Annotated in this window: 36 protein-coding genes (1 of these 36 only partly in view); 11 read left to right on the forward strand and 25 right to left on the reverse strand. The window is 62.0% G+C overall.

The genetic code is table 11. The features are described 5' to 3' along the window. Positions 1-60, reverse strand: partial view of a (2Fe-2S)-binding protein gene (locus AC0IYH_RS24610; RefSeq protein WP_471836639.1) — the start only. It extends 399 nt beyond the left edge of the window; the window shows 60 of its 459 coding nt (coding positions 1-60); the start codon lies at positions 58-60; the stop codon falls past the left edge of the window. A gap of 332 nt (positions 61-392) precedes the next feature. Here AC0IYH_RS24610 and AC0IYH_RS24615 point away from each other — a divergent pair, with 332 nt between their 5' ends. Beyond that, a complete protein-coding gene (locus AC0IYH_RS24615; RefSeq protein WP_471836641.1) occupies positions 393-1,382 on the forward strand; it encodes a hypothetical protein in 990 nt (329 codons plus the stop codon). Between the two features lie 2 nt (positions 1,383-1,384). Continuing rightward, the gene (locus AC0IYH_RS24620) at positions 1,385-1,747 is read left to right on the forward strand and encodes a hypothetical protein (protein WP_471836643.1); all 363 of its coding nucleotides are present in this window, start codon (positions 1,385-1,387) and stop codon (positions 1,745-1,747) included. 21 nt (positions 1,748-1,768) lie between these two features. Here the strand turns inward: AC0IYH_RS24620 and AC0IYH_RS24625 are convergent, their stop codons facing one another. Then, positions 1,769-2,668, reverse strand: coding sequence for a LysR family transcriptional regulator (locus AC0IYH_RS24625; protein ID WP_471836645.1), 900 nt, complete (start codon positions 2,666-2,668; stop codon positions 1,769-1,771). A 107-nt stretch (positions 2,669-2,775) separates the two neighbouring features. Between AC0IYH_RS24625 and AC0IYH_RS24630 the strand changes: the two genes are divergently transcribed. Both AC0IYH_RS24630 and AC0IYH_RS24635 read left to right on the forward strand, forming a co-directional pair. After that, on the forward strand, positions 2,776-4,125 hold the full coding sequence (locus tag AC0IYH_RS24630; RefSeq protein ID WP_471836647.1) for an MFS transporter: 1,350 nt from the start codon (positions 2,776-2,778) through the stop codon (positions 4,123-4,125). Beyond that, entirely contained in the window at positions 4,122-5,396 is a 1,275-nt protein-coding gene (locus AC0IYH_RS24635) for a glucarate dehydratase family protein (protein WP_471836648.1), read from the forward strand. The genes AC0IYH_RS24630 and AC0IYH_RS24635 overlap by 4 nt, the downstream gene beginning before the upstream one ends. 182 nt (positions 5,397-5,578) lie before the next feature. Here the strand turns inward: AC0IYH_RS24635 and AC0IYH_RS24640 are convergent, their stop codons facing one another. From AC0IYH_RS24640 to AC0IYH_RS24655, 4 genes are all read right to left on the reverse strand, one after another. Next, entirely contained in the window at positions 5,579-7,264 is a 1,686-nt protein-coding gene (locus AC0IYH_RS24640) for an AMP-binding protein (RefSeq protein WP_471836650.1), read from the reverse strand. 131 nt (positions 7,265-7,395) lie between these two features. Beyond that, the gene (locus AC0IYH_RS24645) at positions 7,396-9,777 is read right to left on the reverse strand and encodes a TonB-dependent siderophore receptor (protein ID WP_471836652.1); all 2,382 of its coding nucleotides are present in this window, start codon (positions 9,775-9,777) and stop codon (positions 7,396-7,398) included. An 89-nt stretch (positions 9,778-9,866) separates the two neighbouring features. Beyond that, positions 9,867-10,829, reverse strand: a complete 963-nt coding sequence (locus AC0IYH_RS24650) for a FecR family protein (protein WP_471836654.1) — start codon at positions 10,827-10,829, stop codon at positions 9,867-9,869. A 54-nt stretch (positions 10,830-10,883) separates the two neighbouring features. Further along, positions 10,884-11,381, reverse strand: a complete 498-nt coding sequence (locus AC0IYH_RS24655; protein WP_116630076.1) for an RNA polymerase sigma factor — start codon at positions 11,379-11,381, stop codon at positions 10,884-10,886. 197 nt (positions 11,382-11,578) lie between these two features. Between AC0IYH_RS24655 and AC0IYH_RS24660 the strand changes: the two genes are divergently transcribed. Further along, positions 11,579-12,355, forward strand: a complete 777-nt coding sequence (locus AC0IYH_RS24660) for an ABC transporter substrate-binding protein (RefSeq protein WP_471836655.1) — start codon at positions 11,579-11,581, stop codon at positions 12,353-12,355. A 51-nt stretch (positions 12,356-12,406) separates the two neighbouring features. Here AC0IYH_RS24660 and AC0IYH_RS24665 read toward each other — a convergent pair whose 3' ends face one another. From AC0IYH_RS24665 to AC0IYH_RS24680, 4 genes are all read right to left on the reverse strand, one after another. After that, the gene (locus AC0IYH_RS24665; protein ID WP_116630078.1) at positions 12,407-13,033 is read right to left on the reverse strand and encodes a PAS domain-containing protein; all 627 of its coding nucleotides are present in this window, start codon (positions 13,031-13,033) and stop codon (positions 12,407-12,409) included. Continuing rightward, complete coding sequence (locus AC0IYH_RS24670) at positions 13,030-14,166, reverse strand: NAD(P)/FAD-dependent oxidoreductase (RefSeq protein ID WP_471836657.1); 1,137 nt, start codon at positions 14,164-14,166, stop codon at positions 13,030-13,032. Before AC0IYH_RS24670 ends, AC0IYH_RS24665 begins: the two co-directional genes overlap by 4 nt. After that, positions 14,163-15,092, reverse strand: coding sequence for an ornithine cyclodeaminase family protein (locus tag AC0IYH_RS24675; RefSeq protein WP_471836659.1), 930 nt, complete (start codon positions 15,090-15,092; stop codon positions 14,163-14,165). The genes AC0IYH_RS24670 and AC0IYH_RS24675 overlap by 4 nt, the downstream gene beginning before the upstream one ends. A gap of 68 nt (positions 15,093-15,160) precedes the next feature. Beyond that, positions 15,161-16,099 carry a LysR family transcriptional regulator gene (locus AC0IYH_RS24680; protein WP_471836661.1) on the reverse strand — a complete coding sequence of 313 codons (939 nt, stop codon included), beginning with the start codon at positions 16,097-16,099 and terminating at the stop codon, positions 15,161-15,163. A gap of 108 nt (positions 16,100-16,207) precedes the next feature. Here AC0IYH_RS24680 and AC0IYH_RS24685 point away from each other — a divergent pair, with 108 nt between their 5' ends. Beyond that, positions 16,208-17,707, forward strand: a complete 1,500-nt coding sequence (locus tag AC0IYH_RS24685; RefSeq protein WP_116630082.1) for a CoA-acylating methylmalonate-semialdehyde dehydrogenase — start codon at positions 16,208-16,210, stop codon at positions 17,705-17,707. Between the two features lie 127 nt (positions 17,708-17,834). Here AC0IYH_RS24685 and AC0IYH_RS24690 read toward each other — a convergent pair whose 3' ends face one another. Next, entirely contained in the window at positions 17,835-18,137 is a 303-nt protein-coding gene (locus AC0IYH_RS24690; RefSeq protein WP_122773811.1) for a DUF6124 family protein, read from the reverse strand. A gap of 517 nt (positions 18,138-18,654) precedes the next feature. Between AC0IYH_RS24690 and AC0IYH_RS24695 the strand changes: the two genes are divergently transcribed. Both AC0IYH_RS24695 and AC0IYH_RS24700 read left to right on the forward strand, forming a co-directional pair. Then, positions 18,655-19,593: a pectate lyase family protein gene (locus tag AC0IYH_RS24695; protein WP_116630084.1), complete on the forward strand. Its 939-nt coding sequence runs from the start codon at positions 18,655-18,657 to the stop codon at positions 19,591-19,593. Positions 19,594-19,954: 361 nt separating this feature from the next. Further along, positions 19,955-21,205 (forward strand): glycoside hydrolase family 68 protein, encoded by a 1,251-nt coding sequence (locus AC0IYH_RS24700; RefSeq protein WP_116630085.1) that lies wholly within the window; start codon positions 19,955-19,957, stop codon positions 21,203-21,205. Between the two features lie 125 nt (positions 21,206-21,330). On the opposite strand, the gene AC0IYH_RS24705 is transcribed toward AC0IYH_RS24700, so the two are convergent. The 4 genes from AC0IYH_RS24705 to xylA form a co-directional block, all read right to left on the reverse strand. Further along, the gene (locus AC0IYH_RS24705) at positions 21,331-22,467 is read right to left on the reverse strand and encodes a sugar ABC transporter permease (protein ID WP_116630086.1); all 1,137 of its coding nucleotides are present in this window, start codon (positions 22,465-22,467) and stop codon (positions 21,331-21,333) included. Beyond that, positions 22,468-24,012, reverse strand: a complete 1,545-nt coding sequence (gene xylG, locus AC0IYH_RS24710) for a D-xylose ABC transporter ATP-binding protein (RefSeq protein WP_471836664.1) — start codon at positions 24,010-24,012, stop codon at positions 22,468-22,470. A gap of 5 nt (positions 24,013-24,017) precedes the next feature. Next, positions 24,018-25,019, reverse strand: coding sequence for a D-xylose ABC transporter substrate-binding protein (gene xylF / locus AC0IYH_RS24715; RefSeq protein WP_116630088.1), 1,002 nt, complete (start codon positions 25,017-25,019; stop codon positions 24,018-24,020). Between the two features lie 112 nt (positions 25,020-25,131). Continuing rightward, entirely contained in the window at positions 25,132-26,448 is a 1,317-nt protein-coding gene (gene xylA / locus AC0IYH_RS24720; RefSeq protein ID WP_471836666.1) for a xylose isomerase, read from the reverse strand. A 140-nt stretch (positions 26,449-26,588) separates the two neighbouring features. Between xylA and AC0IYH_RS24725 the strand changes: the two genes are divergently transcribed. After that, complete coding sequence (locus AC0IYH_RS24725; protein ID WP_122773817.1) at positions 26,589-27,773, forward strand: XylR family transcriptional regulator; 1,185 nt, start codon at positions 26,589-26,591, stop codon at positions 27,771-27,773. 163 nt (positions 27,774-27,936) lie between these two features. On the opposite strand, the gene AC0IYH_RS24730 is transcribed toward AC0IYH_RS24725, so the two are convergent. From AC0IYH_RS24730 to AC0IYH_RS24740, 3 genes are all read right to left on the reverse strand, one after another. Further along, on the reverse strand, positions 27,937-29,202 hold the full coding sequence (locus tag AC0IYH_RS24730; RefSeq protein WP_471836668.1) for a carbohydrate porin: 1,266 nt from the start codon (positions 29,200-29,202) through the stop codon (positions 27,937-27,939). Positions 29,203-29,256: 54 nt separating this feature from the next. Then, positions 29,257-31,665, reverse strand: coding sequence for a glucose/quinate/shikimate family membrane-bound PQQ-dependent dehydrogenase (locus tag AC0IYH_RS24735; RefSeq protein WP_471836673.1), 2,409 nt, complete (start codon positions 31,663-31,665; stop codon positions 29,257-29,259). Between the two features lie 183 nt (positions 31,666-31,848). Continuing rightward, positions 31,849-32,892, reverse strand: coding sequence for an LLM class flavin-dependent oxidoreductase (locus AC0IYH_RS24740; protein WP_116630093.1), 1,044 nt, complete (start codon positions 32,890-32,892; stop codon positions 31,849-31,851). A 188-nt stretch (positions 32,893-33,080) separates the two neighbouring features. On the opposite strand from AC0IYH_RS24740, the gene AC0IYH_RS24745 reads away from it, so the two are divergent. Beyond that, positions 33,081-35,027, forward strand: coding sequence for a methyl-accepting chemotaxis protein (locus AC0IYH_RS24745; protein WP_122773820.1), 1,947 nt, complete (start codon positions 33,081-33,083; stop codon positions 35,025-35,027). Between the two features lie 63 nt (positions 35,028-35,090). On the opposite strand, the gene AC0IYH_RS24750 is transcribed toward AC0IYH_RS24745, so the two are convergent. Then, complete coding sequence (locus tag AC0IYH_RS24750; RefSeq protein WP_116630095.1) at positions 35,091-35,576, reverse strand: flavin reductase family protein; 486 nt, start codon at positions 35,574-35,576, stop codon at positions 35,091-35,093. A gap of 321 nt (positions 35,577-35,897) precedes the next feature. Between AC0IYH_RS24750 and AC0IYH_RS24755 the strand changes: the two genes are divergently transcribed. Beyond that, positions 35,898-37,298, forward strand: a complete 1,401-nt coding sequence (locus tag AC0IYH_RS24755; protein ID WP_471836678.1) for a purine-cytosine permease family protein — start codon at positions 35,898-35,900, stop codon at positions 37,296-37,298. Between the two features lie 37 nt (positions 37,299-37,335). Here the strand turns inward: AC0IYH_RS24755 and AC0IYH_RS24760 are convergent, their stop codons facing one another. The 6 genes from AC0IYH_RS24760 to purU are packed head-to-tail and all read right to left on the reverse strand — an operon-like array spanning position 37,336 to position 44,101. Continuing rightward, complete coding sequence (locus AC0IYH_RS24760) at positions 37,336-37,899, reverse strand: sarcosine oxidase (protein WP_471836680.1); 564 nt, start codon at positions 37,897-37,899, stop codon at positions 37,336-37,338. A 3-nt stretch (positions 37,900-37,902) separates the two neighbouring features. Beyond that, the gene (locus AC0IYH_RS24765) at positions 37,903-40,800 is read right to left on the reverse strand and encodes a 2Fe-2S iron-sulfur cluster-binding protein (RefSeq protein WP_471836681.1); all 2,898 of its coding nucleotides are present in this window, start codon (positions 40,798-40,800) and stop codon (positions 37,903-37,905) included. After that, positions 40,797-41,096, reverse strand: a complete 300-nt coding sequence (locus tag AC0IYH_RS24770; RefSeq protein WP_471836683.1) for a sarcosine oxidase subunit delta — start codon at positions 41,094-41,096, stop codon at positions 40,797-40,799. Before AC0IYH_RS24770 ends, AC0IYH_RS24765 begins: the two co-directional genes overlap by 4 nt. A gap of 13 nt (positions 41,097-41,109) precedes the next feature. Continuing rightward, on the reverse strand, positions 41,110-42,351 hold the full coding sequence (locus tag AC0IYH_RS24775; RefSeq protein WP_116630100.1) for an FAD-dependent oxidoreductase: 1,242 nt from the start codon (positions 42,349-42,351) through the stop codon (positions 41,110-41,112). Next, positions 42,333-43,238 (reverse strand): bifunctional methylenetetrahydrofolate dehydrogenase/methenyltetrahydrofolate cyclohydrolase FolD, encoded by a 906-nt coding sequence (gene folD, locus AC0IYH_RS24780; protein WP_122773825.1) that lies wholly within the window; start codon positions 43,236-43,238, stop codon positions 42,333-42,335. Before folD ends, AC0IYH_RS24775 begins: the two co-directional genes overlap by 19 nt. Further along, positions 43,235-44,101: a formyltetrahydrofolate deformylase gene (gene purU, locus AC0IYH_RS24785; RefSeq protein WP_116630102.1), complete on the reverse strand. Its 867-nt coding sequence runs from the start codon at positions 44,099-44,101 to the stop codon at positions 43,235-43,237. Before purU ends, folD begins: the two co-directional genes overlap by 4 nt. Between the last annotated feature and the right edge of the window lie 363 nt (positions 44,102-44,464).

Below are 44,464 nucleotides of genomic sequence, written 5' to 3' on the forward strand. Positions count from 1 at the left end.
TAGGGGCGTGTCCGCGTCGGCATCGACCTGATAGGCCTTCTGGTTGATACGTAATTCCATGGCTGGTTCACCTGCTGATCGACGGTAGGTGCGGCCTTTTTAATAGTGGGGAGGCGATGGCCGCTTATTGTCGAACTCTAGACCAGTGCGCAAGGGGTATCTACGCGGAATAATCCGAAAGGCCGAAAGTTCGCAGGATCAGGCAAGCATTCAAGAGGATTGCACCTGCGAGGCAGGTCAAAAAATGTGGCAGCCGTCTTTTTTGTAGGTGCTTATTCCCTGGTATGTAGGCAGCTTCCCAAATGTAGTTCAGACCCTCCGAGCTTGTGTCCCAGGCGTATTCGCTTGCCTATATTCCGAAGCCATCTTCATTGCATTCAGGGATGCGAGGCATGGCGCAGGGCTATATCAACGACCGAACAACGGACTACCACAGCTTGAAATCCCGCGTGATGGGCCTTGGCATCAGCCCGCAACGGTCTGACCATTTTGATGTGCTCAACCATCACCTGCGCCGTGGGCTGGTGACGCCTGGGCAGCTGGTGATAGTGCCTGATGCCTACGGTTTTACCTGCTGGATGGAGGAAGCGTGGTTGATGCGCCACGCTGAAAAAGTACAGCGGGAACTGGAGCGCGACACCGCCGCCCAGGTCGTCAATAACTACGACCTGCTGCAAAGCCTGCTGGGGTACACCTCGCTGGGCATCGGCAGCGCGACATCGGCGTGGGCGCGGCACCTGGATGAGGTGGCGCATACGCTGGAACAGGTCGAGCACTTGCATCAGCGGTTAAGGGCGGGCGGCCTGGACCGTGAGGCGTTTTTTCGCCAGCGCAAGGTGCTGTTTGACCGGCTGGATACCCAGCTGCAAGGCGCGGCGCGATTTGGCACGGGGCTGCGCAGTAACACAGCGTTGAAGAAGGTGTTGGGGATTTCCACCAAGAGCTATTTGCACAAGGGGGAAATTGCCGGGTATGCCCAGCGCATGCGCGAGATTTCGCAGACCTCGAAGTGGCTGGGGAAGGGCACGTACGTGGGGTTGGCGCTGGATGTGGGCGTGACGGGGCTGGAGATCAAGGAGGCTTGTGTGGACGGGCGGGAGGCGCAGTGTCGACGGGCGAAGTATGTGGAGACGGGGAAGTTGGCGGGGAGTGCGGCGGGGGCGCATCGGGCAGGGAAGGTCGGGGCGGAGTTGGCCCGTCGCGGCTGTAGGATTTTGTTGGGTGTCGCCGCTAGAGGACGTGGGGAGCTGGCCTGCGCCGTTATTGGCGGCGCTGCGGGAGGGTATGCAGGAGGCAAGGCAGGTGGTGGTGCCGGTTCGTTTTTGGGCGGCCAAATCGTAGAGATCGATGGCGATTTGATCTTTCAACCAGACGGTGCCTGACCATGAACTTTCAGATCATCTCTGCAATCTTTTTATTTGTAGGTGCAATCGTAGGCTCTGGGGTCACCTTATTCGTCGAGTACACAAAGCTCGAAGAGTTGGAGAGCTACTTCAGCGAAAATAAGGTGGTGTGCGATCACAAACGCTTTTGGGGCAGAAATCAGCACATTGACAGGTTTCATCGCTTGATTCTGATCACTCAACTGTTGGCAATGCCAAAAACGCATATCAAACAAGGGGATGTGACCGAGGCTGAGCTGGCGTCTGTTCCCCAGTCTCTTAAACGTTGGGCATTGTGGCCGTCCAATCTCGGGATGATATGGTTTTTCGCCTCAATGATCTGGTACGTCTGGTATTGCTGGTAGCCGTTGAAAACCCACTGATAGTCAAGCCCACCCCTCGCGCACCGCACTGCGAATCCCCTCCAGCAACATGGCAAACGCCGGGTTGTCGTTGTTCTCGCGCCAGATCAAATGCAGCTCGCTCTGCGCGCCTTCGCCCAGGTCGATATCGCGGAATACCACGTTCTTGAACACCACGCTGCTGGCGCACCGCGGCACCAGGGCCAGGCCCATGCCGGCGTTGACCAGGGCCAGGATGGTCAGGGACGAACCCAGCCATTGCACGTACTCCGGGGCGACACGCGCCGAGCGCAGCAGGCCGGTGAGCAGTTCGTTGAACGGCGGGTAGGCGGCGTGGGCGTACATCAGGAAGGGTTGGGCGTCGAGGTCGCGCACGCTGACGGTCTCGGCGCTGGCCAGCCGGTGGCTGCTTGGCACCGCCAGCACAAACGGCTCGCGCACCAGGCATTCGGTGGCGTAGCCCGGTTCCAGCAAGGGCGCGCGCACGATGCCCAGGTCGATGCGCCGCGCGCGCAGGGCTTCGTATTGCTGGTAGGTGTTCATCTCCGACAGGTCGATTTTCACCTGGGGCTGCTGGAGCCGTGCCTCGGCAATTACCTTGGGCAAGAACTCATACACCGCGCTGCCGACGAAGCTGATATTGACCGTGCCGATATCGCCCTCGGCGAAGCGCCGCGCGGTTACCGCCGCCTGCTGGGCGCGTTCCAGCAGGTTCTGCGCCTCGATGAAAAACGCCCGGCCCGCAGCGGTGAGCGCCACGCTGCGGGTGGTGCGCGCAAACAGCGCCACGCCCAGGTGGTGTTCGAGCAATTGAATCTGCCGGCTCAGCGGCGGCTGGGTCATGTTCAGCCGTTCGGCGGCGCGACGAAAATTCAGCTCGGTGGCCACGGTGGTGAAGCAGCGCAGTTGAGTCAGTTCGAACATTGATCTAATCCAGGTATCAATCGAATGCCAAGTTAGATTAGACGGGATCAATAGCCAGCGTCCATCATCGTTTCGTCCCTAAAAAAACAATGATTGGGAGTTGCCTCTTGGATACCCTCCACACCCCGCCAGACCCGACCGTGCTCGCCCGTGCGGCCGCGAAGGTCAAGCGCCATGTACTGCCGTTGTTTGTGGTGATGTTCATCGTCAATTACATCGACCGCGTCAATATCGGCTTTGTGCGCAGCCATATGGAGACCGACCTGGGCATCGGCGCGGCGGCCTATGGCCTGGGGGCCGGGCTGTTTTTCATCGGTTACGCGATCTTCGAAGTGCCCTCCAACCTGTTGCTGCAGCGCTACGGCGCGCGGGCCTGGCTGACGCGCATCATGTTCACCTGGGGCGCGGCGGCGATGGCCATGGCGTTTGTCAGAGGTGAAACCAGCTTCTATATCCTGCGCTTTGTGCTCGGCGCGGCCGAAGCCGGGTTTTTCCCCGGCATCATCTACTACTTCACCCAATGGTTGCCGGCCGCCGAGCGTGGCAAGGCCATGGCGATTTTTCTCAGCGGGTCGGCGATCGCTTCGGTGATTTCCGGGCCGGTGTCGGGGGCGCTGCTCAGTGTCAGTGGCTTGAGCCTGCACGGCTGGCAATGGATGTTCCTGATCGAAGGGTTTGCCTCCATCGCGCTCTGCGGGTTTGTGTGGTTCTGGCTGCAGTCCCATCCCCACCAGGCCAAGTGGCTCAGCGCCGAAGAACAACAGGCCCTGGTCAGCGCCATCGCGCTGGAGCAGCAGGCCCGTGAAGCGAGCCAGAGCGTACGGCCGTCGATCTTCAAATTACTCGCCGACCGGCAGATCGCACTGTTCTGCTTCATCTACTTTTCCATCGCCCTGACCATCTACGGCGCCACCTTCTGGTTGCCGAGCATGATCAGGAAAATGGGCAACCTGGGCGACTTCCAGGTGGGCCTGTTCAACGCTATTCCGTGGTTGATTTCCATCGTCGCCATGTACGGTTTTGCCGCCCTGGCCAGCAAGTGGAAACACCAGCAGGCATGGGTGGCGCTGATGCTGGTGATCGCCGCGTTCGGCATGTTCATGTCCACCACCGGTGGGCCGGTGTTTGCCTTTGTGGCCATCTGTTTTGCCGCGATTGGTTTCAAGGCGGCGTCGGCGCTGTTCTGGCCGATCCCCCAGGGTTACCTGGATGCGCGGATCGCTGCGGCGGTGATCGCGCTGATCAATTCAGTCGGCAACCTGGGCGGCTTTGTCGCGCCCACCACCTTCGGCTTGCTGGAGCAGACCACCGGCTCCATCGAAGGCGGCCTGTATGGCCTGGCCGCCACGTCGCTGGTGGCTGCGGTGGTGGTGTTTTTTGCCCGCACCACGCCTCGGTCCACGTCTACCACTCATCCACACGCCTTGCGTTCCGGTCCACAGGGAGCCGCCTCTTGAAAATTGTCCGCGTTACCGTTACCCCGATTGCCTTTCGCGACCCGCCGTTGCTCAACGCCAGCGGCATTCACGAAGCCTTTGCGCTGCGTTCGATCATCGAGGTGGAGAGCGACACCGGCTACATCGGCCTGGGCGAAAGCTACGGCGACGCCCCGGCGCTGGCGATCCAGCAACAGGTGCAGGCGCAACTGATCGGCCTGGACCCCTTCAACCTCAACGGCCTGCGCGCCATCGTGAAGGCCACCGTGGCCGCGCACAAACCGGCGAGCCTCAGCGGTGCCGAACTGGCGCCGGGCTCCCATGCCAGCAAGGCGGTGAGCAATGCCTACTCGGCGTTCGAGGTGGCGTTTCTCGACCTGCAGGCGCACTCGCTGAACGTGCCGTTGGTGAACCTGCTGGGTGGGGCGATTCGCGAGCAGATCCCGTTCAGCGCCTACCTGTTCTTCAAGTACGCCGAGCATATCGATTCGCCCTACCAGCCCGACAGCTGGGGCGAGGCGCTCAATGAGGAACAGATCGTCGCCCAGGCCCGGCGCATGATCGACACCTACGGCTTCAAAAGCATCAAGCTCAAGGCCGGCGCCCTGGAGCCTGCGCACGAAGTGGCGTGTATCAAGGCCCTGAAAAAAGCCTTCCCGGGCGTGCCGCTGCGCATCGACCCGAACGGCAACTGGTCGCTGCAAACCTCGATTCGCATGGCCGAACTGCTCGGCGACGACCTGCAATATTACGAAGACCCAACCCCCGGCCTGGACGGCATGGCCGAGCTGCACAAACGCACCGGCTTGCCCCTGGCGACGAATATGGTGGTCACCGACTTTGATGAATTCCGTCGCAGCGTGGCGCAGGACAGCGTGCAGATCGTGCTCGCCGACCACCACTACTGGGGCGGCCTGCGCGACACCCAGGTGTTGGCAAAGATGTGCCAGACCTTCGGCCTGGGCGTGTCGATGCACTCCAATTCCCACCTGGGCATCAGCCTGATGGCCATGGCCCACGTGGCGGCCTCGGTGCCCAACCTCGACTACGCGTGCGACACCCATTACCCCTGGCAAGAGCCGGACGAAGAGGTGATCAAGGGCGGCAAGCTGCCGATTGTCGATGGCTGCGTGACCATCACCCGCGCACCGGGGCTGGGCCTGGAGCTGGACCATGACCAGCTGGGCAAGCTGCATGACCAATACCTCAGCTGCGGCATTCGCCAGCGCGATGATGTGAAGCAAATGCAGCGTTACAAGCCGGAGTGGAAAACCGTCAAACCGCGTTATTGAAGCTTGGTCGCTTCTGTCTGGAACGCGATTAAATGTGGGAGGGGGCTTGCCCCCGATAGCAGTGGGTCAGTGATAGATTTATTGACTGACACACCCTCATCGGGGGCAAGTCGAATCGTCGCACCGCCCCTCCCACATTTGGATTTCCATATTTGGATCTATATAGGTCAGTCAGATAGACCTCACTGTGAAAAGTCTTCCTCGAAGTGTTCCTGCTCGCCCCGCGTATCACTTTGGCGGCGTAGCACTTCCATCTGCCGCAGCTCCACCCGGCGAATTTTCCCGGAAATGGTCTTGGGCAATTCGCTGACAAACTCAATCCTGCGTACTCGCTTGTAGGGCGCCAGGTGCTCGCGGGCGAACTCAAGGATATGCCGCGCCAGCTCGGCGCTGCCGGGGGCGTCGTGGGCCAGGATCAGGAAGGCCTTGGGCACCGCCAACCGCAATGGGTCCGGACTCGGCACCACCGCCACCTCCATCACCGCCGGGTGTTCGATCAACGCGCTCTCCAGCTCGAACGGGCTGATGCGGTAGTCCGACGCCTTGAACACGTCATCAGCGCGCCCGACAAAGGTGATGTAGCCGTCGCTGTCGATCTGCGCCGTATCGCCCGTGCGGTAGTAGCCGTCGCGCATGACCTCGGCGGTTTTCTCCGGGCTGTCCTCGTAGCACAGCATCAAACCCAGCGGCCGCACATCCAGCGGCAGGGCCACTTCACCCTCAGTGCCCGGCACACCGTCAGCGTCGAGCAGGGCAACTTGATAACCCGGCAACGGCCGCCCCATGGACCCCGGCTTGAGCAACTGGCCCGGCGTGTTGCCGACCAGCGCGGTGGTTTCCGACTGGCCGAAGCCATCGCGCAGGGGCAGGCCCCAGGCCTGTTGGATCTGCTCGATGATTTCCGGGTTCAGCGGCTCGCCGGCCCCCACCAGTTCGCGCAGGTTCAGGCGGGTTTTGTAGGCGGCCAGGTCTTCCTGGATCAGCATGCGCCATACGGTGGGCGGCGCGCACAGGCTGGTTACGCGGTACTTTTCCAGCGCGCCGAGCAGGGCCTGCGCGCTGAAGCGTGCGACGTTATGGATAAAGATGCAGGCCCCGGCGTTCCACGGCGCGAACAGGCAGCTCCAGGCGTGTTTGGCCCAGCCTGGGGAGGAGATATTCAGGTGCAGGTCGCCCGGTTGCAGGCCGATCCAGTACATGGTCGACAGGTGCCCGACCGGGTAGCTCTGGTGGCTGTGCAGCACCATCTTGGGTTTCGAGGTGGTGCCGGAGGTGAAATACAGCAGCATCGAGTCGGTGGCCAGGGTGCGGCCTTCGGCCTCGAACGACGCGGGGTATTCGAACGCGGCGTTGTGGGCGACCCAGCCGGTGGGCGCCGCGCCCACGCAGATGCGGCTGCAGCCATCGCCCAAGCCCTCGAACTTGCCGACATGCGCTTCACCGACCACCAGATGGCGAACCTGCCCGCGCTCGATGCGGTCACGCAAGTCATCCGGGTTGAGCAGGGCGGTGGCGGGGATCACCACCGCGCCGAGCTTGAACGCGGCGAGCATGGTTTCCCACAACGCCACGTCATTGCCGAGCATCAGCAGCACCCGGTCACCACGGCGCACCCCCAGCGAACGCAGGTGGTTAGCCACCTGGTTGGAACGCGTGGCCAGTTGCTGGAAGCTGTGACGTTGCTCGCTGCCGTCCTCTTCGACGATCCACAGCGCAGTGGCCGCGTTGCCCTCGGCCATGGCATCGAAGTAGTCCAGGGCCCAGTTGAACTCGCCCAGTTGCGGCCAACGGAAATCCCGCGCGGCGGTGGCGTAGTCGGTGCGGTGGGCGAGCAGAAAATCCCGCGCGGCCAGGAAGGGCTGGGTCATGGTCGGTGTCCTTGATTATTGTTGTAGGGACTGACCTGCGGTTCAACCCGCAGGCTGAACCGAGTATAGGCACGCATAAATCTAGAGATGAACGCTCAAAAACACCGGTACGTTGTGCAAAAAAGTCATGCTCAGTATTTCCAGCTGACCGACGCGGTGAGGTTGCGCGGCGCCCCGTAGTTGGTGGAGCCGGCCGCCTGGTACAGCGACAGCAGGTACTTCTGGTCGGTGAGGTTGTTGAGGTTCAGCGAGGTGCTCCAGTGCGCATCGAAGTCATAGCTGGCCATCAGGTCCACCAGCGCGTAGGCGTCTTGCTGCACGCGGCTGTTGCTGTCGACTTCGGTGTGGCTTTGCCACTGCACGCGGCTGCCGACCTTGGCCTGGGGCAGGCCGGGCAAGCGGTAGGTGAGGCTGCCACGCACGCTATGGGTGGGCACGTATTGGCGCGCGCGGTCGCCGTGGTTGTCTTCGATGTTGACGTAGGTGTAGCCGCCGGCGATGGACAGGCCCGGCAAGGCTTCGCCATTGGCTTCCAGTTCGAGGCCACGGCTTTTGTAGTCCACGCCGCGGTACAGGTATTGGCCGTTGGCGATTTCCCCGGTGGTTTCGGCGACGTTTTGTTGCACGGTCTTGAACAGCGCCGCGCTGACGCCCAGGCGTTCGTCGAGCAGCTTGCCCTTGATGCCGACTTCCATGCTTTTGCCTTCCAGCGGCTCGATGAGGCCGCCGGCGGTGCTGCGCAGGTATTGCGGTTTGAAGATTTCGGTCCAGCTGGTGTAGACGCTCCACTGCGGGGTCAGGTCGTAGACCAGGCCCGTGTAGGGCGTGACCTTGCCGTGCACGCGGGTGTCGTGGGGCGCGCCGTAGCCCATGCCATCGCCGTCGGCGCTGAGCATGCGCGCACCGGCGATCCAGTGCAGGTCGTCGGTGAGGCTGAAGCGCGCACCGGCAAACAGGCTTTTCTGGCGGTCGGTGAACAGCTGGGTGTTGAGTTCGTCGGTGTAGTTCAGCGCTGGCTCCACCACGTTGCCGGCCAGCACGTCGGCGAGGTCTTCCACCTGGTTGCCGCTGGCGGTGCGGTAGTGGCCGCGTTCGGTGTGGTGCAGGCGGCCGTAGTTGGCGCCCAGGGTCAACTCATGCTCGCGCCCGAGCAGGCTGAACGGCCCGGCCAACTGCGCTTCGCCCGTGACCTGGTGTTCCTTGCTGGTGGTGCGGTTGATATAGGCGGCCACGGTGTCGGCAGTGATCGGGATGGCGTAGAGCATTTTGGTATCGGAATGCTGGCGGGTGCCGGTCAGGGTGATCTTGCTGCTCCAGCCGTTTTCGAAGGTGTGGGTCAGCTCGGCGAAAGCACGCTGGGTCTGGATGTTCCAGTAGGTCCAGGGCTGGCCCACGCTGGAGCTGCGGCTGCTGTAGTGGATGCGGTTGCCGGCGTAGTCGGCAATCGGCAGGCCGCCCCAGGTGCTGCCGTTGGAGTAGCTGTCCTGCTGGGAGAAGCCCACGGTCAGGGTGTCGGCGTCGGACAGGTCGAAGGCCAGCAGGCCGGCGGTGACGTTGACTTCGTGGCTGTAGTGGTCGAGGTAGGAATTGCCCTTGTCATGGGAGGTGATAAAGCGCCCGCGCACGTTGCCGCTGTCGGTGAGGGGGCCGGACACATCGAACCCCAGGCGCCGGTTATCCCAGGAGCCGACGCTGGCGTCGATCTTGGCCTGGAAGGTGTCGGTAGGGCGCTTGCGTACCAGGTTGACGGTGGCGGAGGGGTCGCCGGCGCCGCTCATGAGGCCGTTGGCGCCGTGCAGCACGTCGACCTGTTCGAACTCGGTCATGTCCTGTTCGCCCACCAGCACGCCGCCGGAGAAGGGCAGGCCCATGCCGTCGTATTCGAAGTTTTCGATCTTGAAACCGCGCGAGGTGAACGCGGTACGGTCGGTTTCAAACTGCTCGACGGTTACCGACGGCGCGCTGCGCAGGGCCTCTTTGACGCTGTTGAGCTTGAAGTCGTCCAGTTGCTCGCGGGTAATTACGGTGATCGCCTGCGGGGTTTGTTTGTCGGTCAGGCCCAGGCGCGTGGTGCTGGACACGGGCTTGCCCTGGTAGCCGACGCTGGGACCGCCGTCTTGCGTGGCGTAGTCCTGGATATGGATGGCCGGCAGGGTCATTTCACTGGCTTGCTGCGGCAACGGCACCAGGTAGACGGTCACCGCGTCGGTGCGCGCAAAGCTGTAGCCGCTGCCTTTGAGCAGCTCGGCCAGCGCCTGTTCGGGGGCGTACACACCGACCACCGCCGAGCTGCGCAGCGCGCCATCCAGATTGCCGTCCAGCAGCACGTTTTGCCCGGACTGCTGGCTGAACATCAACAAGGCCTGGCGCAGTGACTGGGCCGGGATGTTGATGGCCATGCTGGCGCTCGCGGCCGCTGACGGTGCCGCTTGCACCTGTACCGCGCCGATGAGCAGGCTGCAGGCGAGGGCGGCGGCGCGCCAGTGCTGGGTGGGTTGAGGATGCTTTGCCATTCAGGTGGTTCCCTATGAGGTCGCGCTATCAATCCCTTTAGGACGGATGAGGCTTCGCGATACCTGATGGCGATGTGAATTATTTGCGATTAGGCCGGTTGGATCAGCGTAATCAGCTCGGTGTAGCGGGTGGTGCGCACGGCCAGCGCCTTGGACAGCACGTCGAGCATCTGGTCGGGGCGGTTAAGGTTGAGGATCAGGCTCACGCGCCGCGCCGCCAGTTGCGGGTCGGGGATGAAGATTTTGCCTTCACGCCAGCGTTGCAGCTGGTTGACCACCGTGAGCAGCGGGGTGTCGAAGAACACCAGGCGGCCGTTGCGCCAGGCCAGCACCTGCTCCAGCTCGGCGCGTTGGATCGCCCCGGTTTGCGTGCTGCTGAAGTGCAGCGACAGGCCTTCGCCGAGGTCGGTTTGCTGGTTGGGGGTGATCACCCGCACGGCGTGGCGGCTGACGCTTAGCTGCGCCGATTGCGCCTCGCACGCGAGGCAGAAGTCAGCGGCGCCCGTCAGCACCCGGCCGGCCTGGGTTTGCACGCTGAACTCGCCGGAAGCGTGGGGTTTGACCTGGAAAAACGCCTCGCCCTGCAACAGCTCAACGGCGCGGCGGGTGCTTGAAAAGTCCAGGTTGAGCGCGCTGTTGCCGGCCAGTTCCACGCTGGAGCCGTCGGGCAATTGCAGCGTGCGCCGTTCGCCGATCGCCGTGCGTACATCGGCAAACGGTGAGCTTATGCCCTTGAGCCACAGGGTGGTGGCGCCGCTGGCCACCACCGCCACGCTGGCGGCGAGCCCCAGGCCGACAAAGCGCCGGCGTGACAGTTGCGGGGCGGTGTGCGCCTTGGGCGGCAGCAACTGTGCCGTGGCCGCCCACAGCTGTTCCAACTGCGCGTAGGCGTGGGCGTTGCGTGGGTCGGCGGCGAGCCAGCGCGCCAGTTCGTCGCGCTCGGCCGGGGTCGGCGCGCCGGCCTGGATCAAGGCAAACCACTCGCTGGCCTGATGGCTGGCGTCATCGGGCCGGGGGCTGGTGTGGACGAGGCGCGGCGGTTCAACACTCATGGGGTCATCAATTCAACGAGGCACATTCAAGCGGCCGAGTATAAGTGAAGGCGCTCACTCGGGCATGCCCAGCTTCAACAAGTCCAGGGCGCGCACCATGCGGCTGTACGCGGTTTTCGGCGAGATGCCGAGGCGCTCGCCGATCTGCACGTAGGTCAGGCCTTCGATGCGCACCAGCAAAAATACTTCGCGGCAGGCCTCGGGCATGTTCTGGATCAATGCGTTGAGGGCGGCGAGTTGCTGATGGGCGATGGCGGCTTGCTCCAGCGTCGGGCTCGGCTGCTCCAGGCTGTCGGGCGCCTGTTGGTCCAGCGGCTCACCTTTGCGGTGTTCCTGGCGGCGGGTGTGGTCGATAAACAGATTGCGCGCCGCCGAGAACAGGTAGGCGCGGAAGTTCTCGATGCGCGTGCGGCCCATCTGTTCCGACAGGCGAATGAACGCGTCCTGCGTGAGGTCGGCTGCGGTTTCCTTGCAGCGCAAACGGCGATCCAGGTACGCCTGGATTTCTCCGCGATGAGCGAGATACAACGCCTTGAGATCTGAGCCGGACATAACGCTACCTGACAGCCATGGGAGCAAGCGCGGCGGAATATAACAAACGAGAATGATTGTTAATAGCGAATTGTCGGGTTTGGGTGCGGATTGACGGTTTATACGTAAAAGTCCAGTATGGAATTATAAGTACAAAATAATCTGCTGCATTTTTCTTCTCTCTTGCCTAAACCAACAACAACTTGCGAGACACGATCATGAAGAAACGCGCCCTTATACCTGCCCTGGCCCTTAGCCTGCTTGCTTCCAGCCATCTGCTGGCCGCCGAAAAAACCCTGCGCATCGGCATCGAGGCGGCGTACCCACCGTTCGCGTCCAAGACCGAGGAGGGCAAGATCGTCGGCTTCGACTACGACATCGGCAATGCGCTGTGCGCGCAAATGAAGGTCAAGTGCGTGTGGGTCGAAGGTGAATTCGACGGTCTGATTCCTTCCCTCAAGGTGAAGAAAATCGACATGGCCCTGTCGTCCATGACCATCAACGAAGATCGCAAGAAGTCGGTGGACTTCACCCACAAATACTACTTCACCTCCTCGCGCCTGGTGATGAAGGACGGCGCGGTGGTGGATGACCAGTACGCCAGCCTCAAGGGCAAGACCGTGGGCGTGCAGCGCGCGACCACCACCGACCGGTATGCCACCGAGGTGTTCGAGCCCAAGGGCATCACGGTCAAGCGCTACAGCAATAACGAAGAAATCTACATGGACCTGGCGTCCGGGCGGCTGGATGCGATCTTCGCCGACACCATCCCGTTGAATGACTTCCTGCAGATGCCACGGGGCAAGGGCTACGCGTTTGTCGGGCCGGAGCTGAAGGACCCCAAATACGTGGGCGAGGGCGCGGGGATTGCGGTGCGCGAGGGTAATGGCGAGCTGGTGAATGAGCTGAACACGGCCATTGATGGCATTCGCGCGAGTGGCGAATACCAGAAGATTTCGCAGCAGTATTTCAAGGCTGACATCTACGGCGATTAAATGTCATGCGCGGTCAAAATGTGGGAGGGGGCAACCCCCTCCCACATTTGATCAGCCTTTCAGTTCTTTCAGGTGCTTGTACACCGTCGCCCGGCCCATCCCCAGCACATTGGCCACATAGTTCGAGGCGCTCTTGCCCTTGAACGCGCCTTCGGCATGCAGGGCCAGCACCAGCTCGCGCTTGTGGTCGCGGGTCAGCAGATTCAGGCTCAGCTGACGCTCGCGCAGCCAGGCATGCAAAAAGGTGTTGATACGTTCCTGCCAGTCATCGCGAAACAGCGAATCCGGTTGTGGAATCAGCTTGCTCGGCGACAGGAACAGGTCCAGCGCCGCCTTGGCATTTTCGAACAATGAGATATTCAGGTTGATGCACAACACCGCCAGCGGGCGATCCTTGCCATCGCGCAATACCGTGCTCAGGCTGCGAATTTTCTGACCGTCCCAATTGAGCTTCTCGTACGGGCCGATATTCACTTCGCTGACATCATCGCTGAGCATGTCCTCCAGCGCCGAGTCATCGCCAATGCTGCGCTTGGACAGGTTATTGGCGATGTAATCGACTTTTTGCGTGCGCAGGTCATGCAGCACCACTTCGGCGTGGGGAAAAAAAAGTGTGGCGATGGCGTCGCTGATCGCGCGAAAATTCTGCAGGGTTTTGTCGGGTTCAGCGCTGTTCATCGATGCGGCTCCAGGCGGGCAGGGGAGAGCATACCAGCGTCGAGGCCGAACCGGGTCAACCCCTCCGGCAGCGCGGCGCCGCGCACCAGGGCCGCACTGGCCTGGCCCATGGCCGGTGAAGTCTGGATGCCATAGCCGCCTTGCGCCGCAACCCAGAACAGCCCTGGCACCTGGGGGTCGAAACCGCTGAGCAAATCCCCATCGTGCACAAAACTGCGCAGGCCGGCCCAGGTGCGGGTCGGCCGGCGGATGGTCAGGGTGGTGGCTTCTTCGATCTGGTAGATGCCCATGGCGATATCCAATTCTTCGGGCTGGATGTCCTGGGGCTCCACCGGGTCGGCGTTGGCCGGCGAGCCGAGGAACATGCCGGCGTCGGGCTTCATGTAGAAGGCTTCGTCGAGGGCTACCAGCATCGGCCAGGCATGGCTGTCTACGCCTTCGGGGCCGGCGAAGATAAACGCCGAGCGCCGCTTGGGTTGCAGGCCGATCGACGCCGCGCCGGCGAGGGAGCCAATATGGTCGGCCCAGGCGCCGGCGGCGTTGATGATGACGGGCGCGATGTAGGTTGCGTCCTGGGTGTTCACATGCCACAGGCCGGCGCTGTCACGGCTCAAGCCCAGCACGTGGCTGTCGGTGCGCACGTCGCCCTGGTTGCGGCGGATACCGCGCAGATAGCCTTGGTGCAGGGCGTCGGTGTCGATGTCGCTGGCGGTGGGGTCATACAGCGCGCCGTGGACTTTTTCGCGGCGCAGGATCGGCAACTTCCTACAGGCTTCATCCGCACTGAGCAGTTCGACCTGCGGCACGGTGGCCTTGGCGCTATGGTACTGGGCCTGCAACTCGGCGGCGTCGCCGATGAAATCCACGGTCATTTCGCCGCGTGGCGTGAGCAACGGGTGTTCACAGAAGCCCGCCGGCGGGCTGTCAAAAAACTCACGGCTGGCCAGGGTCAATGCACGCACCTGCGGAGTGCCGTACGCGGCGGTGTAAAGCGCCGCCGAGCGCCCGGTGGAGTGATAGGCCGGGTGATTTTCACGTTCCAGCACCAGCACCTTGGCGTGCTGCGACAACCAGTAACCGGTGGAGGCACCGGCAATGCCGCCGCCGATGATGATGAAATCTGCGTGGCTCATAACAGTCTCCAGAGGGCATTGGCCAGGGCGATGTCTTCCAGGCCGAGGCCGATGGAGCGGAAAAACACGTGGCGGTCGTAGGACGGACGCGGCACTTGGTCGCTGAGCAGTTCGGGCAGGTCGCCGATTATGGCGTTCGAGTCCCAGCCGTGCTGTTCGGCGGCGATCAGCATTTCGCCAGCTGCGCCTGGGGTGGTAAGGCGATAGTCGCAGAACACCTGCATGTCGTTGAGGCTTTGGGGCGGTACTTCATGGGCGCGCGGCGCGTTGGTGCTGATGGAGGTGATCAGCGCCGGTTTGCTCAGGCGTGCCGGGTCGATCACCGGCCCGGCCGAGGAGGTGCACAGCAGGATCACGTCGGCGTCTTCCAAAGCGGCATCGCAGGTTGACGCAATGCTCAAGCGAGGGTCGAGGATCTTGAGTTGTGTGGCGTCGGTCAGGCTCGGTGAAAACATACGGATGCTCTGCCAGTCGCGCAGGTTTTTCACGTAGTGCAGATGGGCCTGGGCCACCTTGCCACTGCCGATAATCGCCAAACGCCGCGCCGCCTGTGGCGCCAGCGCATCCACCGCCAACGCCGTGGTCGCGGCGGTGCGCGCGGTGGTCAGCTCGGCGGCGTCGCACAGCAGCAAGGGCTGGCCGGTTTGCATCGACATCAACAGGGTCCAGGCGGTGACCAGCGGCCCTTGCTCACGCACGATATACGGCGAGGTCTTCATGCCGTACACGCCGTCTTCAGCCAGCACACCCAGGTAGTTGATGAAGTCGCCGGCGCCCTGGGGGAATTCCACCAGTTGCTGCGCGGGTTGCACCGCGTGCCCGGCGGCCAGGTCACGGAACAGCTTGCGCAAGATCTGTGGTACGTCCACCTGTGCGAGCAAATCGCGGGCTTGGGTTTGGTTGATCACGTGCGGTGTGTTGGGCATTGATGTCTCCGCGAATAAACTATTTTGTCCATTATGGACTTTTAGTTTCTTTGATCAAGCGGTAAACCTTACCCAATGAATCGAAAACCTCCCGAGAGCTTTTCCTTCAAAAACCCCACCAACGCACTCACCGACTTCGGCACGTGCGGCGAATACGGCCTTATCAGGTAAATCTCATCGGCAAACGCGCCCGTGAGCGTCCAGCCCTTGAGCACCTGCACCAGCTTGCCGCTCGCCAGCGCGGCGTGGGCGCTGAAGTCCGGGAGCAGGGCGATGCCCAGGTGGTTGAGCGCGGAGTCGCGCAGGGCTTCGCTGTTGTTGGTGGCGAAGCTGCCGGCGATGGGCACGGTGAGGCGTTCGACGTTTTTGCTGCCGCGCTCGAAGGTCCAGGCGGGCTGGTCGGTGCCGCGAGGGTAGAACAGGCAGTTGTGGGCCGACAGGTCACCCGGCTCGCGGGGTTCGCCGTGACGCTTGAGGTAGTCCTGGGTGGCGACCAGCACCGAGCCGGTGTCGCAAAGCTTCCAGGCCACGTGGGTTTCCGGTACCTGGAAACCGTGGCGCACGGCCAGGTCGTAGCCTTCGGCGGCGAGTGAACTCAAGGCATCCGACACATCCAGCTGAATGCGTACCTGCGGATACTGCTGCAAAAATTCCGACAGATGCGGCACCAGTTGCTGACGAGCAAATGCCACGGGCGCCGTAAGACGTACCAGGCCGCGAATCTCCCCGACCGAGTCGCGCACCGACGAGAAGCTGCGCGCGATCTGCGCATAGGCGCTGCGCACCTCGCGGGTCAACGACAGCCCGGCATCGGTGAGCCGCACACTGCGCGTGGTGCGGGTGACCAGGCGGGTGCCGGTGGCTTTTTCCAGGTCGGAAATACGCTGGCTCACCGCCGACTTGCTCACCCCCAGACGCGCCGCCGCAGCGGTGTAGGTACCTTGCTCTTCCAGCACCGACAGCCAATGGATATGGGTCCACAGCCCCTCGATCTCAGCCTTTTCCATGATTCGATTGTTCGCATGTAAGGACAATAAGTTCAGGATTCTGCTCTGGTTTGGAACAAAGCGAAAGCCTAAGGTGTGTTCCAACGCTACCCACCTGGATCGACTGCCATGACAACTACAATCGAGCACTACATCAACGACCAGCGCGTGAGCCGCGATGATCGCTATCAGGACGTTTACAACCCGGCCACCGGCGAAAAGACCGGCCGCGTCGCCCTGGCCAGCCGCCAGACTGTCGCCGAAGCCGTCGCCGCCGCCCAGGCTGCGTTTGACGGTTGGGCCGACACCCCGCCAATCCGCCGCGCACGGGTGTTGTTCGAATACCTGCACCTGCTGCGCGAGCGCAAGGACGATCTGGCGCGCATCATCGTCGCCGAGCATGGCAAGGTGTTCACTGACGCCCAGGGCGAAGTCGACCGGGGCATCGACATTCTCGAGTTCGCCTGCGGCATCCCCAACCTGCTCAAAGGCGAGCATTCCGACCAGGTGTCCCGCGGCATGGACAACTGGACCCTGCGCCAGCCGCTGGGTGTGGTCGCCGGCGTCACGCCGTTCAACTTCCCGGTGATGGTGCCAATGTGGATGTACCCGATCGCCATCGCGGCGGGTAACACGTTCATCCTCAAACCAAGCCCGACCGACCCGAGCGCCTCGCTGTTCATGGCCGAGCTGCTGCGTGAAGCCGGCCTGCCCAAGGGCGTGTTCAACGTGGTGCAGGGCGACAAGGAAGCGGTGGACGCGCTGCTGGATCACCCGGACGTCAAGGCCCTGAGCTTTGTTGGCTCGACGCCGATTGCCCAGTACATCTACGAAACCGGCGCGCGCAACGGCAAGCGCGTACAAGGCTTGGGCGGCGCGAAAAACCACATGGTGGTGATGCCCGACGCCGACATCGAAAAAACCGTCGACGCGCTGATGGGCGCCGCGTACGGCAGTGCCGGCGAACGCTGCATGGCGATTTCGGTGGCGGTGCTGGTGGGCGATGTGGGCGACAAAGTCGTCGCTGCCTTGACCGAGCGCGCAAAGCTTCTGCGCATCACCGACGGCCGCGACCTCAAGGCCGAGATGGGCCCGATCGTGTCCCGCGCGGCACTGGAACGCATCAGTGGCTACATCGAACAAGGCGTGCAAGCCGGCGCGCAACTGCTGCTCGACGGGCGTGACTACGTGCCCACCGAAGCCGGTCTGGAGAACGGCTTCTGGCTGGGCGCGACGTTGTTCGACCACGTGACCAAGGAAATGAGCATCTACCGCGAAGAAATCTTCGGCCCGGTGCTGGCCTGCGTGCGCGTGAATGACTTCGGCGAAGCGATCCAACTGGTCAACGACCACGAATTCGGCAACGGCGTGAGCTGCTTCACCCGCGACGGCAACATCGCCCGCGAATTTGCCCGGCGCATCCAGGTGGGCATGGTCGGCATCAACGTGCCGATCCCGGTGCCGATGGCCTGGCACGGGTTTGGTGGCTGGAAGAAGAGCCTGTTTGGCGACATGCATGCGTATGGCACTGAGGGTGTGCGCTTCTACACCAAGCAGAAATCGATCATGCAGCGCTGGTCGGAAAGCATCGAGCAGGGCGCGGAGTTTGCGATGCCGGTGTCGAAGTAACGGTTGAGAGAACACCGCAGGACAAATGTGGGAGGGGGCTTGCCCCCGATAGCGGAGTGTCAGTCACTGAAGATATTGACTGAACCACCGCCATCGGGAGCAAGCCCCCTCCCACTTTTTATTGCATTCAGGCCATGGCTTTTGCCGGTTTCAGGCACTCGATGGAGCGGTCCACGGTGGTCCTGGCAATTTCCAGCAAATGCCACACCGCCAGAATTTTCGCGCGTTCGGGGCTCGCCAATTGCTCACCGCAATCGAGCGCAGTGGCCGAAGCACTGTCGAGCAAACTGGCGGTATAGAGCAGGGCGTCTTCGAAGCTTAACTCTTCGATTTGAACACCGTGGGTAGGCAGGTAATGGTCGATGGCGCGGTTGAACGCTGCGCGGTCTTTGGCTGAACTGCGGGGTGGGTCGGGGACGGCTTTGTTCATGGTGTAACTCCGTGATGATTAGGAGTCGACACCCTTCGCGACTAAACAAATGGGTGGCGGCTGTACGCAGGTTAGTCGACCGGCCATCACGCGAATCCGGCGCACCCGAAGGTGCCCTACGCACAGCCACCATAAAGCTGATGGAAGACCGTGCGCGTGATGGTTAGCGGGCGACTAAACCCGATCACTGATAAGCAGTGACGGATCGCAGACTAGCCCCCGATTCCAACAGGCACAAGGCGCCGGGGATTGTCTAGGAAACGTCCTGCAATTAAAAGCGACACGCCTTGCTGGCCCTTTACAAACCATGACAAAAGGCCAGCGCCTACAGATTGTTTTCGATCAAGTGTTGACGGCAAAACAGATGCCGAGTACTGTACATAAACACAGTGTTTAAGCGCTGATCGACCAACACCCGGCAACCTCAGCCATGCCAAACACTGTGTGCAAGTTAACGGATTAACTTGATGCACAGGCTCGTCAAACCGAGCCATTTTTATTTATAGAGAGGGAACTCATGTCGTATCCAGAAAGCAAACTCACCGGCTTGACCGGTTTCGCCCTTGCGGCAAAAGTCACCGGCGGCTGGGCTGGCCCGGTGGTCAGTATCACCACGCTCGATCAACTCAAGGCCAATATTGGCGACACCACCCCACGGGTGCTGGTGATCAACAGCAATATCTCGGCGTCGAGCCTGACCAAAGTCAATATGGGCGCCAACAAGACCCTGATCGGCTCTTTCCAGAACCGTACCCTGGAGAATATCCACCTGCGTGCCACCGCGCAGTCGCAGAACATCATTCTGCAGAACATTATCTTCAAGCATTCGGCAAGCATTAAGGCCAATGACGATATTCAGGTGTACCTGAACTACGGCAGCAAATACTGGATCGACCATTGCTCTTTTGTCGGCCACACCTGGTCTACCACGGATGGCAGTGAAGACAAGTTGGTGTATATCGGTGAAAAGGCCGACTACGCCACTATCAGCAACTGCTTCTTCGGTAACCACAAGTATGGTTTGATCTTCGGTCACCCGGCCGATGACAACAAAGCGGAGTTTAATGGCTACCCACGCCTCACACTCTGCCATAACCGCTTCGACAATATGGAAGTGCGCGCGCCGGGGTTGATGCGTTATGGTTATTTCCACGTGTATAACAACTACGTGAATAACTTCCACCTGGGCTTTACCCTGGCGCAGAACGCCAATATCCTCTCGGAAAGCAATTATTTCGGCGAGGGCAGCCAGAACAAAGGCATGTTGGACGATAAGGGCACCGGCACCTTCACCGACACCAACAGTGTGCCGGCGATCACCAACCAAAAGTCGCCGAAGGGGCAGTGGACGGCGAGCTCCAACTACAACTACGCCTTGAAAACCGCGGCCCAGGCCAAGGATTTCACCCAGAAAAATGCCGGTGCTCAGGCGGCGGCGCTGGTCTTCGGTGGCTGAACCCAAGCGTTTCTTTAACGATTGACCTTCCTCAGGAGCGCCTCGATTGATCGAGGCGTTGCTTACCCCTACGTGGATAAAGATACAAACGCACGAATGATGGTAGTTGTTTAGCTAACTTTCTATTAAGTAGACCTTAATTGCGCATGCCATTATTTTTATATCAAGGATATAAGTACAGTGATGGCCTTTGTAATCTAAATAATTCTTCATGTTGAGGTGAGCAAGGTTCCATGTTAAACCTTGTTTCGCACTTATAGAGCCAACAACGGCTCGCTCTTTTCAGTCGCAATCAAGTTGCTGGCTGTGAGTGTTATTTAATCTTCGCTTGTCACTAAAGCGTCAGTAAAAGGACATCATCATGAAACCTGCGAATCACACACCCACTCGTTGGACCCGGGCCGATGCGCTGAAAGTTAATGAAAATGACCCGACGACGACACAGCCGTTAGTGAGTCCCGACTTTCCTGTCATGAGTGACACCGTGTTTATCTGGGACACCATGCCCTTGCGTGAACTGGATGGCACGGTGGTATCCGTCGATGGTTGGTCGGTCATCTTCACGTTGACCGCAGACCGTCGCCCGCATGACCCACAATTCATCAATGCCGATGGCCGTTACGACATCAAGCGTGATTGGGAAGACCGTCACGGCCATGCGCGCATGTGCTACTGGTACTCGCGCACTGGCAAAGACTGGATCTTCGGTGGCCGCGTGATGGCCGAAGGGGTTTCGCCGACCACCCGTGAATGGGCGGGTACGCCGATCCTGACCAACAACAACGGCGATATCGACCTGTATTACACCTGCGTAACGCCGGGCGCCACGATTGCCAAAGTCAAAGGCCGGGTGGTCACCTCGGACACCGGCGTTACCCTGGAAGGCTTCACTGAGGTCAAGTCGCTGTTTGACGCCGATGGCACGTATTACCAGACCGAAGCGCAAAATTCGACCTGGAACTTCCGCGACCCCAGCCCGTTTATCGACCCAAACGATGGCAAGTTGTACATGGTGTTTGAAGGCAATGTCGCCGGTGAACGTGGCACTCACGAGGTGGGCCCGGATGAACTCGGTTTGGTGCCACCGGGCCATGAAGAAGTCGGTGGCGCGCGCTATCAAGTGGGCTGTATCGGCATTGCCGTGGCCAAGGACTTAAGCGGTGAAGAATGGGAAATCCTACCGCCGCTGGTGACGGCGGTTGGCGTGAACGATCAAACCGAACGCCCGCATTACGTGTTCCAAGACAACAAGTATTACCTGTTCACCATCAGTCACAAGTTCACCTATGCAGACGGCGTGACGGGGCCGGATGGCGTCTACGGGTTTGTTGGCGAGCATCTGTTTGGTCCCTACACGCCGATGAATGCCTCTGGGCTGGTGCTTGGCAACCCACCGTCGCAGCCATTCCAAACCTATTCGCATTGCGTGATGCCCAATGGCTTGGTGACCTCGTTTATCGACAGCGTGCCTACCACCGGCGATGACTACCGTATTGGCGGCACCGAGGCGCCTACCGTGAGGATTGTATTGAAGGGGGACCGTTCGTTTGTGCAGGAGGCTTATGACTACGGTTACATCCCGGCGATGCGTGATGTTGTACTGAGCCAGTAAACCCAGCAAAAAAGTCCTAAGAGGCTAATGCCGATCAGTCAAGAGATAGCACTGGCCACAGCTACAGTGTTCACTCTTGATTGGTCGGCATTATTGATTCGAATGACTGGGTGCGTTGGCAGGCTTCAGCGCCGCCCGGCCCGCGTACTCACATCCACCCACACCGCCAGCACCAAAATGCTGCCCTTCACGATCATCTGCCAATAGCTGTCCACATCCAGCATCGACATGCCATTGTCCAGGCTGGTAATCACCAACGCCCCCAGCAACGCGCCGTACACAGTGCCGGAGCCACCGCGCATGGAGGTGCCGCCGATGAAACACGCGGCGATGGCATCCAGCTCACCCATATTGCCCGCCGACGGGGAGCCGGCCGCCAGGCGTGCGGTGTTGACCAGGCCGGCGAGGGCGCACATCACGCCCATGATGCCGAAGATCCACAGTTTCACCGCCTGCACATTGATGCCCGACAGGCGCGTGGCTTCCATATTGCTGCCCACCGCATACACGCGGCGGCCGAACACGGTCTGGCTGGTGACGTAGCTGAACACGCCGAGCAACACCAGCAACAGCAGCACCGGCACCGGGATGCCGTCGTAGCTGTTGAGGGTAGTGACGAAGCCGGCGAGTACCGCACCAATCAGCCCAACGCGCAGCACATCACGCACCAGGGAATGCGCCGCCAAGCCATGCAATGCGCGGTTGCGCCGTTGTTTCCAGGTTAAAAAGAGTGTGAGGGCAAACAGCAGCACCCCAAGCCCAATCCCCACCGAATGCGGCAAATACCCCTGGCCCACATACACCAGCGACGGCGAAACCGGCGCAATGGTGGTGCCGCCGGTGATCCCCAGCAAAATCCCGCGAAACGCCAGCATGCCGCCCAGGCCGACGATGAATGAGGGGATGCGCAGGTAGGCGGTCATGTAGCCGTTGGCCAAGCCGATCATCAACCCGGCCAGCGCTACCAGGCTGAGGTTGGCCAGCAGCGGGACGTGATAGACCACATCCAGAATCGCCGCCAGCCCGCCGAGCAAGCCGAGCATGGACCCCACCGACAAGTCGATCTCGCCGCTGATGATCACCAGCACCATGCCGCACGCGAGTATCCCGGTGATCGACATCTGCCGCAGCAGGTTGGACAGGTTGCGCGGCGTGAGAAAACCACCCTCGGTCTGCCAACTGAAAAACAGCCAGATCACCGCCACGGCGATCACCAGGGCGAGCATTTTGTAGCGGGTAAAAAGGTGTTTGACCTGATTCATCTACGCGGTCTTCCGATTGTTATTGTTTTGGCTGAGCGCGGCGGCGAGCACCTGTTCCTGGGTGAGCCCTTCGTTGATGAAATCCCCACGCAACTGGCCGTCGCCAATCACCAGCACGCGGTTGGACACGCCGAGCACCTCGGCCAGCTCCGAGGACACCATGATGATCGCCACGCCCTCGGCGGCCAGCGCGCCCATCAGTTTGTAGATCTCATACTTGGCGCCCACGTCCACGCCGCGCGTGGGTTCATCGAGGATCAGCACCTTGGGCTTGGCCATGAGCATTTTCGCCAGCACGGCCTTTTGCTGGTTGCCACCGGACAGGCTGGTGATCGGCAAAAACGGGCTGGCGGTTTTCAGGTGCATGCGCGCGATCTGCTGGTCGATGCTGCCCAGCTCGGCTTCGGCGTCGATGCGGGTCATGTGCGCATAGTTGCCGAGCACCGCCAGGGTGATGTTCTGGCCCACGCCCAGGTCGGGGATGATGCCTTGGCGCTTGCGGTCCTCGGGCACCATGCACAGCCCGGCGCGGATCGACTTGAGCGGCGTGCGTGTGTCGATCACCTCGCCGTCCAGCCACACCTCGCCGCTGTAGCGGCCGGGGTAGGCGCCAAACAACGCGGACACCAGCTCCGTGCGCCCGGCGCCCACCAGCCCGGCGATGCCGAGGATTTCCCCGCGCCTGAGCACAAAGGAAATGTCGTCCACGCGCTTGCGCTTGGGGTTGTCGACGTCATAGCAGGTGACATTGCGCGCCTCGAAAATCACCTCGCCCACGTCATGCGGCTCGGTGGGGTAGAGGTTGCTCATCTCGCGGCCGACCATCTGCGTGATGATCTGCGGTATGTCCATGTCCGCCATGGCGGTGGTTGCGATGTGCTTGCCATCGCGGATCACCGCAATGGTGTCGCACACCGCCGCCACTTCATCGAGCTTGTGGGAGATGTACACGCAGGCCACACCCTTGGCCTTGAGGTCACGGATGATGTCGAGCAGCACCTCGATTTCCGAACGGGTCAGGGCCGAGGAGGGCTCGTCCAGAATCAACAGGCGCGCCTGTTTATTCAGCGCCTTGGCGATTTCCACCAGTTGCTGGTAACCGCCGCCGTACTGCGACACCGGCAGCGCCACGTTCATGTCCGGCACCTTGAGTTCACGCATCAAGGCTTCGGCGCGGTGGATCATGGCCGGGTAGTTCATGCGCCCGCCCGGCAACGTCAGTTCATGGCCCATGAAGATGTTCTCGGCCACCGACAAGTCGGGCACCAGGGTCAGTTCCTGGTGGATGATGACGATGCCCGCGGCCTCGGTTTCGCTGATGGATTGGGCCTTGAGCGGTTGCCCATCCCAGAGAATTTCACCCTCCCAGGTGCCGTACGGGTAGACCGCCGACAGCACCTTCATCAAGGTAGATTTGCCGGCACCGTTTTCACCGCACAGGCCCACGCACTCACCGGGCCGCACCTTGATATCGATGCCGTTGAGGGCGTTGACACCGCCAAAACTTTTGACGATGCCGTTCATTTGCAGGAGGTAGTCGGCCATCACGGTCACTGCCCGGCAATCTGCTCTTTGGTATAGAACCCGTCTTTCTCCAACAGGTCGATATTGGCCTTGGTCAACGGGGTCGGGGTGAGCAGGATGGTGTCGACCTTTTTGCTGCCGTTGTCGTATTGCGAGCTGTAGGTGGGCTTCTCGTTACGCGCCAGTTGCACCGAGAGCCTGGCGGCTTCCGAGGCGATCAGCTTGAGCGGCTTGTACACGGTCATGGTCTGGGTGCCGTCGATCACGCGCTTGATCGCGGCGAGGTCGGCGTCCTGACCGGAGATTGGCACCTTGCCCGCGAGTTTCTGCGCGGCCAGGGCCTGGATCGCACCGCCGGCGGTGGCGTCGTTGGAGGCGACGATCGCGTCGATCTTGTTGTTGTTCCGGGTCAGGGCGTTTTCGACGATGCTCAGGGCTTCGGTCGGGTTCCATTCCTTGACCCACTGCTGGCCGACAATCTTGATGTCGCCCTTGTCGATGGCCGGTTGCAGCACTTTCATCTGGCCTTCGCGCAGCACCTTGGCGTTGTTGTCGGTGGGCGCGCCGCCGAGCAGGAAGTAGTTGCCCTTGGGCGCCGCTTGCAGCACGCCGCTGGCCTGCATTTCGCCGACTTTTTCGTTATCGAAGGAAATGTAGGCGTCGATGTCTGCATTGAGAATCAGGCGGTCATAGGACACCACTTTGATCCCGGCTTTCTTGGCTTCGGCGACCGCGTTGGTCAGCACCGTGGCGTTGAACGGCACGATCACGATCACGTCGACGCCGCGTGAGATGAGGTTTTCGATCTGCGAGATTTGCTTCTGCTCGTTGGCATCGGCGGACTGCACGAAGACCTTGGCATCAAGCTTTTCTGCCGCTGCGACAAAATAGTCGCGGTCGCGGGACCAGCGTTCAAGGCGCAGGTCGTCGATGGAGAAACCGATTTTCGGGTGGGCGGAATCGGCCATCACCGGCAGGGCCAGCAGGGCCAGGGCAGAGGCGAGCAGGGTACGTGTGAATGCTTTCATGGTGGTGCGTCCTTTTATTGTTGTTGGAAAGACACAGCGTGGTGCGGGTAGAACTGTAGAGGGTCCCTGGACATTTGCGCGCCAAGTTTTGTCGCGCAAATGTCACAGCGCTTCAACCATAGATATATCGGTTGACTACGCCTTCGAGCATCTCCTGCCGCCCACTCACGGCCTGCGGGTTAAGCTCGTTGGCAAACGCATGCTCGGCGAGTGACTCCAGGCTGAACTCCCCGGCCAGTACCGCCTGGCCCAGCGGCTGCTGCCAACCGGCGTAGCGCTGGTCCTTGAACTGCTGCAAGCGGTCGTTTTGCACCATGGCGGCCGCGCGTTCCAGGGCCAGCGCCAGGGTGTCCATGGCGGCCACGTGGCCGTGGAACAGGTCGACATCGTCGAGGCTCTGGCGGCGCACCTTGGAGTCGAAATTGTAGCCGCCGTTCTTGAAACCGCCGGCCTTGAGAATCTCGTAGGTGGCCAGGGTCATCTCTTCGACGCTGTTGGGGAACTGGTCTGTATCCCAGCCGTTCTGCGGGTCGCCACGGTTGGCGTCGATACTGCCGAAGATGCCGAGGGACACGGCGGTGGCGATCTCATGATGAAAACTGTGCCCGGCCAGGGTCGCGTGGTTGGCCTCGATATTCACCTTGATCTCGTGTTCCAGGCCGTACTCATGCAGGAAGCCGAACACCGTGGCGCTGTCGTAATCGTATTGGTGCTTGGTCGGCTCCTGGGGCTTGGGCTCGATCAGCAGGTCGCCCTTGAAGCCGATTTTGTGCTTGTGCTCGACCACCATGCGCATAAAGCGCCCGAGCTGTTCGCGCTCGCGTTTGAGGTCGGTATTGAGCAAGGTTTCATAACCTTCGCGGCCGCCCCACAACACATAGTTGGAACCCTTGAGCCGCAGGGTCGCGTTCATCGCGCTGAACACTTGCGCGGCGGCGTAGGCGAACACCTGCGGGTCCGGGTTGCTCGCGGCGCCGGCGGCAAAGCGCGGGTTGCTGAAGCAGTTGGCGGTGCCCCATAGCAGCTGGATGCCGGTCTGTTCCTGATGGCGTTCGAGGTGGTCGACCATCTGCGCAAAGTGGTTGCGGTATTCGTTGAGCGAGCTGCCTTCCGGGGCCACGTCGGTGTCGTGGAAGCTGTAGTAGTCGATGCCCAGCTTGGAGAAAAACTCAAAGGCCGCGTCGGCCTTGCCGATCGCCAGTTCCATCGGGTCGCCGCTCTTCTGCCACGGGCGTTTGAAGGTGCCCACGCCGAACATGTCTGCGCCCGGCCAGACGAAGGTGTGCCAGTAGCAGGCGGCCATGCGCAGGTGTTCGCGCATGGGTTTGCCGAGGATGAGTTTATTCGCGTCGTAATGGCGAAAGGCGAGGGGCGAGTCGCTGCTGGGGCCTTCGAAGCGGATCTTCTCGACACCGGGGAAGTACGGCATGGCGTTTTTCCTTATTGTTCTTGGCGGTGTCCCGATACTAGCAACGGCGCCTGGCCTGCCGATTATGAAAATCACCAAGGTGTAGTGCGATTTTGAGTGGCGAGGGCTAACCTGTGGTCACCGGCCTCAGGACAACAACAATGAAAACCCTACCGCCCGTGCATCGCATCGCCTTGCTGTTCAACGGCAGCAAAATCTACGACCGGGGCATCATCACCGGCATCGGCAATTACCTGAGCAGCACCCGCGCATCCTGGGACCTGTTCCTCGAAGAGGACTTCCTGTGTCGCCTGCGAGGCATCGAGCGCTGGCAGGGTGACGGCATCATTGCCGACTTCGATGACCCATTGATCGGCGAGGCGCTGGCCGGCTGCAAGCTGCCGGTGGTGGCGGTCGGCGGCTCCTACCAGGACGCGCGCGCCTACCCCCAGGGCATTCCCTATGTGGCCACCGACAACGATGCGTTGATGAAGCTGGCCTACGAGCACCTGATCGAAGCCGGGCTGACGCGCTTTGCCTGTTTCAGCCTGCCCGAAGCCCAGGCCAACCGCTGGGCCCAGGAGCGTGAAAAAGCCTTCAAACGCCTGATGCACCGCGACGGTTTGCCGGTGGAGGTGTATCGCGGCCTGGGCACCAGCGCGCCGCTGTGGGACAGCGCGGTGGAGCAGCAGATCGCCTGGCTGCAGGCCTTGCCCAAGCCCATCGGCATCATCGCCGTCACCGATGCGCGCGCCCGGCAATTGCTGCAAGCCTGCCTCACCGCCGGCATCGCCGTACCGGAGCAAGTGGCGTTGATCGGCATCGACAACGACCCGCTGACTCGCACCCTCACGCGGGTGCCGCTGAGTTCGGTGATCCAGGGCACGGAAACCATGGGCCGCACGGCGGCGGCGCTGCTGCACCAGATGCTGCATGGCAAGCCCTGCACCGGCACGCAGATTCTGGTGCCGCCGGAGGCGATCAATGTGCAGGCCTCCAGCTTGCATCAACCCTTGGGCAATCCGTATGTGATGCAGGCGCTGCTGTTTATCCGCCAGTACGCCTGCCAGGGCATCAAGACCGCGCAGGTGGCGGCCTATGTCGGCGTGTCGCGCTCATCCCTGGAAGCGCACTTTCGCAAGGTGCGCGGGTGCAGCGTGCATGACGAGATCCTGCGCTTCAAACTCGCCGCCGCTGCCAAAGGCCTGGAAAGCCAGGGCCTGGCGATTGCCGATATCGCCTCGAGCTGCGGCTTCAAGTCGGCGCAGTACCTGCACACGGTGTTTCGGCGCGAGTTTGGGTGTACGCCGAGGGAGTATCAGCAGGGTTCCCTGGCAACTACATGACTAAAGGACACAGGGGAGCCAAATGTGGGAGGGGCGGTGCGACGATTCGACTTGCCCCCGATTGCAGTGGGTCAGCCAACAATTATGTAGCTGATCCACCGCTATCGGGGGCAAGTCGAATCGTCGCACCGCCCTCCCACAAATTTGACCGCGTTTCAGGGGATTAGAACACTGCCTTGACCTGCAGGCCCAACACCAGCGCGTTATCGATCTTCTCCCCGGAAAACGCCCCCGGCTCGATGATGTATTGCACATCCGGGCGCAGGTTCAGCCACGGCGTGGCCTGGTAGCCGTAGCTGAGTTCGATCAGCTGTTCGGCGTTGTTCAGGTTGGGGTAATCGTTGCCAGCCTTGACCGCGGCCAGTTCCTGCACATCCCGGCTGCGCGTATTCGGCACCGCGCGGCCATAACCCAGGGCGACGGTATCCCGTGGTCGACCCTCGAACGGCTTGTACAACACCACGCCAGCGCCGTACCACTTGCTGAACGGTGAAGCCGCTTCACTGGCCGCCGAGTATTGGCCGAAGGCGTGCAGCACGCGGCCGGCGGATGAGCTGGACGCCCACACCGCCTGGTCGATCAGCAGGTAGTGCCCGCCGCGCCCGCTCACGTCTTTATCGCTGCCGATGCGTTTGACGTCGGAGCTGTCGTAGTAATAGCCCAGTTTGTATTCACCCGGCAGCGTGCCCGCGTGTTTGTAGATCAGCTCGATGGGCACCACGGTGCCGGTGGTGTGCTTGGAGCTCAGTTTCCAGGCGCGGCTGGAGTCGCCGTTGCTCTCAGGGTCGACATTGAAAGCCGCGACACGCAGCTGCCAGTTGGGTGAGAAGTCGTATTTCACCCGCGCACCCAGGCGCGCGTTCGGGTAGTTGGTCCAGCCGCTGCCACCGGACATGTTCAGCGGGTGCCCGCAGAAACCGGCGTTCATGAAGTTGCACAGGATGCCGCTGTCGAGGCCGCCGAGGTCATTGCCCATGGCCATGTAGCCGAGCTTGAGGTTCAGCGCCGGGGTGAACAGCGTGCGCTCGTAACTCAGTTCGGTGAGGCGGGTGTAGAGGCCACCGTAGTTTTCCTGGATCGGCAGGCGGTTGCCCACCAGGTCCTCGGAGGCGCTGTTGCCGCGCCGGTCGTTGAGGGTCAGCTGGATGCGGTCGCCGTTATTGAAGCCATACAGCTTGCCCAGATCGAACTGCACGCCCAGCTTGAGGTTTTGCGAGTAGCGCGCCGAGCGGTGCTGGCCGCCGTGGGCGTTGTAGGCGGTTTCGCCGCTGTAGTCGCCGGTAAAGCGAATGCCTTGTTCGTCCAGCTCGCGGCGCAGGCCGCCCCAGTCGCCGGTCAGTGTGGTGTCGTCGGCTTGTACGGGCAGGGCGGCGCCCAAGGCCAGGCCCAGCAACAGGCGCCCAAGGGAAAGATGAGAAGAGGGGGTCATGCGGGTTTTCCAAAGCAAAAGGCGCGGTGCGGGGGGCACCGCGCCTGGAGGGGGTTATGGCAAGGCGTAGGCGATCACGTAGTCGCCACGGTCGGTGGACTGGCGTGCACCGCCGGCGGTGATGACGATGTACTGCTTGCCGGTTTTCGGCGACACATAGGTCATCGGGCCACCCTGGCTGCCGACGGGCAGGCGGGCTTTCCAGATTTCATCACCGTTGCCGCTGTTGAAGGCGCGCAGGTAGAAGTCCTGGGTACCGGCGATAAAGATCAGGCCGCCCTGGGTCGACAGGGTGCCGCCGAGGGTCGGCAGGCCGATCTTGATCGGCAAGTGCATGCGGATGCCGAGCGGGCCGGTGTCTTCAACGGTGCCGACCGGCACTTGCCAGGCGACTTTCTGGGTTTTCATGTCGATGGCGGTCAGGGTGCCGAACGGCGGCGCCTGGCACGGAATGCCGGCCACCGACAGGAAGCGGTTTTTGTTCACCGCATACGGCGTGCCCTTGAGCGGGACGGCGCCCATGCCGGTATTCAGCGCTTCGCCACCGGAGGAAGCCTGGGCGTTTTTCTGCGCCGGCACCATCTGGATCCACAGGCCCAGGCGCATGTCGTTGACGAAGATAAAACCGTGCACCGGGTCGGTGGAGATGCTGCCCCAGTTCATGCCGCCGAGCGAACCCGGGAAGCTCAGGGATTTATCGGTGCCCGGCGCGGTGTACAGGCCGTCGTAGCGCATGCCCTTGAAGTCGATGCGGCACAGCAGCTGGTCGTACGGGGTGGCGCCCCACATGTCCGATTCGGTCAGGGTTTGCGCGCCGATCTGCGGCATGCCCACCGACTTTGGCTGGGTCGGCGAGTAAGGCTCGTTGGGGATGTTGGCGGCCTTGACCGGTACGTCCTTGACCTCGGTCAGCGGCTTGCCGGTGGCGCGGTCGAGCACATAGATCTGCCCGGCCTTGGTGCCGATCACTACCGCAGGTACGGCTTTGTCACTGCCTGGCGGGGTGAAGTCGATCAGGCTTGGCTGCATCGGCAGGTCGAAGTCCCACAGGTCATTGTGGACGGTCTGGTACACCCACTTTTCAGCACCGGTGGAGGCGTCCAGCGCCAGTACGGAAGCACCGTATTTGTGGTTGAGCTGGGTGCGTTCCACGCCGTAGATGTCGGTGGACGAGCTGCCCATCGGCAGGAACACGGTGTTCATCAGCGGGTCGTAGGACATCGGCGCCCAGCTGTTCGGCGTGCTGCGCACGTAGGTGCTGTCGCCGGTCGGGGCTTTTTTGTCTTCCGGGTTGCCGGGGTCGAAAGCCCAGCGCATTTGGCCGGTGATCACGTCGAAACCACGGATCACGCCGCCCGGCATGTCGGTTTGCACGTTATCGGCGACGCGGCCGCCGACCACGACGGTGGTGCCGGCGATCAGTGGCGCGGAGGACAATTGGTAGTAGCTGTCCGGCACATTGCCCAGGCCGGCCTTGAGGTCCACCTGGCCATGGGTGCCGAAGTCTTCGCAGAATTTGCCGGTGTCGGCATCTACGGCGATCAGGCGCGCATCGATGGTGTTGGTCAGCAGGCGACGCTGGCACTGCGCACCGGCAGGCACGCTGGCGGCAATGATCGGCGAGCTGTTTGGCTGGGTCGGCTGGGCGAGCGGCGCGGTGGCGTCGAAATACGCCATGCCGCGGCAACGCTGCCACACCGCCGACTTGGCGTTAACTTCGTTCTTCCACAGCTCTTTGCCGGTGTCGGCGTCGAGGGCGATCAGGTTGTTGTGCGGCGTGCAGATGAAGACTTTGTTGCCGATCTGCAGGGGCGTCAGCTGGTCTTCGGCGCCGTTGCCGTCGCTGATGGCCACGTCACCGGTGTGGTAGGTCCACGCTACTTTGAGCTTGTCGATGTTGTCGCGGTTGATCTGGTCCAGCGCAGCGAAGCGGCTGCCGCCTTCGGTATTACCGTAGTGGGCCCAGTCTTTCTGCGCATCGGCGGCGGCCACCGGCGTGATGCCCGGGCCGGCGCCGGTCGGAGCGACGCTTGGGTGGGCGACAAACATATTGCCCGCCGCAACCGCTACGCCTACCGCCAATACGGCAGCGACACCGTAGGCAGCGCGTGCCGGTCTGCCCACGAGCAGCGGGTAGACCAGCGCCACGACCATGCCGATCGCGGCAAACATGAACACCCGCGAGAACAGCGGCCAGAACACCAGGCCCACATCGGCCACGGCCCAGATCGCGGTGCCCACCAGGAACGCGGCGAATAACCACGCGCCGGCCGGCTTGCGCAGGGCAATCAACAGACCGGAAACGGCCATCACCGCGCCGCCCACCAGGAAGTACCAGGAACCTCCCAGGCTGACCAGTTTTACGCCGCCGACGGCAAGCGCGAGGCCGAGCAGGGCGATGATAACGCCCAGGCCCAGGAGTAAGAATCTAGAGACGCCAGTGGCGCGCGATGCTCGTTTCATATCGAAAAGACTCGAGTGAGAGAGGGCAAAGACGCGATTTTAGCAAGATAAGTAACTGGTTAGTACATTAGAGTCCTGCAATAGACTATTGCAGGTGCTGCGATGATGGGCTGAGGCTAAATGTCGCGTGTGTGGGGAGAGTGTAGACAGGTGGGAGGGGGCTTGCCCCTCCCACCTCATGAATCAACGAAACGCCGGCACCACCTGTTCGATAAACAGCGCCAACGACTTCTTCTTCTCGGCATGGGGCAGGCTGTTGTCGCACCAGAAGCTGAACTCATCCACGCCCAGTTCCTGGTAGTACTGGATGCGCGGGATGATCTCGGCGGCGGTGCCGATCATCGCGGTTTTGTGCAGGCTTTCCAGTTCGAACTCGGGGCGCGCGGCGAATTTTTCTTCCGGGCTCGGCTCCAGGAAACCATTGACCGGCACGGTCTTGTTGCCGAACCAGGCATCGAAGGTGCGATAGAACCTGGAGATCGCCTTGGCGCCGACCTTCCAGCCTTCCGGGTCATCGGCGGCGTGCACGTGGGTGTGGCGCAGCACCATCAGTTGCGGGCGCGGCACATCCGGATTGTTGTCGAGGGCGGCCTGGAATTTGTTTTTCAGGTCGAGGACTTCTTCGTCGCCCTTCATCAGCGGCGTGACCATCACGTTGCAGCCGTTGGCCACCGCGAAGTTGTGGGAGTCCGGGTCGCGGGCGGCGATCCACATCGGCGGGTTGGGCTGCTGGATTGGCTTGGGCACGCTGGTGGAGGTGGGGAATTTCCAGATATCGCCGTCGTGGGCGTAGTCGCCTTTCCACAGCGCGCGCACCACCGGCACCATCTCGCGCAGTGCCTGGCCGCCGCTGGAGGCGGGCATGCCGCCGGCCATGCGGTCGAACTCGACCTGGTAGGCACCGCGGGCCAGGCCGACTTCCATGCGCCCGTTGCTGATCACGTCGAGCAATGCGCATTCGCCCGCCACCCGCAGCGGGTGCCAGAACGGCGCGATGATGGTGCCGGCGCCGAGGTGAATGGTGGTGGTCTTGGCCGCGAGGTAAGCCAGCAACGGCATCGGGCTGGGCGAGATGGTGTATTCCATGGCGTGGTGTTCGCCAATCCATACGGTGCTGAAGCCACCGGCCTCGGCCATCAGGGTCAGTTCGGTCAAGTCTTCGAACAGCTGACGGTGGCTGACACTTTCATCCCAGCGTTCCATGTGTACGAACAGCGAAAACTTCATGACGCTCACCTCGAATCTTTTGTGATCGGCCTGTCGACTGCGGGCCCTTAAGTACTCTCGCCAATCTGAAGCGTGCCCGTGATAACGGCTGTTCGGCGGATTGATTGTTGGTATACCATAATACGGAATATCCGCAAAACTTTTCTCTCCAACGGTCGCACCCTCACCTCACAAGGAAGGCGAGCTAGATGAACATCAAACAAAAATTGATCCTGGCGTTTGCGGTGATCGCCAGCCTACCGGTGATTCTGGTGGCTGTGCTGATCATCCTCAATGTGCGGCATGAAGCCCGCGATGGTTTTGTCGACAGCAGTGGCCGCGAGATCCGCCAGGTCGACAATGCCATGCAACTGTTTTTCGAGGGCATCAGCCAGAACGTCGGCTACCTGGCGGCGCACCCACAGCTGCAGAGCATCCATGGCGATGTGAAACGCTACCTGGCCAGCGATGCCGCGCAAGTCGCCCCTGGCGAACGCGACCAGCAGCTGTTCGAGTTGTTCGAGGGCCTGGCCAAGAGCCACTCGGCCTACACCTACCTGTCCCTCGGCACCGAAGATGGCGGCTACGTGTTCTGGCCCGGCGACCCCAAGCTGGCCAACTACGATCCGCGCACGCGGCCCTGGTATAAGACGGCCATGGCCCAGCCGGGCAAGACCCTGCGCACCCAAGCCTATTATTGGGCGGCCGATGATGTGGTACTGGTGAGCACCGTGCAGAGTTTCAACGACCGCCAGGGCAAGGCGAGCGGGGTGGTCAACATTGACGTGTCACTCAAGCAACTGACCGATCTGGTCAAGCAGATCAAGCTGGGCGAGAGCGGCTACCTGATGTTGATGGAAGCCAACAACACCGTGCTGGTGGACCCAAGCGATCCGTCCCACAACTTCAAGCCGCTCGGCGAGCTGGGTGATGGCTACCGCCAGTTGAGCGAAGCCGGCCCCGGCCTGGTGCAGGTCGAATTGGCCGGTGAGCGTTACATGGCAATGGTGTGGCCGTCCGAGGCATTGGGCTGGCGCTTTGTCGGGCTGGTGCGCGAGAGTGAAGTGATGGCCGGCGCAGTACGGCTGACCTGGCTGATCGCCGCCATCGCATTGGCGTGCGGCGTGTTGTTTGCGGTGGTGGGTGCGTGGTTTGCCGGGCTGATCGTCAAGCCGATTCGCGGCGTGGCCAGCGGTCTGGAAGGCATCGCCCAGGGTGAAGGTGATTTGACTGCGCGCCTGGAGGTGAACGGCCGCGACGAGACGGCGCAACTGGCCGGCTGGTTCAACCAGTTCCTCGAAGCGATTCGCACCCTGATCCAGCGCATCGGCCAGGCCGCCGGGCAGATCCACAGCAGCTCCGGGAGTGCCACTGAAGTCTCGGTGGAAATGGCCGACGTCGCCGCGCGTCAGCGCGAAGCGGTGGACATGGTTTCCACCGCGTTCCACGAAATGGTCGCCACTTCCAATGAAGTTGCGCGCTCCTGCAGCCAGGCCGCCGACTCGGCCGACAACGGCCAGCGCCAGGCCCACACCGGGCAGCAGCAGATCGACGCGGCGGTGAGCAGCGTCGGGCGTCTGAGCGAAGAAATCGGCCATTCCGCCCAGGCCATGGAGCAGCTGGAAAAGGACAGCAACGACATCCAGTCGATCCTTGGCACCATCCGCTCGATTGCCGAGCAGACCAACCTGTTGGCACTCAACGCCGCCATCGAGGCCGCGCGGGCCGGCGAGCAGGGGCGGGGCTTTGCGGTGGTGGCAGACGAGGTGCGCGCGCTGGCCAAACGCACCTCCGACTCCACCGGTGAAATCGACGGGCTGCTCGGCAACCTGGCGCGGCGCACACACCAGATGGGCAAGCAGATGCATGCCAGCCTTGAGGTGTCCCAGGAAACCGTGGTGTCGATCAACGACGCGCGGGCCAGCTTCGGCTTGATCCGCGAGTCGGTGGACGTGATCCGCGACATGAATACGCAAATCGCCACCGCCGCCGAAGAGCAGCACCAGGTGGCCGAGGATATCAATCGGCACATCAGCCAGATTCACGGGGATGCGCAGTTAGTGGCGAGCCTGGCCGACTCCACGCGCCAGGATGCGCAGCAGTTGACGGCGTTGTCGCAGACGTTGAACCAGTTGGTCAGCCGGTTCCGGACCTGACCTGGAATGCAGTTAAATGTGAGAGGGGGGCAAGGCCCCTCCCACATTGGTTGTGTGTGTTACTCAGGCAACGACCGGCAACGCCCCCATCTTCCCATGGCAATACACCAGTGGCCCGGCGTTCTGCTGGGGCACGATCAGGTTCTTCACCGAGCCGACCATGATCGCGTGGTCGCCACCTTCATATTCGCGCCACAACTCGCACTCGATCACCGCCGTGGCATTGGCCAGGATCGGGTTGCCCAATTCACTCAAGGTCCATTCGATGCCTTGGGCCTTGTCTTTGCCCTTGCGTGCAAACGCATAGGCCTCGCTTTGTTGCCCGCCGGACAGCACATGAATCGCAAAGCGCTTGTTCTTTATCAGCACCGGGTACGAGTCGGAACTGTAATTGGGGCAGAACAGCACCAGCGCCGGCTCCATGGACAACGAACTGAAGGCACTGGCGGTCAGGCCGACGATTTGCCCGTCGTCATCGAGCGTGGTGATCACGGTGACCCCGGACGGAAACGAACCCATCACTTGTTTGTAGATGGCGGCATCGATCATGGGTATGTCCTCTGGCGTTGAAGCGGTTCTTATGGATTTATAGGTCTGATGGTATACCGTAATACAATCGATGCAACCGCTTTTTCAAACCGCCGACAAACGTCAACCTTTGGTCTTATAACCAGTAAATACGGGGGTTAAGACCAGAAATGGCGATGGGGCATGTGGCACACTTACAGATCAGATGCAGCTTAAGACTACGGATCAGTCTTGTGAAAATGTTGGAATACCATAATATGGTGTTCATCTGAGGGGCGCCATGAAGCGTCCCCGGTTTGGCGTCAAACAACTATAAGATCAGACCAAAGCGAGTCCATTTCCATGCCCCAGATGTCCCGGCAAGACCCCCTGATCGAGAATCACACGGTCGATTACGTTCCTCTCGCAGAGCGCCATGGAAAGGCCCGCGACCTGTTCACCTTATGGTTCAGCACCAACATTGCGCCGTTGCCGATCGTCACCGGCGCCATGGTCGCCCAGGTGTTCCACCTCAATCTGCTGTGGGGGCTGCTGGCGATTGCCCTCGGGCACATGCTCGGCGGCATCGTGATTGCCCTCGCGTCAGCCCAGGGCCCGCGCATGGGCATTCCGCAAATGGTGCAAAGCCGTGGCCAGTTCGGCCGTTACGGCGCCTTGTTGATCGTGTTTTTTGCCGCACTGATCTACATCGGCTTCTTCATTTCCAACATCGTGCTGGCCGGCAAATCCATCGTCGGCATCGTGCCCTCGGTGCCTGTGCCGGCGAGTATCCTGATCGGCGCCCTCAGCGCCACCGCCATCGGCGTGATCGGCTATCGCTTTATCCATAGCCTCAACCGCATCGGCACCTGGGTGATGGGCAGCGCATTGCTCGCCGGGTTTGTCTATATCTTCGCCCATGACCTGCCGGCCGACTTCCTCAGCCGTGGCGGCTTCAACCTGGCCGGCTGGCTGGCCACGGTGTCCCTTGGCGTGATCTGGCAGATCAGCTTTTCGCCCTACACCAGCGACTACTCGCGCTACCTGCCGGCGGATATCGGCATCACCCGACCGTTTCTCGCTACCTACCTGGGCGCCACCCTCGGCACTATCCTGTCGTTTGCGTTTGGCCTGGTTGCGGCATTGGCCACGCCTGAGGGCACCGAAGCCATGGTCGCGGTCAAGCAAGCCACCGGCTGGCTGGGGCCGATCCTGATGGTGCTGTTCCTGCTCAATATCATCAGCCACAACGCGCTGAACCTGTACGGCGCGGTGCTCTCGATCATCACCTCGATCCAGACCTTCGCCAGCCACTGGACGCCCAGCATCAAAGTGCGTGTGGTGCTCTCGGGCATCGTCCTCGCGGGTTGCTGCATGGTTGCGTTGGGCGCGTCGGCAGACTTCATCTCGCAATTCATCGGCCTGATCCTGGCGCTGTTGCTGGTGCTGGTGCCGTGGGCGTCGATCAACCTGATCGACTTCTACATCATCAAGCGTGGCGTCTATGACATCGCCTCGATTTTCCAGGCGGACGGCGGGGTCTACGGGCGTTTTAACCTGCATGCGATCGTGGCGTATTTCATCGGCATCATCGTGCAGCTGCCGTTTGCCAATACCTCGCTGTATGTGGGGCCGTGGGCCAACCTGGTGGAAGGCGCGGACCTATCGTGGCTGGTGGGGTTGGTGGTGACGTGCCCGTTGTATTACTGCCTGGCGACACGTCAACACACCCAAAAGGCCAAAGCGCTATACCGCCTGACCTAACCCTGTGGCAAGCTCCCTCGCCACGGTTGCCTGTGCGTCATCGCGATTGAGTACTTTCCCAAAACTCCTCGAGAGCATCCTCCAATGCGCCTTCGAAGTACTCCTTCGAGGCGCGGTCCCACAGGATATGAAACGCCGGCAGCTCCACGCTTCCTGTGTGGATGATGATCGCGTTGGTGCGCGCCACTGAGGTCTGCGCCACCGCCCCCGGCTTGAACGCCAAATGGCTCAAATCGACGCCACACAGCTTGGCCATCACCTGCCCAATCACACCGCCACTGAGCAGCACGCAGGCATGGCTGTCCTGGCGCGGCAGCAGGTAGTTGGCGTGATGGTCCAGCTCCCAGCGCGCTTCTTCATCGGCAATGCGCTGGCCTTGATCCTTGGGGCTGCCCAGCAGCAGGTATTCGGTCTGTGACAGCCGCGCCACCAAGCTGCCATCCGCTTGCGCGGTGGCGTGGTTGGGCGCGTCCGGCAGAGTGAAGCCGCGGCCGCTGAGGTACTCGGCGGAATAGCTGCCGCGAAAGCCGACCCGAGGCAGGTCGGTCTGGTCGATCAGGCGGCACGGCGTGATCAAGTCGTGGGCTTTCAGACTGGTCATGGCTTAACCCTCCTGGCGTTGGTTAGTTGGGTCGAAGAAGGGCAGTTGCACCACCTCGGCCTGGACGACGATGCCGCCTTCGACGCGAATCGGAATGCGCTGTCCCGGCGTGCTTTGTTCGATACCGGCGTAGGCCAGGCCGACGATGCGGCCGAGGGTGGCGGAGTATTCGCAAGAGGTGACGTTGCCGCTGATGTCCGGGCCGTTGAGCACCAGGTGGCCTTCCAGCGGTTGCACGCTGCCTTTGGGCAGGGTGAAACCCACCAGTTTGCGTTTCAGCGGCTGGGCTTCGAGGATGTCCACCGAGCGCCGGCCGACGAAGAATGGCTTGTTGCGGCTGACCGCCCAGCCCATGTCGATTTCGGCCGGGTGGGTCATGCCGTCGGTGTCCTGGCTGATGATTACGTGGCCTTTTTCCAGGCGCAGCAGGCGCTGGGTTTCGACGCCGAAGGGGCGGATGTCGAAGGCCTTGCCGGCCGCCGTCAAGGCATCCCACAGCGCCAGGCCATGACGCGCCGGCACGTGGATTTCATAGCCCAACTCGCCGACAAACCCGACCCGCAGCAAGCGCGCCTTGATCCCGGCCACGCGGCCTTGGCGCACGCCCAGGTAAGGGAAACCTTCGGCGCTGAGGTCGAGGTCGCTGCACAGCTGTTCCAGCACCTTGCGTGAATCCGGCCCGGCCACGTTCACCGCGCAGATCGCGGCGGTGACGTTGGTCACGTCCACATCCAGGCGCCACTGCGCGTTCCACTTGAGCATCTGCTGGTAGATGCGGTCGACGCCGCTGGTGGTGGCGGTGACGTAGAAGTGGTTGTCGGCCAGCCGCGCGCACACGCCGTCGTCGATCACCACCCCGTGCTCGTTGGTCATCAGCGCATAACGCGAGCGGCCCACCGGTTGCTTGAGGAAGGCAAAGGTGTACAGGCGGTTGAGCAGTTCGGCGGCATCCGGGCCGCGCACATCCAGGCCGCCGAGGGTCGACACATCGATCAGCCCGACCTTGTTGCGCACGTGCAACGCTTCGGCCTGCATGCAGGCTTCGCGGTCTTGGGCCTTGCCGTAGTAGGCGGGGCGCTGCCAGATGCCGGCGGGCATCATCTTCGCGCCGGCTTGCACATGCCGCGCGTGCATCGGCGTCTGGCGGTACGGGTCGAAGGCACGCCCGGCGACGTGGGCGAGTTTTTCCGCCACGAACGGCGGCCGCGCGGTGGTCACGCCGGTTTCGCTGATACTGCGCTGGGTCGCCCAGGCCACCAGCCGCGCCGTCGGCAACGCCGAGTGGCGCCCCTGGGACGGGCCCATGCCGACGGTGGAATAGCGCTTAACCAGCTGCACATCGCGATAGCCGATGCGGGTGGCGTTGACGATATCCGCCACTTGCAGGTCTTCGTCAAAATCGACGAAATCCTTGCCTTTGGGGTGCGGGAAGATCGGCCAGTTGAAGTTCACCTGGGCTTCGCTGCGCAGCGGCACGCGCGGGCCGTTGCTGCTCAAGCCGAGGGCGAGCAGGCAGTCGGCGGCGGCATTCGTGGCGTCGGCCAGCACATTGTCCAACTGGTGCTGGCCGTGCACCGAGCCGGCTACGCCGAGGTTGTGTGGCAGGCCGCTGAGGCTGAATTCTGCGCGTGCGTCTTCATAGGCCAGCTTGCCACCGGCCTGGCACAGCAGTTGATACACCGGCATGTAGCCGGCGGACATGCACAGCAGGTCGCAGTCGATCGTTTGCTTGCTGTCACTGACCTGGCCCTGGCCGGTAATCTGGCGCACGTCGACGCCCTTGATATGCCGCAGGCCTTTTTCATGCAGACCCTCGAAGACCGTGCTGTTGCTGATGTAAGGGATTTTGCGTTGGGCCAAAGCGCCCGGCAGGGCTTGGTCGGCCGGCGCGTGGCGCAGGTCGATCACTGCGGCCACTTGCACACCCTGGTCATGCAGGTCGAGGGCGGCCAGGTAGCCGTCATCGTTACCGGTGAGCACCACCGCGCATTTACCCGGCCTGACCGCGTAGAGCTTCATCAGGCGTTGCGCCGCGCTGGTAAGCATCACTCCCGGCAAGTCGTTATTGCGGAACACCACCGGCTGGTCGAACGCGCCGCTGCACACCAAACACTGGCGGGCGCGCACCTTGTACATGCGCTTGCCCTGGATCACCGGCAGGTAGTTGTCGGTGAACCAAGCGTTGCAGGTGGCGTCGGTGAGCACTTGGATATTCGCGTGTTGCTGCACTGCCGCCAGCAGTTCATGGCGCAACGTGTCGGCGCGGGTACCGGCGATGTCGAAGCGTGCATAGGTCAGCGAACCGCCGAGGATCGGCTGCTGCTCGATCAGCAACACCCTGGCCCCGGCATTCGCCGCCGTCAGCGCCGCCTGCATCCCGGCGGGGCCGGCGCCGATCACGGCGAGGTCGGTGAACAGGTAGGCCTTGTCGTAGTACTCGGGTTGGAATTTGAGGTCGAGTACGCCCAGGCCGGCCTTTTTGCGGATGATCGGCTCCCACACTTTCCACATGCCCTTGGGCTTGTAGAACGAGCGGTAGTAGAACCCCACCGGCATGAATTTGGAGAACTTGCCCAGGTACGCGTCCTTGTCGTTGTCCAGCGAGCCGTTGACGTTCTGCGCGGTCACCTGCAAACCGCCGGTCAAGCCGTGGGCATCCGCCAGCACGTTGGGTTCATGGGGCAGTTGCACCAGGCTGTTGGCGTCCTGGCCGGCCATGGTCAACGGCCCGCGTGGGCGGTGGTATTTGAACGAGCGCGAGATCAGGAAGCGCCCGTTGGCCAACAAGGCACTGGCGATGCTGTCGCCCTGCAAGCCTTGGTAGGCGTGGCCGTCGAAGCTGAAATCGAGGGCCTGATCGCGTTGGATCAGCAAGCCCATGGGAGCGGGGAGGCGGTTCATCCGGCGATCTCCTTGGCGGTGGTGAAGTCGACGCGGTGAGTGAACAGTTCCTTGGGGTCGAAGGTGCGCTGGATTTCATCGGTGACCGTGTGGCGCTCGGCGAGGAACCAGTAGCTGGATGGCGTGTGCATCCACCATTCGCGCACCACGCCGGCGAGGTTGTCGGTGTTGAACACGTAGTCGGCCCATTCGGCATCGCTGCAGTTGATCGGGTCGGGCATCGGCTTGAACTCGCCGCCGTAGGTAAACTCGCTGATATTGCGCGGCCCGTTGAGCGGGCACGTCATGATTTTCATAGTCCGCTCTCCATCAGTGGCTGGCCGCCGTGGCGCCCATTTCGTTGACTTGCTGGAAGGTCGAGAAGCGTTCGAGGCCGAACGGTTTGATCAGCTCCGGCACCTTGCCGCCGCTGGCGACCAGCTCGGCCATGGTCTTGCCGCAGATCGGCGTGGCCTTGAACCCCCAGGTGCCCCAGCCCGCGTCGAGGTAGTAATTCTTCACCGGCGACAGGCCCATGATCGGGCTGTAGTCGGGGGTCATGTCGGTGATCCCGGCCCACTGGCGCATCAACTTGGCGTTGGCCAAAAACGGGAACATCTCGATGGCGTGGGCCAGCAGGCTTTCCTTCAACTCCAGGGTCGAGCGCGTGTTGAACAGCGGGTAGGGGTCGGAGCCGCCGCCGAACACCACTTCGCCACGGCTGGTCTGCTGCACGTAGCAGTGCAGTGCCGACGAGCTCACCAGCGGGTCGAGAAACGGCTTGAATGGCTGCGTGACCATCGCCTGCAACGGGAAGGTCTGGATCGGCGAGCGGATGCCGGCCTTGGCCATCAGCAATGAGCTGTGCCCGGCAATCGCCTGCACGGCGCAACCGCATTTGATCGTGCCACGGTTGGTCTTCACGGCGGTGATGGTGCCGTGCTCGATCACCAGGTCCTGCACTTCGGTGAGTTGATGGATTTCCACGCCGCGCTTGGCCGCTTGCTTGGCGTAGCCCCAGGCCACGGCGTCGTGGCGCGCGGTGGCGCCGTCGATGTGCCAGAGCCCTGCGATCACAGGCAGGTGGCCGGGGTCGAGGTTGAGGCTGGGCACCAGTTCGCGGATCTGCTGGCGGTCGATCATCTCGGTGCGCCCGCCGAAGTGCTTGTTGACCTCGGCGCGCTGGCGGAACGAGCGCACGGTGGCGTCAGTGTGGGCCAGCGTCAGTTGCCCGCGCTCGGAGTACATGATGTTGAAATCGAATTCGTTGGACAGGCTCTGGAACATCTTCACCGACTCGGCGTAGAACCGCACGCCTTCGCTGGTGAGGTAGTTGGAGCGGATCACCGCGGTGTTGCGCGCGGTATTGCCGCCGCCCAGGTAGCCCTTTTCCAGCACGGCAATGTTGGTGATGCCGTGGTACTTGGCCAGGTAATAGGCGGTGGCCAGGCCGTGGCCGCCGGCGCCGATAATCACCACGTCATAACGTGGCTTGAGTTCCTTGGGCGGTGGCAGGTCCACCTCCACCGGGTATTCGGAACTCAGCCCGTATTTCAATAGATTGAATGGCATACGGCCTCCGATTGGCTGCGTAGGGCGTGGTGTTGCGCGAGGGCGGCGGCCACGGTGTTTTTCATCAGGAAGGCAATGGTCATCGGGCCGACACCGCCGGGCACCGGGGTGATGGCGGCGACGTGGGGGAGGGCGGCGTCAAAGTCGACATCGCCCACCAGGCGGCTGCGGCCGTCGTCGTCGATGCGGTTGATACCGACGTCGATCACCACCGCGCCGGGTTTCAACCAACTGGCATCAATCAAGCGTGCGCGGCCCACGGCGGCGATCACGATATCGGCCTGGCGGCACAGGGCCTGGGCGTTATGGCTGCGCGAGTGCAGTACCGTCACCGAACAATCGGCCTGCAGCAGCAGCGCGGCCATGGGCTTGCCGACAATATTCGAGCGTCCGACCACCACCGCGTGTTTGCCGCGCAGGTCGCCGAGGGTCTGTTCGAGCAAATACAGGCAGCCACTCGGCGTGCACGGCGTGAGCACCGCGCGGCCCTGGCTGAGGCCGCCGACGTTCTGGCTGTGAAAGCCATCCACGTCCTTGTCCGGCGCAATGGCTTCGAGGGCGCGCAGTTCGTCGATCTGCGCCGGCAGCGGCAGTTGCAGGAGGATGCCGTGGATCGCCGGGTTGGCGTTCAGTTGGCCGATCAGGATCAGCAGCTGTTCGGTGCTGGTGTCGCTGGGCAGCCGGTGTTCGAGGGAGCGGATGCCCACTTCTTCGGCGCGCAGGATTTTGTTGCGTACATAAACCTGGCTGGCCGCGTCGCTGCCCACCAGGATCACCGCCAGCGCCGGTTGAATGTCCTGCGCGTGCAGGCGCGTGACGTCCTCGCGCACTTGCAGCAGCACCCGCGCGGCGGCGGCCTTGCCGTCGATCAGTTTGCAGGCGCTCACCGGAACACCACCGTTCTGTCCTGGTTGAGGAACACCCGGTGTTCCAGGTGGTACTTGACCGCCTTGGACAGGGCCACGGTTTCGGTGTCACGGCCGATGGCGACCAGGTCGTCGGGCTTGTACACGTGGTCGACGCGTTGCACTTCCTGCTCGATGATCGGGCCCTCATCCAGGTCGCTGGTGACGTAGTGCGCGGTGGCGCCGATCAGCTTCACGCCGCGTTGATAGGCCTGGTGGTAAGGCTTGGCGCCTTTGAAACCGGGCAAAAACGAGTGGTGGATATTGATCGCCCGCCCGGATAGTTGCCGGCACAGGTCGTCGGAGAGGATCTGCATGTAGCGCGCCAACACCACCAGCTCGGTACGGGTGTCATCCACCACTTTCATCAGCTCGGCTTCCTGGGCGGCCTTGTTGTCCTTGGCCACGGGCAGGTAGATAAAGCGAATGCCCTCGCGCTCGGCCATGGGCCGCAGGTCGAGGTGGTTGGAAACGATGGCGGTGATGGTCATGTCCATCTCGCCCTTGTGGTAGCGGTAGAGCAGGTCGGTGAGGCAGTGGTCGAACTTGCTCACCATCAGCATCACGCGCATGGGTTCGCGGGTGTCGTGCAGTTCCCACTGCATGTCGAAGGCTCGGGCGACGTCGGCGAAACCGTCGCGGATCTGTTGCAGGTCGCCGGTGTGGCCGTCATTGAAGCGGAACACGGCGCGCATGAAGAAGCGGCCGCTGAAGTCATCGTCGAACTGCGCCATTTCCCCGATGTAGCACGCGTTGTCTGCCAGGTAGGTGGTAACGGCAGCGACGATGCCGGACACGGCGGGACAGGTGACCTTTATGATGAAGTGGTTCTTTTCGTGTTGCATGACACGTCCTCGGGATGATGGCGGCAGTTCATCGCAGAGCGAAAAATGTCTGAGGACAGCTGGCTCGTTCCGTGAGCGCGGTTTCTTGTTGGGAATAAAATATTCCTGAAGTGGCTTTATAGGGGAATGGGGGCGGGGCGTCTAGGGTTTTGGGAAAGTTTTTTAACTGTGGGGAATTTTTTGAGGCGCCTGGGGGGCATATCCGTTGCTGCGGTAACGGCTGAGTATGGTTCCGCTCTTACAGCGGGTCACTTTTGGAAGAGCGCCAAAAGTAACCAAAAACGCTTCGCCCCACCACTCGGTGCCTCGCCTAGGCTCGGCATGCCCGTAATCCGACAGTGATGTGGGGGGCCGCCGCCACGC

This window comes from Pseudomonas sp. AC463 (genome assembly GCF_979253585.1).

What these genes read in the sequence shown, in the direction of transcription:
- AC0IYH_RS24660 (WP_471836655.1), top strand. Translation starts at nt 11,579, where the DNA reads ATGAAGAAACGCGCCCTTATACCTGCCCTGGCCCTTAGCCTGCTTGCT.
- AC0IYH_RS24705 (WP_116630086.1), bottom strand. Translation starts at nt 22,467, where the DNA reads ATGAATCAGGTCAAACACCTTTTTACCCGCTACAAAATGCTCGCCCTG.
- AC0IYH_RS24655 (WP_116630076.1), bottom strand. Translation starts at nt 11,381, where the DNA reads ATGTCCGGCTCAGATCTCAAGGCGTTGTATCTCGCTCATCGCGGAGAA.
- AC0IYH_RS24730 (WP_471836668.1), bottom strand. Translation starts at nt 29,202, where the DNA reads ATGACCCCCTCTTCTCATCTTTCCCTTGGGCGCCTGTTGCTGGGCCTG.
- AC0IYH_RS24690 (WP_122773811.1), bottom strand. Translation starts at nt 18,137, where the DNA reads ATGAACAAAGCCGTCCCCGACCCACCCCGCAGTTCAGCCAAAGACCGC.
- AC0IYH_RS24665 (WP_116630078.1), bottom strand. Translation starts at nt 13,033, where the DNA reads ATGAACAGCGCTGAACCCGACAAAACCCTGCAGAATTTTCGCGCGATC.
- AC0IYH_RS24670 (WP_471836657.1), bottom strand. Translation starts at nt 14,166, where the DNA reads ATGAGCCACGCAGATTTCATCATCATCGGCGGCGGCATTGCCGGTGCC.
- AC0IYH_RS24745 (WP_122773820.1), top strand. Translation starts at nt 33,081, where the DNA reads ATGAACATCAAACAAAAATTGATCCTGGCGTTTGCGGTGATCGCCAGC.
- AC0IYH_RS24675 (WP_471836659.1), bottom strand. Translation starts at nt 15,092, where the DNA reads ATGCCCAACACACCGCACGTGATCAACCAAACCCAAGCCCGCGATTTG.
- AC0IYH_RS24620 (WP_471836643.1), top strand. Translation starts at nt 1,385, where the DNA reads ATGAACTTTCAGATCATCTCTGCAATCTTTTTATTTGTAGGTGCAATC.
- AC0IYH_RS24645 (WP_471836652.1), bottom strand. Translation starts at nt 9,777, where the DNA reads ATGGCAAAGCATCCTCAACCCACCCAGCACTGGCGCGCCGCCGCCCTC.
- AC0IYH_RS24770 (WP_471836683.1), bottom strand. Translation starts at nt 41,096, where the DNA reads ATGAAAATCATGACGTGCCCGCTCAACGGGCCGCGCAATATCAGCGAG.
- AC0IYH_RS24625 (WP_471836645.1), bottom strand. Translation starts at nt 2,668, where the DNA reads ATGTTCGAACTGACTCAACTGCGCTGCTTCACCACCGTGGCCACCGAG.
- AC0IYH_RS24695 (WP_116630084.1), top strand. Translation starts at nt 18,655, where the DNA reads ATGTCGTATCCAGAAAGCAAACTCACCGGCTTGACCGGTTTCGCCCTT.
- AC0IYH_RS24615 (WP_471836641.1), top strand. Translation starts at nt 393, where the DNA reads ATGGCGCAGGGCTATATCAACGACCGAACAACGGACTACCACAGCTTG.
- AC0IYH_RS24640 (WP_471836650.1), bottom strand. Translation starts at nt 7,264, where the DNA reads ATGACCCAGCCCTTCCTGGCCGCGCGGGATTTTCTGCTCGCCCACCGC.
- xylA (WP_471836666.1), bottom strand. Translation starts at nt 26,448, where the DNA reads ATGCCGTACTTCCCCGGTGTCGAGAAGATCCGCTTCGAAGGCCCCAGC.
- xylG (WP_471836664.1), bottom strand. Translation starts at nt 24,012, where the DNA reads ATGGCCGACTACCTCCTGCAAATGAACGGCATCGTCAAAAGTTTTGGC.
- AC0IYH_RS24750 (WP_116630095.1), bottom strand. Translation starts at nt 35,576, where the DNA reads ATGATCGATGCCGCCATCTACAAACAAGTGATGGGTTCGTTTCCGTCC.
- AC0IYH_RS24735 (WP_471836673.1), bottom strand. Translation starts at nt 31,665, where the DNA reads ATGAAACGAGCATCGCGCGCCACTGGCGTCTCTAGATTCTTACTCCTG.
- AC0IYH_RS24760 (WP_471836680.1), bottom strand. Translation starts at nt 37,899, where the DNA reads ATGACCAGTCTGAAAGCCCACGACTTGATCACGCCGTGCCGCCTGATC.
- AC0IYH_RS24725 (WP_122773817.1), top strand. Translation starts at nt 26,589, where the DNA reads ATGAAAACCCTACCGCCCGTGCATCGCATCGCCTTGCTGTTCAACGGC.
- AC0IYH_RS24700 (WP_116630085.1), top strand. Translation starts at nt 19,955, where the DNA reads ATGAAACCTGCGAATCACACACCCACTCGTTGGACCCGGGCCGATGCG.
- AC0IYH_RS24740 (WP_116630093.1), bottom strand. Translation starts at nt 32,892, where the DNA reads ATGAAGTTTTCGCTGTTCGTACACATGGAACGCTGGGATGAAAGTGTC.
- AC0IYH_RS24680 (WP_471836661.1), bottom strand. Translation starts at nt 16,099, where the DNA reads ATGGAAAAGGCTGAGATCGAGGGGCTGTGGACCCATATCCATTGGCTG.
- xylF (WP_116630088.1), bottom strand. Translation starts at nt 25,019, where the DNA reads ATGAAAGCATTCACACGTACCCTGCTCGCCTCTGCCCTGGCCCTGCTG.
- purU (WP_116630102.1), bottom strand. Translation starts at nt 44,101, where the DNA reads ATGCAACACGAAAAGAACCACTTCATCATAAAGGTCACCTGTCCCGCC.
- AC0IYH_RS24650 (WP_471836654.1), bottom strand. Translation starts at nt 10,829, where the DNA reads ATGAGTGTTGAACCGCCGCGCCTCGTCCACACCAGCCCCCGGCCCGAT.
- AC0IYH_RS24685 (WP_116630082.1), top strand. Translation starts at nt 16,208, where the DNA reads ATGACAACTACAATCGAGCACTACATCAACGACCAGCGCGTGAGCCGC.
- AC0IYH_RS24755 (WP_471836678.1), top strand. Translation starts at nt 35,898, where the DNA reads ATGCCCCAGATGTCCCGGCAAGACCCCCTGATCGAGAATCACACGGTC.
- AC0IYH_RS24765 (WP_471836681.1), bottom strand. Translation starts at nt 40,800, where the DNA reads ATGAACCGCCTCCCCGCTCCCATGGGCTTGCTGATCCAACGCGATCAG.
- AC0IYH_RS24775 (WP_116630100.1), bottom strand. Translation starts at nt 42,351, where the DNA reads ATGCCATTCAATCTATTGAAATACGGGCTGAGTTCCGAATACCCGGTG.